Genomic DNA, 56,860 nt, shown 5'->3' with positions numbered 1-56,860 from the left:
ACGCGTCGACAAGCTCGGTGCTCGGCGCCCGCGTTTCGCTGCCGGACGGCCAGACCGCTTTCGCCACCCCGGCGGACGCCGTCTACAGCCCGTACCAGCTCATCGAGGCCGCCGCCGGGGAGGTTCTCCCCGAGGCGCAGGTCGTCGCCACCGAGGAGCACGGCTACCTGCCCGCCGACGGCGAGGTGACCACGATCGTCACCCGCTCCCTCGGCGGCGCCAGCGTCCGCGTCTTCGACGGCGACACGCTCATTGCAGAAGGCTTCGCCTCGGCGCTCGCGGCCCCCGAAGCACCGCAGATCGCAGGGGTTGCTGAGGTGGAGCCCTCGCTTATCGACGACACCGTGGACACCGTCCGCTGGGATCCCGCAACCGAAACCGTGGCCGAGCGCCTGCGCTCAATCGTTTCCGAATCCATGGGCTTCGAGGCGGAAGACCTCCCCGACGAGCTGCCGCTGATCGATCTGGGTCTCGACTCGCTGATGGGCATGCGCATTAAGAACCGCATTGAGAACGACTTCCAGATCCCGCCGCTGCAGGTGCAGACGCTTCGCGACGCCTCCGTCGCCGACGTCATCGCCATCGTCGAGGAAGCCGTCGCCGGCAACACCGACGCCCCGCTTAAGATGGCCGAGAACGCCGAGACCCGCGACCCGGCCGCCGAGGTGACAAGGGCGAAGGGCGTCGGCGTCGCCCCGCGCGACGCCTCGGAGCGCATGGTCTTCGGCGCCTGGGCGAAATACTCCGGCGCAGCGCCGGCTGGTGTGACGAGTGAGCTGCCGGAGGTTTCAGAGGGCGTCGCCAAGCAGATTGCTGAGCACCTGACCAACCGTTCCGGCATCGAGATCACCGCCGACGACGTGCGGGGTGCTGCCACCCTGGAGCCGCTGGCGAACATGGTGCGCGAGGGGCTGGAGACCGAGGTAGAGGGCAACATCCGCGTCTTCCGCGACGGCGCCGACACCCGCGAGCCCGTGTTCGTGTTCCACCCGGCCGGCGGGTCCTCGGCGGTCTACGCGCCGCTGGCCCGGCGCCTGGATGAATCGGTGCCGGTCTACGGCGTGGAGCGCCTCGAGGGCTCGCTTCAGGAGCGCGCGGCGGCGTACGTGAAGGACATCGAGCAGATCGCGGGGGAGCGGCAAGTGATCCTCGCCGGCTGGTCCTTCGGTGGCGCGCTCGCCTACGAGGTGGCCCACCAGCTCGGCAACGACCGGATCAAGTTCATTGCGCTTTTGGACACCACGCAGCCGTCCGAACCTATCCCGAACACCCCGGAGGAAACCCGGGCGCGCTGGGAGCGCTACGCCGCGTTTGCGAAGGACACCTACGGCCTGGACTTCGAGGTCCCCTACGAGCTGCTGGAGAGCGCCGGGGAGGAGGCGCTGATGGACATGCTGCGCGACTTCCTCGCGGAGACCGACGCCTCGGAGCACGGGCTCGCCGCCGGTGTGCTCGAGCACCAGCGCGCATCGTTTGTGGACAACCAGATCCTCAACCGCCTCGACTTCACCCGCTGGGCGGATGTGGACGTGCCGGTGCTGCTCTTCCGCTCCGAGAAGATGCACGACGGCGCGATCACGCTGGAGCCGAACTACGCCCACATCGACGAGGACGGCGGCTGGGCGAAGATCGTGGATGATTTGACCATCGTGCACCTGCCGGGCGACCATCTCGCTGTCGTTGATGAACCGGCGGTGGGCATCGTTGGCAAGCACATGAACGAATGGATGGGCGTGTAAATGACTACCGCTGACAAGCTCGCGGATCTGCGCGAGCGCCTCGAGAAAGCGCAGGACCCGGGTTCCGAGCGTTCGCGCAAGAAGCGCGACGACGCCGGTTTGACCACCCCGCGCCAGCGCATCGCCGCGCTGCTCGACGAGGACTCTTTTGTCGAGATCGGCGCACTCGCCCGCACTCCGGGCGACGAGAACGCGGTGTACTCCGACGGCGTGATCACCGGCTACGGCCGCATCGACGGCCGCCCCGTGGCCATCTACGCCCACGACAAGACCGTCTACGGCGGGTCCGTCGGCGTCACCTTCGGCCGCAAGGTGGTCGAGGTCATGGAGTTCGCCATCAAGATCGGCTGCCCCGTGATCGGTATCCAGGATTCCGGCGGCGCCCGCATCCAGGACGCGGTGACGTCGCTGGCCATGTACTCCGAGATCGCCAGGCGCCAGCTGCCGTTGAGCGGCCGCTGCCCGCAGATCTCCATCATGCTGGGCAAGTCCGCCGGCGGCGCCGTCTACGCCCCGGTGACCACCGACTTCATCGTGGCGGTCGACGGCCAGTCCGAAATGTACGTCACCGGCCCGAACGTTATCCGCGAGGTCACCGGCGAAGACATCACCTCCGCCGAGTTGGGCGGGGCGCGCGTGCAGGAGCAGGCGGGCAACATCTCCGCTGTCGTCGCCAGCGAGGACGAGGCCTTCGACTTCGTGCGCGACCTGCTCGACCACCTGCCTACCTCCACCTTCGACCCGCTGCCCACCGCGTGGGCGCCGGAGGACGACGAGCTCGACGACACCGCGCTCGACACGTTCCTGCCGGACGACACCAACGCCGGCTACGACATGATGGAGCTTTTGGTGCAGCTTGGCGACGACGACGCCCTCGTCGAAATCCAATCCGGATACGCCGAAAACCTCATCTGCGCCTTCGGCCGCATCGACGGCCAACCCGTCGGTTTCGTGGCAAACAACCCCATGTACCTCGCGGGCTGCATCGACGCCGACGCCGCCGACAAAGGCGCGCGCTTCATCCGCACCTGCGACGCGTACAACATCCCGATCGTCTACGTCGTGGACACCCCGGGCTACATGCCAGGTGTGGACCAGGAGCGCCAGGGCCTCATCCACCGCGGCGCGAAGTTCGCCTTCGCCGGCGTGGAGGCGACGGTGCCGAAGGTCGCGCTGATCGTGCGCAAGGCCTACGGCGGCGCCTACGCGGTGATGGGTTCGAAGAACTTGAGCGGCGATTTAAACCTCGCCTGGCCCACCGCGCAGATCGCGGTGATGGGCGCGGCCGCCGCCGCGGTTACCCTCCAGGGCAAGCAGCTCAACGCCATCGAGGACCCTGCCCAGCGCGAGGCGATGAAGAAGATGTTCATGGATTTCTACGACGAGAACATGACCTCGCCGTACGTTGCCGCCGAGCGCGGCTACATCGACTCCATGATTCAGCCCTCCGAGACGCGCCTTGCTTTAAGGCGGGCGCTTCGCCAACTCCGCACCAAGCAAGATTTCGATCTGCCTAAGAAGCACACGATCTCCCCGCTGTAGATTGCGGCTTTTCCAGGCTATTCTTAACTACCGATCCGTCCCCGGCACCTCCGGGGAAGCCAACTCGAAAGGTATCCCATGCTTTCCAGCACTCTCGATCTTCTCGGCGACCTGATCAACGCCATCGTTTGGTTCGCTAACGGCCTCGCTTCCGGCGACCCGCTCTACGCTTGGGGCTCATCCTTCTAAACCTTCCGGGCGACCAAGCGCCAACCGAGCATGAGCAGGGCGCTCATAACGGTAGCGACAATCACGAACGACCAGTGCGGCACCGCCTGGTTGCGGATCCCCCAGATCACCAAGCCCGTGATCACTGTGACGGCCCAGATGGCGCCGCCCTTGTTCTCGCGCACGATCAACCAGCCGAGCGTCGCGCCCAGCGCGAACGGCCACAGGGTAGACAACCACCCGGTGAACGTGAACGGCATGTCGTCGCTGCGGTGCGCCGCCCGCGCCAGCAGCGCGAAGACAGCAAGGGCCACGTAGTCCGCGGCGATCGCCGACGGCTTCGAAATCGTTCGCTTCATGCCACCCACTCTAGGCCCGCCGCCCAATAAATGGTCACCGGCAAAGTGTTGCTTGCAGATGGTCATTAACCGAGTAGCCGAGCCCCGTCTGTTTCGGCCGACGGCGGTTAATGACCTTTTGGTAGTTACCATGTGGCCGGTGTGGTTGGTGGGGCATAATTCCGCCGCGCATAAGTCTGCCGCCCGTGATCTCAGTAAATGGTCACCGGCAGAGTGTTGCTTGCAGAGTGTTGCTTGCAGATGGTCATTAACCGAGTAGCCGGGCCCCGTCTGTTTCGGCCGACGGCGGTTAATGACCTTTTGGTAGTTACCATGTGGCGGGTGTGGTTGGTGGGGCATAATTCCGCCGCGCATAATCGCCGCAGCCCATCCCAACTAGCCCACCAACCCCGCAGCTAGAACACCGAGTCGTTCCACCACCGGCGCTCCGGTGTCCCCGCGCGCGAGCCGTCGCTATCCAGTTTGATGCCCAGCACCTGGTGCAGCTCAACCACGTCGTGCTCGAAGCCCCACTGCGACCCGGCCATGTACATCCCCCACAGCTTGGCGGTGTTCTCACCGGCAAGCGCCACCGCTTCGTCCCAGTTGTCTTTGAGGTTGAGGCACCAGTCGCGAAGCGTGCGCGCGTAGTCGAGGCGGATGTTCTCCTCGTGGAACACCTCGAACCCGTTGTCCTGCATCTTCCTGATAATCGTGCCGGAACCGGTCAGCTCCCCATCGGGGAAGATGTAGCGGTTCATAAACGCGCCTTTGTCTGTCTTGTGGTTGTCCGGGTACGTGATGCAGTGGTTGACCATGACACCGCCCGGGCGCAGCTTGTCCGAGAGGAACTGGAAGTAGCTGGCGTAGTTGTCCACGCCGATGTGCTCGAGCAGACCGATGGAGGAGATGGCATCGAAATCGGTCTCGGAAACGTCGCGGTAGTCCAGGTGGCGTACCTCGGCGAACTCTTCGAGACCTTCTTCCTCGATCTGTTGTTGCGCCCACTCGGCCTGCTCCTTGGACAGGGTGACGCCGAGCGAGTGCACGCCTTGGCGCGCGGCGTAGCGCACCATCGATCCCCAGCCGCAGCCCACGTCGAGGTGCCTGTCGCCGGGCTTTAAGCGCAGTTTCTCAAACACGAGCCGGAACTTGTTCTCTTGCGCCTCGTCGAGGCTCGCGTCCGGGGTGGGGTAGTAGGCGCAGGTGTAGGCCATTGAATCGCCGAGGAACAGCTCGTAGAAGTCGTTGCCCACGTCGTAGTGCGACGAAATGACTTCGGCGTCGCGCTGTTTGGAGTGGATGGACAGGCCTTGGCGCACGCGCCGCTCGAGCCAGCTCGCCTGCTCCGCCTCGGGGATTGGCTGGATCTGGATCGCACCCATCGAGCGCAGGGAGCGCATGATGCGTATCGACGCCCCCGCGTCCGGCCGCTCAAACGAGTCGTAGAGCGTGCGCAGGTTGTCGAAGACGCCGTACGGGTACGCCAGGTGCTCGCCCTCGACCGCAAGACCCCCGGTCACCCACGCGCGGGCAAGCCCCACGTCGCCGGGTGCGGTCACAATGTAGGACAGCCCCTCTGGGCTGGTCACGCGAACGGTGTGCTCCGCGTCCTCGGGCCCGGTTTCCGAGCCGTCGAAGGCGACCCACCTAAACGGGTTGTTGGAGGGAAAGAGTGTGTCGACGATGTCGGCCACCGTCATCGGTTCAAAATCAAGCATTCTCCACCGCCTTTTCGTAGAGGCCCGGGAACCTGCCGTCCGGGTCGTAGGTGCGCTTCATCTGCTCAGGTAGGTCGCCGCCGTACAGCGCGGCGAACTGCTCGCGCGAGTAGAACGCCTCCGAGTACAGGGACTTGTGCCCGCCGAGCTCGGAAACCTTCGCCTCGATGACCTTGTTAAACGCGCCGAGTTCTTGCGCGGGCGAGACGTGGTCGGCGGGTACTCCCGACCAGAATCCCGCGTTGACCCACGTCGTGCCTGGCTTCAAGGGGTAGAGCGGCCACGGCTCGGCCGCGTCGATACCCACCCCGGCCAGCTCCTCGACACCGCTGCGGAGCCGGATGGGGCACAGCCACACCGGCTGAATCGAACTTGCGTCGAAGAACCAGTCGAGGAACTCTGCGAGCCGGTCGTCGGTGACCTCGATGTCTTGGACCACGCGCTCGGTGCGGGCCAGCCCCTTCGGCTTCTTCAAGAAGCGGTACTCCAGGTCGTACTTTTTATCCAGCCCAACCAGCTTCCAGTAGAAGGAGCTGCGGCGCAGCTCGCGCGGCCACAGCTTGCGCGCGGTGGGCTGCTGCGCGCCGAGTGCGCGCGAGCACCAGAACCAGTCGGTGTCCCAGCGCCAGATGTAGTCCCGAATCGTCAGGTAGTCGTGCTTTATCCCGCGCGGGTGCTGGATCGAGCGGTAGTAGATCTGCTGCCGCGTGTAGTCGGACACCCCAGCCACCGATTCAGCGCGAAACGCCAGCGCCAGGTACTGCTCGTCTTTGCCAAACGCCACGCCGTCGAGCCCGTAGATCTCGCGGCCCTCCCACTCGCCGCTGGCGGCAGCGCGGGCCAAGGCTTCCTCGTACTCGCCCAAATCCGAAAACCGCGCGTGGTTGAGCTCGATGAATTCGGGCACGGCCTCCAGCTCGATGGTCAGGCGCACCGCGTAGCCGAGCGAACCGTACGAGTTCGGGAACGCGCGGAAGAGCTCCACGTTCTCGCTGCGCGAGCAGGTGACGATCTCGCCGGTGCCAACCAGCACGTCCATCTCGATAACAGATTCGTGCGGCAGCCCGTTGCGGAACGACGTCGATTCGACCCCCATGCCGCTTACGGCGCCGCCGAGTGTGATCGTCTTCAGCTGCGGCACCACCAGGGGCGCAAGGCCGAAGGGCAACGTCGCGTCGACAAGATCCTCGTAGGTGCACATGCCCTGCACGTCAGCCGTTTTCGCCACCGGATCCACCGCAATCACACCGCCGAGCCCGCTGACGTCCAGCCCCGCGCCGCCGCTTTCGCGCTTGCGGAACAGGTTGGAGGTGTTCTTCTTCAGCCGGACCCTTCCGGTCTCAGGAAAAGAAGCTTTTAGCTTGTCGACGCCCCGCTGATGCCCCTCCCAGCCCACACACGCAATCGGCTCCCAGTCAACGCTGCGTCCAATCATCGGTGGTACGTTCATGCCCCGCAGCGTAGTCCTTTCTCTCAGCATCTGCTTGGCGAATTCCTACTAAATACCCGCGGCCCGCGTACACCGCGGCGTAGATCACCCAGCCGATCGCGCTGACGAACAGGAAGGACACGGCGCGGTACAGGACGGTTGCCGCGGTGGCGCTAGCAAGTGGCATCCCAGACGCGACGAGCATGCCAACTGCTACCGGCTCCACGGTGCCCACCCCACCCGGCGTAATCTGCGCGGCTCCCGCGAGCTTGGTCATGATGTAGGCCAGAAAAATACCGACGGGGTTGTCCGGGGCGGCGCCGGTCGCCGCCCAGACGGCGAAGGTCATGGTCGCGACGTCAAACAGCTGGTTGCACAAACTGAGCACGGCGGCGCCGATAAACGCGGGTCCGGAAATGTGCAGCGCGCCGACCTGGTCGATGACGTCGCCGACGCGGGCGCGCGCACCGGTGGGAAGGAAGCGGAACCACCGTTTGATCGCCTCCGGGTTGCGCGTCGCCCAGAACACCACCCACATCGTGACGGCTCCAGCAACGACGGTGCCGCCGAGCGACCAGATGGACAGCTCCGCGCCCAGCATGACCACTGCGCCAACGCCGATCAGCGCCATCCACACCGTGGACAGCGCGCCGCTGACCACGAAGAACCACCCGCAGAGACCTACTGAGGCACCCCACGAGCGGTGCACGCGGAAGGTCAACCACGCCGACAGGGCGGGCCCACCTGGGACCGTGGTGGACCACGCGTTGGATGCCAAGACGATCGCGTTTGTGTTGGCGGGGTTGGCGATTGTCCGCTCGACGTTGAGGAGGATCTGCATGACGCCGCTCATCGCGACGATGGCAAGCAGCGCGGTCACCACCGAAGCGAGCAGCGGCCCCACCTGCGCGTGCGCGATCTGGGCTCGGGCCTCGGCGAGAAAGGGCAGCTGGTCGCGGAAGACCAGCAGCGCGAGCGCGATGAGGACGACCGGCGCGAGCCAGCGCACCCACGCGCGTCTACCGGTCACGCTGCTCCAGGCGCCTGACCAGATCCTCGAAGGGGACGAGGTTCTTGTCGTCGTCCACGCTCACGCCGCTGCGGTACGGCTGGGTGTCAACCACCACATCGTCGATGGCCACCTCGCCCGCCGGGCGCTCGATTTCGGGAGCTCGCTGCGCACCTTCCAGACCGGCTGCGGCGCGCTTGATAAAGGCCGGTGCCCACCAGTTGTCCTCACGAAGCAGGTGCATCACGGCCGGCACCAACAGCAGGCGGATAACGGTTGCGTCGAGCGCGAGCGAGAAGATCATGCCGTAGGCGATGTACTTCATCATCACGATGTCGCTCATCGCAAAGGCTGCGGCGACGACGATCATGATGGCGGCCGCCGCGGTGATGATGCCGCCGGTGCGGGCGGTGCCGTCCTTAATCGCCCTGTCGGTGCTGGCGCCCTTTTGACGCGCCTCCACCATGCGCGAAACCAGGAACACCTCGTAGTCCGTGGACAGGCCGTAGAGGATGGCGATGATGAGCACCAGCACCGGACTCATCAACGGGCCCGGGGTGAAGTTGAGCAGCCCGGAACCCGCGCCGTGAACGAAGACCAGGGTGAGGAAGCCCAGGGTCGCGCCGATGCCGAGCACGTTCATGATCACCGCCTTGGCCGGCAGGATGATCGAGCCGAACACCAGCGCCATGAGCAGGAACGTGGCGAGCACCATGTAGAGCGCCATCCACGGCAGGCGCTCGAGCAGCGCTTCGATGGATTCGACCTCCATGGCCGGGGTGCCGCCAACGTAGGTGGTCACGCCGTTTGGAGTGTCGAGCGCGCGCAGCTGGTCGACGACCGCTTGGCCGCCGGTTCTGTCCGCAAGCGGCGCGGAGAGCACTGTGACGTCGCCTGCGGTGGGGTGGACGGGCTTGAGCGGGCGGGCGAGCCCTTCAACCTGGTAGGTGTCGTAGACGATCTGACCGATCTGCTCCTCGTTGGCGCCGGTGACCACGAACTTGATCGGGTCGGTGCGAAACGCCGGGAATGTCTCGTTGAAGTCGTCTTGAGCCTGGCGAGTTTCCTGGGTGGGGGGCAGGTAGGTCTCGTTGATGCCGCCGAAGGTGATGCCCGCCATCGGCGCGGTGATCAGAAGCAGCAGGGCGCTGACACCGATGGCGACCTTCTTGGCGTTTTTCATCGCCCAGCTGGGGATGCGGTACCAGATGGTGTCCTCGAGCTCGCGGCCGCGCCGCGAGGTGCGGCGCACCGACCACATGTCGATGCGGTGGCCCAGCATGCCGAACAGCGACGGCAGCACCGTCACCGAGATAACCGCGGCGAGCAGCACTGCGCTTATCGCGCCGTAGGCCACCGACTTCAGGAAGGCCTGGGGGAACATGAGCAGGCCGGAGAGCGCCACGCCCACCATCAACGCGGAGAAGAACACCGTCTTGCCTGCGGTGGCGGTGGTGGCGGCGACCGCCTCCGGCACGTCCGCGCCTCGGTCGAGTTCTTCGCGGAAGCGAGAGACCATGAACAGGCCGTAGTCGATGGCTAGGCCAAGGCCCAGAAGCGTGATGACGGACTGGGAGAAGATGTTGACCTGCTGGTACTGCGCGAGCACGGACAACAGCGACAGCGAGCCCACGATGGAGAGGATGCCGACGATCAGCGGCATCGCGGCGGCGACCACGCCGCCGAAGACGAAGAGCAGGATGACAGCGACGAAGACAAGCCCCAAGCGCTCGGCGCGGGCGATGTCGTTCGCCATGCCGGCGTCCAGCGCGTCGGCGACGGCGGTGGCCCCGGCGATGGAGACGGTGGCGTCGTTCGGCAGCTCAATGGCCTCGAGGGCGGGCTTAATGGCGCGGAAATCCTGCAGCGTCTTCTCGCCGTCGCCGGCCAAGCCGAGGGCGGCGAACGCCTTCGTACCGTCGGCGCTGACCTGCTGGTCGTTGGGGTTGGCGAAGTAGCTGCGCAGGCTCGCCACCTCGCCCGGGTGCTCAGTTTTCAGCGCCCTGATCTGCGCGTCGGCGGCTTCGAAAACGGCCGGGTCGTTCACGCCGCCCGGCGCTTCGACCATGATGATGACGTCGCCGGAGTTATCGCGGCCGAAGGTCTCCTGCTCGATCGCGGCGGCGGTGGTGGAGGCTGCGCGGGGGTCTTCCCAGCCCTCCTGGGAGAGGCGCTCGCCCAGTTTGGATCCGAACAGCACGTGCAGCGCGATGATGACCAGGATGATCAGGATTGGGATGACACGGCGGCGCTCATAAGCAAACTGCCCCCAGCGGTAAAACACGTCTCGTTTCCCTTTCCCTAGTGCGTGTCGCCCAGCAAGGATGCGAGCGGACGGAACGGCTGAAGCCACGCGCCGCCCTCGGGCAGGTGGTCGAGGCTGACGCGCGGCAGCGGCTCGCGGAACACCCCGGGGATGTCCTCGAGGTCCACAAACGTGACCAGCGGGGAGTTCACCGCCCAGGAGGCGTGCTCGTGGAAACCGAGCACCGTCACCGGAATGCCCTGGGCGACCAGCTCCTCGATCGGCTCGAGGAAGTTCTGCCCGTCCGCGGACGCCACGGCGACGCCGCGCAGCACGCCCTCGGCCTGGCGGCGCTCGATGTGGGCGAGCATGTCCTTATCCACATCGGAGTCCTCGTCGGTCTTCGGCTTGGCAAACACCGCGAAACCGACGTTGCGCAGCGCCTCCACCCAGGGCCGCACGGCGTCGGCGGAGGAGGCGGAGACGTTGGTGAATACCGTCGCCTCGGGCTCTATGCGCTCGTGCGTCTCGGCGGAAAGCTCGGTAGCTTGGCCGATCAGCCAGCGGCCGACAGCGTCGAAGCGGGGGCGGTGGTCCTTGCTGGGGCGGCCGCCAAGAATGGCGCCGAGGCCCATGTCCAGGTTCGGCGCGTCCCACACCAAGAGGTAGCTGGCCGGGCCCGGGGCGGCGCCCGGTGTGTACGGGTGGGTCATCTCGTGCAGATCCATTGCGGTTTCTCGCCCCTTACTTCTTTACCCAGAGGTACTCGCGGATGACGTGGTCCTTGTCCAGGCCCTTGCCCTCGAACTTGGTGATGACTTGGCGGTCGGTCAGAAGCGGCGCCTCAGTCCACGGCCACCCCTTGTACTCCAGCGCGGGCTCGACGTTGACCAGCTCGTCGATCCACTCGGCGTAGTCGGCGTGGTCGGTGGCGACGTGGAGCACGCCGCCGGGCTTCAAACGCGTGGCGATGAGGTTCAAGGTGCCGGACTGAATGATGCGGCGCTTGTGGTGGCGGGCCTTCGGCCACGGATCGGGGAAAAAGATGCGCACCCCGTCGAGCGACTCTTCGCCGAACATGCGCGCGAGCACTTCGACGCCGTCGCCGCGGATCATGCGGATGTTGTCGATGTCGCCGCGCACCACCGAGCCCAAAAGCTTGGCCAGGCCGGGTTTGTACAGCTCCACGGCGATGATGTTGGTGTCCTGCTCCAGCGGAGCCATTGCGGCTGTCGATGTGCCGGTGCCGGAGCCGATCTCCAAGATGGTGGGGTGGCCCGAGCGGCCGAACCAGGAGGCGACGTCCACGTGGGCGTCGTTAAGCATCATGCCCAACCGCGGCCAGTGCTTCTCGAACAGCGCCTCCTGGTTGTCCGTCAGCGTGCCGCGGCGGAACGTGACCGAACCCAAGCGCGGGTAATCAAGCCCGGTGTCGAACTCGGTCTGCATCGGGCGGCCGTGGGGGAGCTCGCCGACACCTTCGCGCTCGGCGGCGCCGGTGTTATCAGAAGAATCAGTAGTATGCATCGCATTAATTGTCCACATGACGTGGGATGATGCAACTAACCGCGCCGGGAGAACGCGGGGGTGGAAACCGGGTATGGGCGCCGGGCCGGCCCGTGGGCATTGGGCGGCGCGCTGGCCCCGTGTGGGGGTGGATTTTCCGCTGGGGGCGCGCCGGAGCGTGTTTGCCTAGTCACAGCTGCTCCGAACTCGCTGACGCGGCCACCCCCGTTGCGTACGCTGGAGGACGCGATACGTATCTAATGGCAAGGAGTAACTATGACTACCGCCGTGCAGCGACTGGAAGGTCCGCAGCCCACCGACAACGAAGCGCTGATTACCTGGATCAACGACGCTGTTGAACTCTTTGACCCGGACCGCGTGGTCTTCGCCGACGGTTCCCAGGAGGAGTGGGACCGCTTGGCCGCGGAGCTGGTTGAGAAGGGCACGCTGATCAAGCTCAACGAGGAGAAGCGCCCGAACTCGTTCCTCGCCCGCTCCCACCCGTCTGACGTGGCGCGCGTGGAATCGCGCACGTTCATCTCCACCGTCAAGGAAGCCGACGCCGGCCCGACCAACAACTGGATGCGCCCGGAGGCGCTGAAGACTGAGATGCGCGAGCACTTCGACGGATCCATGCGCGGGCGCACCATGTACGTCGTGCCGTTCTGCATGGGCCCGATCACCGACCCGGACCCGAAGCTGGGCGTGCAGCTGACGGACTCGGCGTACGTGGTGATGTCCATGCGCATCATGACGCGCATGGGTACCGCGGCGCTGGAGAAGATCACGGGCGACAACTTCGTGCCCTGCCTGCACTCCGTGGGCTACCCGCTCGCCGAGGGCCAGGAGGATGTGGCGTGGCCGTGCAACGACACGAAGTACATCTCCCACTTCCCGGAGACCAAGGAGATCTGGTCCTTCGGCTCCGGCTACGGCGGCAACGCCATCTTGGCCAAGAAGTGCTACGCCCTGCGCATCGCCTCGGTGATGGCGAAGGAAGAGGGCTGGATGGCCGAGCACATGCTCATTCTGAAGCTGACCAGCCCGGAAGGCCGCGTTTACCACGTCACGGGCGCGTTCCCGTCAGCTTGCGGCAAGACCAACCTCGCCATGATCACCCCGACACTGGAAGGCTGGACCGCAGAGGTCGTCGGCGACGACATCGCGTGGCTGAAGCTGAAGGAGGACGGCCTCTACGCCGTGAACCCGGAGAATGGCTTCTTCGGCGTGGCGCCTGGCACCAACTACGCGTCCAACCCGATGGCGATGCGCTCCATGGAGCCGGGTAACACGCTGTTCACCAACGTTGCGCTGACTGATGACGGCGACGTGTGGTGGGAGGGCATGGACGGCGACGCTCCTAGCCACCTCATTGACTGGCGCGGCAACGACTGGACGCCGGACGACGAGCGCAAGGCCGCGCACCCGAACTCCCGCTACTGCGTGCCGATTGAGCAGTGCCCGTCGGCGTCTCCGGAGTTCAACAACCCGGAGGGCGTCAAGATCGACGCGATCCTCTTCGGCGGTCGCCGCCCGGACACCGTTCCGCTGGTCACCGAGGCGCACGACTGGAACCACGGCACGCTGATCGGCGCGATGCTCTCGTCCGGCCAGACCGCTGCGTCCGTCGAAGCTACCGTGGGCAGCCTGCGTCACGACCCGATGGCGATGCTGCCGTTCATCGGCTACAACGTGGGCGACTACTTGCAGCACTGGATCGACATGGGCGAGCGCGGCGGCGACCGCATGCCAAAGGTGTTCCTGGTCAACTGGTTCCGCCGCGGCGACGACGGCCGCTTCCTGTGGCCGGGCTTCGGCGACAACTCGCGCGTGCTGAAGTGGATCGTCCAGCGTATTGAGGGCGAAGTCGGCGCCAACGAGACGGTGGTCGGCTCCACCGCGCGTGCTGAGGACCTCGACCTGACCGGCTTGGACATCCCGTTCGAGGACGTGCAGGAGGCGCTCTACGCAGGCCCGGACCTGTGGAAGAACGACGTCGAGGACGCCTACGAGTACTTCGAGGAGCTCGGTTCCCGCGTGCCGAAGGAGCTTTTCGACGAGCTGGAGAAGCTGGGCAACCGCGTGAAGGCCGCGAACAAGGCCACACGCGAGTGGCTGGAGTCGAACGCGGGCAACTAGCCGCGCCAGACCAGCACCAGGTTGGACACCGCGAACTCTCTGACAACCGGCACCCGGGTGAGCCACCAGGCCCACCGCGGGTGGTAGCGGGGAAACGCGGCGTCCGGGTTTAGGGCGAGTCCCTCTTTCGCAGAGACGGCAAAGAGGGACTCGCCCCATTTGTTCTTCGGCTCGCGGCCGTGAACGCGCGCGTACCGCCTGCGGGCGAACGCCCCGCCAACGTAGTGCTGCCACAGGCCCGTCTCGTGCCCGCCGAAAGGGCCGAGCCACACCGTGTAGCTGACCACGGTGATCCCGCCGGGCTTGGTCACCCGCCGCATCTCGCCGACCATCTCCTGCCAGTTGGGGATGTGCTCGGCGACGTTGGAGGAGTACACCACGTCGAAGGCGCCGTTAGCGAAGGGCAGCGCCTTCGCGTCGCCGCGCACCGCGCCGTAGCCGGTGATGCCGGCCGCCGACATCTCGGAGACATCCGGCTCGAGGCCGACGTAGAACGTGTCCGCGAACGCCTCGGCGAAGTACCCGGGCCCACCGCCGACGTCCAGCACCGCCTTGCCAGTTACCGCCTCGCCCGTGAGATCGCGGGCGAGCGCGTCGACCAACGCGTACGTGTCCCGCGCGAGCGCGGTGTAGAAGATGCGCGGCCGGAACTGCTCGTAGCGGAACAGGCGCAGCAGGCGCACTGAGCGCTTCAGCGTGCTCATGCGGCGGGTACGGTACATACCGATGAAGATACTGCTGATGTGCTGGCGCGATTCGACCCACCCGCAGGGCGGCGGCTCGGAGATCTACCTCGAGCGCGTCGGGGAGTATCTCGCATCCCGCGGTCACGAGGTGGTCTACCGGACGGCAAAGCACACCGGCGCGCCGCGACGTTCGACCCGGAACGGCGTGCGCTACGAGCGCGCCGGCGGCAAGTACGGCGTGTACGTGCTCGCGCCGCTATCCATCTGGCGCAACCGCCCCGACGTCGTCGTGGACACCCAAAACGGGATCCCGTTCTTCGCGCGGCTGTTCACCCGCCGGCCGGTTGTGCTGCTCACACACCACTGCCACAAGGAGCAGTGGCCGGTGGCGGGCCCGGTGATCGGCCGGCTCGGTTGGTTCCTTGAATCCCAGGTTGCGCCGCGGGTCTACCGCGGGTCGAGGTATGTGACGGTGTCGGGGGCGTCGAAAAGCGACCTGCTCTCGTTGGGCGTGCGGGAGCCGGTCGACATCGTGGAAAACGGTGTGGACCCCGTGCCGGAGGGGGTGCCGGCGCTGCCGGACGGTCGCCAGACGCGCCTGGTAACGCTGTCGCGGCTGGTGCCGCACAAGCGGATCGAGCTCGCGATCGACGCGGCGGCCGCAATCGACGGCGCGGTGCTGGACGTTGTCGGCTCCGGGTGGTGGGAGGACAACCTGCGCGAATACGCCGCGGCGAAGGGGCTCGGACCCGACAAGGTCGTCTTCCACGGGCATGTGTCGGAGGCGCATAAACACGCGCTACTGAGCCGCGCGGCGGTGCACCTGTTGCCCTCGCGGAAGGAAGGGTGGGGTATTGCGGTGATCGAGGCGGCGCAGCACGGCGTGCCGACGGTCGCGTTTGCCGACGCCGGCGGCGTCACCGAATCCGTCCTCGACGGGGTTACTGGCCGGCTGGTGCGTGAGGGCGAGTCGTTTCCTCAGGTGGTGTCCGAGGTTGCGGGGGAGGACTACGCTGGCGCCGCGCGGGAGTGGGCTAGCCGCTTCTCGTGGGAGGAGACCGGGCGGCGGTTTGAGCGGGTGCTGCAGATGGTCACTGGCAAAGTGTTGCCGGCAGATGGTCATTAACCGAGTAACTGGGTCGAGCCGAAAATCGGCGTCGGCGGTTAATGACCTTTTGGTAGTAACCATTTGCTGGTGAACATGTGGCCGGCGGGCCCGGAGCCGAGCTAGAGCAGCTGCGTGGACCAGTTCGCCTGCTGGATCTTGGTGTCCAGCTCCCGGTAGGCCTTCGCTGCGTCGTCCGCCATCTTGCGCAGCTGCGCTACGTCGACGGTGGGGACGAAGCGCACCTCGGAGCGCGAGTAGCGGTCTTGGCGGGCAGCTGCGGCGTCCGCCACCTGGGAGTAGAGTCGCCGCGCTCGGAGGGTGGCGTCGCGGCGGGCGAGGGCGTCCGTAAGCGTGGCCCCCTCAAACGGCGTCTGCGAGTTGGTGTGGTTGATGCGCCGCACCAGCGTCTCGATCTCGGTGAGAAGGTGCGCGGTTTCGGCGAGCAGCTCGGCCGGGTCCTCGGCCGGGGTGTCGCCCTCTTGGATCAGCGCGCCCTGGGTGAGGCGCTGCGTGAGCGCGCGCAGGCGTTCGTCGGCCTCGGCGCGGCGCGCGAGAGCTTCTGCAAGCAGCATGGTTCTACCTCCAACGTTTATGTCCCCGTACCCAACCCTCGCGGGCAGCCCGAAACCTTCGCCTCGCCCCAACACCGTGGTGGTAAATTGTGCGCGGTGCGGCCTTGGTGAAGGCGGTGCACGTGTGCGTTGTGCAGGCCGCAGTGTGTGCGAACGACGGACTCGAACCGCCTTTAGCCCCGATACGGCCACGGGGCGCCATGCAATTCCGCCCTTTCGAACCCCGGGCGGAGGGGGCTGGTGTTCGCTGACGCGACGTCGGCGGCTTGCCCGCTACCGACAATGTTCGCCCCGACAATAGCAAACAGGCCGGCCCCGGTGAAGGGGTCGGCCTGAAACGTGCTCCGGCTTACGCGGCTGCGACGGCAAGGTCGCCTTCCAGCAGCCGGTTCTTCATCTCGTTTTCAACCAGCACCGGGAGGAAGTCCTCGATCACGGCGTTGGCGCGGTGCGCCTCGACGACAGCGTTGAACGCTGCGTTGATGTCGGCTGCGTTGAAGCGGCCGGCCCAGTCGTTGATCAGGTCCTCGCGGATGTTGTTCAGAGCCTTTTCGCGGATGATGGAGAAGTCGATGTTGTTGATGTCGGTGTAGGTGCGCATTGTCGTTTGTCCTTCCGTAGCGGTGTTCGTGTCGGTGTCAAAGGTTGGGGCCGAAGTTTCAGTTGTTGTCTGCCTTGGTGGCATCGGGGCCTCCTTTCGTAACCTTTAGTTCATCTGGAGTTCACCTTAGGGAGCTGGCGATAATAATGCAAGGGTTCCTATCGTTGGCGGGCGCCATTAATGGGTTACCGCCAACTAATGTTCATAAAACAGCAGGTCAATGGATTATAGTTTGAAAGTGTGACGTCGAGCACATTGCTTGTCGACGCACCCCACCACCGGCACCGCGCACCACACACAAAAGGCCCAAACCCCCAGCCAAGGCCACCCTCTGGCGGGGGCGCCGGTGTCGATGGGCGCGGCGTCGGCAAGCACCAGCCCCACCCCGAGCTCCCGCAACGCACCCAGGTCACCTGCCTCGTACGCGCGCTGCGCCGCCACCCACCGCGGCGAGGGCTCGTCCACCACAACGCCGTCGACCACGAGCGCCCCTTGTTCAACCACGTTCATCGCTTTCGGAGCGGGGGAGACGACCGGGCGGCCGCCGACAACCTCCAGCGTCGCGTGCCCGGGGATGAAGACGTCGCGCCCGCGATGGTCCACCGGCGGCACCGTGACCGCGGTGGGTGACAGCTGGGCGAGCGCAAGCGGCGCGTCGGGGACCTGCAGGATCGCGAGCGCAAGCGCCGCGCCCGCGAGTTTTGCGTTGAGCGCGCCGGCGGCTGCGGTCAGCGCGGGGAGGGTGAGGATGAGGAACTTGTGGGCGTCGCGAAGCAAGCCCCCTCCCGGAACGTGCTCTATGAGCGGCGTCAGAAGTCCCGCCCACGACGCGAGCGGGACGGCGAAACCGAGCGCCGCGGCGGCCAGCCAGCGCCGCGGCACCGCCCGCCACCCGGCCGCCAGCACCGGCAGCAGCACCACGCCGAACACGGCGAACCCGGCATGCCGCGACGCCGGCACCGCCTCCGCGTTCCAGATCCCTCCCAGGCCCATAAGCGCCCCCAGCGTGCCGGCGAAGGTCTCCGCCCGCGGCGCGAACGCCGCCGCCGAGGCGGCGCTACCCGTTGACTCGGCAGCACCCCCCGCAGCGCCAACCGCCCCAGCAACTACCCACGGCGCGCACGTCATCGCGGTGACCAGCGCGCCCCGCTTCCCGCGCGCGAACAGCGCCGCGGCGACCGCGCCGGTGGGGGTGAGCGACGCCAACCAGTGCGAAAGCGTCGCTACCGGAGGCGCAGCCATTGCAACCGCCGGCAGCAGCCACGCCGCGGCCACCACGGACCAGTGCCCCTGCAGCAGCCTTTCGACCACGAACGGGTTCCACAGGATCACGGTCATCGCTGCTGCCTGGCCCAGTCGCGTGCGCCCCAGCCGGTACGCGCTCGTTGCCGCGGCGACGGCGGCGGCCACCATGATGACGCGCAACGCGAGCACCGGGTGCGGCAGAATGCCCAAGAGCGCGTCCTGCGGGACGTTGCGGGCGGGAAGATCCCCGTAGCCCAGCGACGCCCGGGTCAGCGCCATCTGGTCGAACACCACCATGTCGCGCAGCGCGAACGCCTCGCCCGGGACGAAAAATGGCCACGTCACGGCGATAACCAGCGCGGCACCGTACACCACTACTGGGTCAAGCCGAGTCTTTACAATGGCCACATCCGAAACAATAACGTACTGCCCGAGCTCGACGGCCTGCGCGCCGTCGCCGCCTTTGGCATCCTGACCACGCACGTTGCGTTCCAAACCGGCGTCACCTCCGGCTTGGCGGAGCGACTCGACTACTTTGTCGCCGTCTTCTTCGCGCTCTCCGCGTTCCTGCTGGCGCGCGGCGAGTGGCGACGCGGCGGTTACTTCCGCCGCCGCGTCGCCCGCCTCGCCCCGGCGTACCTCACCTGCGTTGTTGTCGTTCTCCTCGCCCTGCCCCCGCTGACTGCGGTGACCCCCGCGCAGGCGCTGGCCAACCTCCTGCTCATCCAAATCTACGTCCCGCACGGGCTTATCGACGGACTCACCCAAATGTGGTCGCTGTGCGTCGAAGTCGCGTTTTACCTGGTTCTTCCGGTCTACATGTCGCTCGGGAAGAAGGGGCGTTGGGGGGCATTGTGCTTATTGACGCCCGCCGCCCTCACCTACCCCCACCTCATCGGTTCCCTCGACGCCGACATCCACGAAGCGGTCAACCTGCAAATCTGGCCCCCGTCCTACATCCCGTGGTTCGCCGTCGGCCTCATCTGCGCCGAACTCGAGCGCGAGGGTGTGAGCTACCGCGGTCCCCGCTGGCCGTTTCCCCTCGCCGCGCTCGCCGTGGCCTGGTTCGCGGGCCAGATCGGTCCCGCCGGCCTCACCCACCCGACGCCCGCCGAGTTCAACGCGCGCGTCATCTTGGGCACCGCCTTCGCTGCGCTGCTGCTGGTCCCGTTCGCGCTTGGACGCGATGCCCGTGGCCCCCGCACCCGCGGCACCGTGTTGTCCTGGCCGCCCGTGGTCGCGCTCGGCCGCTGGTCCTACTCCGTCTTCCTCTGGCACGTCGCAGTCCTTTACTTCGCCTTCCCCGTCCTCGGTGTGCCCCTGTTCAGCGGCCATTTTGTGCCGGTATGGCTGTTCACCGCGGTGGTCAGCACAGCCGTCGCCTACATCTCCTACGAGCTCGTCGAGGTCCCCGCCGCCCGCGTCATCACCCGCCGCTGGGCCGGTGATAGCGGGTAACTCCAGACGGTTTCGGCGTTTGCCCAGGTCGCATCTCGGGCAGCCGCGAGTTACCCGCTATTACCGTTTGCCGGTACCTGCCGGCAGCAGCGCGGCGACGGCGAGGCAACCGGCAAAGGCGAGGAGGTAGCTGTCGCCGGCGTAATTGGCGGCGGGCCACGGGGCGCGGGCCAGCCACAACCCGGCCGCGGTCATCGCGCCGCCGGCAAGCCACGACGCGGGGATGAGCGTGTAGCGGCGCACAGCAAAGGCGATGGCGAGGGCGGGGATGCCGGCGAGCGGGTTCACTGCAACAGCGGCGGCCGCGGCGGCGGGAGAGCCCCGGCTGACCTCAGGCCGGCGCGGTTCGAAGCGGCGCCACGGCACCCACAAGCACGCGGCGGTGGCGAGCAGGGAGAACGCGCCGCCGAAGAAGAGGGCCGCGCGGTAAGCGCGCTCGGCAGTGTGCCACATGTGGAACTCGCCGTGGACGTGGGAGGGGAGGCGGAATGATTGGGCGGCGGCGTCGATAAGCGTGGGCTCCAACTCGGTGGAGCCGACCCGCGCGCGCAAGCCTGGGTTGTAGCCGCGGGTGGTGGTGATGATGCGGTCGGTGCCTGCGGGTGCGACGTGCGAGGGGTCGAAGGGAGCCCATTCGGGCAGGTCAAGCGGGCGGTTGGTGAGCAGGATCGTATCTGCGCGCGTGGTCAGCTCGTGGGTGCCGGCGGGAAGGAACACCGTGCCCTCGCGGGGCTGGCCGTCGATGTCGGCGGGGGCGGACAGTTCCCACTCGGCGTCGGCGGCGGTGGTGAAGCGGCGCGTGATGTGGTCGGTGGCGGGGAAGTGGCGCTGGAAGAAGTAGGCGTCGCCTACGCCGGGGACGTCGACGATGCGGCGGATGCCGGCGTCGATGCCGGTGATGCCGACGCGCTCGGTGAGGCGGACCGTGATTGGCCCTTCCGGCACGGTGACGGTGCGCGGTTCGCCGCCGACGAGCGTGACGGTGCGCGAGGAGCCGCCATCTTCAACAACGACGCGGGTGGTGTCGGTGGCGGTAATCGCGATGGTGCCGGTTGGGGTCTCGGGCGCGAGCGTGATGGACGGCGCGCGGTCGCCCGGTGCGGGCCACCAGGCGGTGTCGTCCAGCCCGTCGAAGGCGGAGGTCAGCGACTTGGCCGGGTCGGGGCCGCCGAAGGCACCTGCGTCGGCGGCCGAGGACGAGGCGGAAGCGCTGCCGCCGGTGACCGCCACGCCGACGCGCGTGCCGGCGGAGGGGTAGTCCGCTTGCCGGTTGGACACCGTGTCGTCCTCCGAAAGGTCCGCGAGCTGGGCGGACTGGCCCCGCAGGGCGCCGTAGTTGCGCTTGCTTAACGACGGCGCGTCTGTCACCACATCCACCCTCTCCCCGGCAGACGCAGACACCAGCTGCGCCGGGAAGTAGCCGAGCTCGCGCCACAGCAGCGGCAGCACCTCCCCGCCGCCGTCGATGAGAAGCGGCGTGTCGGAGGTGACCATCATGTCGCGGGCAGGATCGATGAGAAACACATCCACGTCGCCGAAGCTCTTATCCGGCACGCCCAGCGGGGGCGTGGGCTGCTGGTCGGCGAGGTCGCGGCGTACCACTACCGCGCCCACGCCGATGGAGCGCAGCGCCTCAGCATCCACCACGTCCGTCTGCCCGTCGAGGCCCCGGATGGCCTCCGGCGCAACCAGCGGGACCGCGTCGCGGAACGCGAAGCGGGAAGTGGTTAAGCCCTGGATCGGCTCGTCGCGCGTCCAACCCCACTCCTGGCGAGCGAACTGCACCGGCGGCACGACAAGGGTGCGGGTGCCGGCGGCGTGCCCGTCGAGGTACTCGCCCGCCGCAACCCAGTCGGGCGAGATCTCCTCCCACGTGCCCTGCGGCAGCAGGCGAAGCGACCACGCGGGGGCGGTAGCTAAGGCGCTGACCAGCACCACCCCGACGAGCTGAGGCGAGCACCGCTTGGCTCCAGCGGCGGCCGCGCTGGCCACCACGCCCACCCCCAGGCACATCGGGAGGCGGACGAGTGGGTCGAACTTGTGGAGGTTGCGGAAGGGGGATAAGGGGCCGTCGAAAAGCGGAATGCCCCAGCGCGCCGCACCGAGGAGCGTAAACCCCACCGCGAACATGAGGACGAACTCGCGCGGGGCGCGGGTAAGCCCCGCAAGGCCGAGCGCCGCGACGAGGGCGGTGGCGATGACGAACGCGGGTTCTGCGACGAGCAGGTGGCCGGCGACGCGTTCGGTGTCCACGAACGGCGACCACGACGTGGCACCGCGCAGGATTTCCACCGGGTTGAGCCACGCGGTGGTGACGGTGGCCGACTCGATGAACTCCGTAAATGGCGGAGAGTAGCGGCCGAGAATCACAAGCGGGCCGAGCCACCACGCGGACACGGCGACGCTGCCGGCGAGAAACCTGCCCGCGTCCGCGAAGGCGCGCCGGGCTAGCAGGTAGATGAACGCGGGCAGGCACGCGGCGATGGTGGCGGCGGCGTTGACCGCGCCCATCAACGCCACCGCGATAACCGCGGCCCACGGGTTGGGGCGCTTGCCCACCAGCGGGATAAGCGTCCACGGAACCAGCGCGACTGGCCACGCCTCCGAGGAGATGGCCGTGAGCGTCGTCAAGATGCGGGGGCTGAGCGCGTACAGCACCGCGGCGATGACGGGGCCGGCGGTTCCTCGCACGCCCGCGCGGCGAGCCAGCACCAGCATTCCGGAAAAGGCCAAGCCGAGAAGGAGTGTCCACCAGAGACGCTGGGCGACCCAGTCGGGCAGGCGGAAGGCGTCCGCGAGCAGGAAGAACAGCCCCTGTGGAAAGAGGTAGCCGTAGGCCTGGTTCTGCATCTGGCCGAGTGGGAACTCGTCGGTCCACACGTGCGTGGCGCGCGCGAGAAAGCCCGCGGGGTTGGCCACCAGGTCAAACTTTGTGTCCGCCGCGACCTGGCCGGGCGGCTGCAGAAACGCGGTCAGGGCGAGTGCGAGCCAGCCGATGAGGTGCGCCGCGGCACCTTCCCGCTGACGCACGGGCCCGCTACCCGCGCGAGCCGTACTCCGGCCCGCCGAGCACGGCCTCATCCGCTGGGACCGCGCCACCGGTGGGCACGGTGGATTGCCCGCTGAACGCGCCCACCCCCAGCACGCCGACAATGCCCAGCACCGCACCGACGACGGCGCTCGCCAGCACGGACGACGCTGCGCGCCGCTGCTCTGGCTGGGTTGTCGTTGACATGGGTTGGAGCCTACCAGTGGGCAGGTGCCGGCAGTGCGTAGAGTGTATGGCGTTTCAAAACAGCAATTCGCGAGGAGGACCGGGGTGCGCAACGGGGTGCTGGCTGTGGCGACGGCCGCGTTGCTCATGGCCGGCTGCGCGTCTGGGGAGCCTGACGAGCCTCAAGACCCTCACATGCCCGAGACTGCCGAGACATCAGAAGCGCCGGTGGTGGCCCCTCCCGCCGCACCGGAGCTTGAGTTGCTTGACAGCGCCCCTGTCAGCCCCCACAGCCGCGTCCCGGAAGACTTGCGCGCCAAAGTCGCATCTCTGATGGTTGTCGGCGTGTCCAACTACGACCAGGCGCGGTTTGCCCTCGACCAGGGCGCGGGCGGACTGATCATTCCCAGCTGGGCCGACCCGGCGCTGTTGGTGGAGGAGGGGCGCAACATCAACGCGCTGCGCGCCGAGTACGCCCGGCCGTTCAGCGTCGCCATCGACTTCGAGGGCGGCCGCGTGCAGCGCCACACCCACGTGCTGGGCGATTTCATGCCGCCGCGGATGCTGTCCGCCCACCCCGACGAGGTGATCCAGGGCACCGGCTACGACATCGGCGTCTCCCTTCGACACCATGGCATCAACGTGGACTACGCGCCGCTTCTGGATTTGGACGTGACCGACTTAAACATCGTCGGCGACCGCTCGTTTAACGCCTCGCCCGAGGAGGTTGTGCGCGTGGCGGGCCTGTTCTCCCAGGGGTTGGTGGACGCCGGCGTGACGCCGACCTTCAAGCACTTCCCCGGCCACGGCCGGGCCTCCGGCGACACCCACCACCAGTTGGCGGTGACCCCGCCAGTGGACGAGGTGCGCGGTTTGGACATGGCGCCGTACGGGCCGCTGCTGAACCGCTTCCCAACGGCGAGCGTGATGATGGGCCACATGATCGTGCCGGGTTTGGGAAACGACGGTGTTCCCAGCTCGTTGAACCCGGAGGCGTACCGGGTGCTGCGCGAGGGCGACTACCCCGGCGGCGTACCATACGACGGTGTGGTGGTCACCGACGACCTTTCCGGGATGCGCGGCATTTTGGACTACGCGCCGACGCCCGACGCGGTGAAGTACGCCATCATGGCCGGCGCCGACCAGGCCCTGTGGTCGTCCGGCGCTGACCTGCCGCACATCATCGACCACGTGGTCGCGGCAGTGAACACCGGCGAGATCCCGGTGGAGCGCATTGATGAGGCGGCGCTTCGCACCCAGCAGATGCTGATGAGCGTGGGGCTGTAAACAACCAGTACGCTTAACCGCGTGAGAGGCAAAAAGATCACCCTCGGTGTCCTTTTCGGCATCCTCGCCGTGCTGGTGGCGCTGTACCTGGCCGACCTGGCTATGAACCGCGGCAACGTCCCCCGCGGCACCACGGTCGGCGGGGTGGCCATCGGCGGCATGAGCCCCGAGGACGCGAAGCAAGCGCTGGAGCGCGAGCTGGGCGGGGTGGAGAACAACCCGGTCGAGATCGCGGCGGGTTCCGAGCGAGCCGAGTTCCTCCCAGCGAAAGCCGGCCTCACCGTGGACTGGCAACAGACGGTGGACGCCGCAGGCATCGAGTCGGCGAACCCGGTCAGCCGCCTTCGCGGCATGTTCACCGAGCACGAGGTGCCGGCAGTGACCGCGGTCGACGAGGCGAAGCTGGCACCTGCGTTGCAGAAAGCCTCGGAAGAACTGCACCGCGAGCCTGCCGACGGCGCGATCCACATCAACGGCGGCGCAGCCGAGGTGACGGCGCCGAAGCCGGGGCAGAACGTGACCGCAGACTCGCTGCGCCCCGCGGTGGTGGACAACTGGCTGCGCCCCGGCGGTATCGAGGTTGACCCGGACGTGCTGCAACCCGCGGTGGACGACGCCGCGATCCGCGCCGCCCAAGACGGCCCGGTGCGCGCCGCGCTGCGCGGGCCGCTGACGGTGCACGGCCGCCCGGCCGCGGGCGAGCCCGACGGCGCGCCGGTTGACGCTGTGATCCCGCAGGACCGCCTCGGCGAAGTGGTCCAGTTCCCGGTTCGCGACGGCGCGCTCACCCCCGAGATCAACCACGAAGCGGCGCAGGCGATCCTCGGCGAGCAGCTCGCAGTCACCGAGACCGAGATGCAGAACGCGCGCGTACTCGCCGGCGGCGGCTACACCGACTCTGTCGACGGCTCCCAGGTGGACTGGGCGAAGACGATGGAGAGCTTCGACGACCGCTTGCTGGGCACCACCCCGCGCGAGTGGGACGCGGCGTACGAGGCGGTGCCCGCGGCGTTCACCTCCGAGCAGGCGGCCAACGCCACCTTCAACGAGGTGGTGGGCAGCTTCACCACCAGCGGCTACTCGGCGGCTTCCGGCCAGAACATCGCGCTGGTTGCGCAGACGGTCAACGGCGCGATCGTCAACCCTGGCGAGACGTTCTCGCTCAACGGTTACACCGGTCCCCGCGGCACCGCGCAGGGCTACGTGGAATCCGGCATCATTTTGAACGGTCGCGCGGACACCGCCGTCGGCGGCGGCATCTCCCAGTTCGCGACCACGCTCTACAACGCCGCCTACTTCGCGGGCATGACGGACATCGCGCACACGCCGCACTCGTACTACATCTCCCGCTACCCGGCGGGCCGCGAGGCCACGGTCTTCGAGGGCGCGATCGACCTGCAGTTCAGAAACGACTCGCCGTACCCGGTGAAGATCACCACCTCCGCAGGCGGCGGCCAGCTCACCGTCAGCCTGATGGGGGTCAAGACCACCAACGTTGAATCGATCAACGGCGGGCGGTGGGCCACCACGCAGCCGCAGGAGCAGCGCGTGACCGGTGAGAGCTGTATCCCGTCCGGCGGCGCGCCCGGCTTCACCACCTCGGACACCCGCGTGATCTACGACCTCGCGGGCAACGAGCTCTCCCGCGAAACCCAGACCACGGTCTACACCCCGCAGCCGATTGTGAAGTGCGGCTAACTGCTGGCCAGCGCCTAGTACTCCTCGAGCGGGGCTTGCGCCATGGCGGCCTTGATGTCGTCCATCAGGCGCCAGGCAGCCTGCGCCGCACCCTCGGGAACAAAGGCGGTGTGGTCGCGCTCGACCACGCCGCGGATAACGTTGCCGTAGGGCGATAGCGGGCCGTTGGCCAGCGGCACGCCCTGGATCTCTTTGACGTCCTCGCGGAAACCCTTGCCGGTGCGCAGCGTCACGCGCGTCTCCGGTGCTTCAAGCTCGACTTCGATAAGCGTCTCGGTTTCGCGCGAGGGGTCCACACCTGCTTCCTCCGCGTAGCCGGCGTAGCGGCCGCGCTTGACCGATCCCGGCGCCAGCTCGAAGGAGTCAAGCACCTCGCGCACGCGGGTGGGATTCGGCCCGCCGGCCAAGATGCGCGCCGCGGACTGGATCAGGTGCGACTGCACCATGTCCTCGGCGGCGCCGGTGGAGTCGTAGAACTCGGCGCGTCCCTCCAGGCCGAGCGACTCCTCAAAGACGAGCGACAGCGTCTCCGGCGCGCCCTCGGCGGCGACGCGGGCGGCGGCCGTGTTCACACCCGGCTCGGAGAGGAAGTGGTCGACGCGGTAGATCGCGTCCTCACCAACCAGCGCGTGCAGCGCCCGGTCCAAATCGTCCGCGTCCGCGGCACTCACGCCGTACGGCTTCTCCATGGCGAAGCGGATCGAGGAGGCAGCTCAACGCCGCGCAGCGCCTCGACGGCGCGCATGGTCACGGCTGGCGCGAGGGCGAAGTAGAGGATGGTGTGGTTGCCGTGGGCGCAATTAAGCAACTGCTCCAAATACGCCTGCTCGGTGGCGTCGCCGGGGGTGTAGCGCGCCGGGATGCCGCCGCCAGTGGCCTCGTCAACCATCGCCTGGTAGCTATCCACCTCGTCGCGGCCGGAGCCGATGACCTCGAAGCGGCGGCCGCTTGCGCGCGCGTACTCGCCGAGGCCGGGAAGCAGAAGACGCATCGCCAGGTCGCTCGTGCCGCCGAGCAGGATGAAGCTGATCAGTTCGTCGTTGCGTGCCATGGTGGCAACGCTACGCCAACCAATCAAGCGCCGGCGGGTGCGTTTCGCCGGGGCCGCGCTCCAAACCCCAAGCGGTGAGCTCAGCCATCAACGGGTCGCGCGGCATCATCGGGTGGCGCGGCGCGTAGCCGTCGTACCACTGCGCCACGTCGATGTTCGCTACGTCCGCGCCGTCGACCGCGACCAGTTTTGATGCGGTGTTGGGCGTGACAATGCGGTCTGCCGGCGAGTACAGCGAGGTGTAGACCACGCGCGGATCGGTGTCCGGCACCCCGACGTGCGCCGCGTTCCACTCCGAGCTGACCAACTGCTGCACCCCGCCAGGGGCCACGAACGACGAAAAGCGCGGGTGCTTCGCAATCACCGGCTCAAACCAGCGGGCGCGCCCGGCGAGGTCCGTGCCGTGGAAATTCGCGCCCATCGCCACCACGCGGCGCACGCGCTCGGCGCCGCCGTCGGCGATGTACAGCTTGGCCATCAAACCGCCCTGGGAGTGCGCCACCAAGTCCACCTGCTTCGCACCCGTCGCTTTCAGCACGCGTTCGACGTTCTCCGCGACGTCGTCGACAATCAGGTCGAGGTCGCCCACGCCGCGAAAACCCGGCGCGAACATGTCGCCGTAGTCGTGGCCCCACACCCAGTACCCGCGGCTTTTCAGAAGCTCCGCGTTCTGCCGGAAGCTGCGCACGCGCGCGGTGATGCCGTGCAGGTACACCACCGGCGTCGGGTGCGCGGGCACGAAATCGGGGTCGTTGAACGGAAGCGGGGGGCGGGTCTCAGCCGCCCGCCGCGCACCTTCGGCCCACAGCGCCGCCACAAGAAGTCGCATAGGGAGCATTGTGCTTGACGACGTTGCCCATAGACCAAGCTGTCTAGTATCGTCGGGTAAGCGATCCAGAAGTCCTGACGGTTGAAAGACCCCCGGCTCGTCAACTAGCAACCGCGCCCACCGCGCACGGTGCTCCCGGGGGAAGATCGGCCGGCGTAAGCGACCCGCGCGCCGGAAGTAGCGAGTATTTCTTTGGAGTTTTCCCATGTCCGATTGGACCCCCGCCATGCTGCGCGCCTTAAGCAGCGCCACCATCGTTTTCGTTGCCGGCGACATCCCGGTTCTGCGCACGTTCTCTTCGGCTGCCGGCGCCGTTGGCTTCGTCGCCGAAGCCGGCATGTCGTTTGAGTTTTCCGCCGAGAAGAACGCCGTGCGCAACTCCGCCGGTCAGGTTCTTGATCTGCCTGTTCTGGAGGCCCCGCAGCGGTTCGTCGACCACACCGAATGCACCCTGATTCTCGACGGCCACCGCCCGCATCACATCCCAGCCTTGAAGGCGGCTCACCGTCCCGCCGAGGAGTGGGAACCCGTTGAGTTCCTCAGCGCGGAGGGCCAGAAAGTTTCTCTGGCCACGCCCGCTGGGATCCTCACCGTTTACCACCACGCGCCCGACCGGCTTCGCGACGCCACCGAAGTCCACCAAGAATTCCGCATACTGCGCGGCGCGGGGGAGGAGGATGCGGATGGGCGGCAGCGCCGGGCGTGCTTCATGTATTCGACGGCGCCGATCGGGCCGTGTATCGCGTGAGGGTGGTTTGCGTTTGACGGCCGGTCGGTGCGGTCGGTGCGGTCGGTGCGGTCGGTGCCCCCGCAACGCGCCACGTTCGCTACCAGGGCAATTGCAAATGGTAACCCCTAAATGGTGACCGGCAGATGGTCATTAACCGAGTAGCTGGTCCCCGCCGAGTCGTCGTTTTCTCGGCTAATGACCATCTGCAAGCAACACTTTGCAAGCAACACTTTGCCAATGTCCGGGTGCGGCGATTGTCTCGTGGGTAGGGGTCGCCAAAACAAAAGGACCAGGGTAAAACCCTGGTCAAATTTGAGCCGGCGACGAGAATCGAACTCGCACTCTCAGCTTGGGAAGCTGATGTTCTACCACTAAACTACGCCGGCATCTTGCGGTGAGGGTTACTTTAGCACTGGCACGGGGGAGCCCAAAAAACTTGGGGGTCGGGCCGATACACTTATATGCCGTGCTGCTTTCAGACCATGACATCCGCGACGCCATTGAATCGGGCCGGCTCGGTATCGACCCGTTCGACGCCGACCTGATCCAGCCCAGCTCGATCGACGTGCGCATGGACAACCTGTTCCGCGTCTTCAACAACTCGAAGTACACGCACATCGATCCAAAGCAGGAGCAGCCGGAGCTGACCACGCTTGTTGAGGTGCCCGAAGGTGAGCCTTTTGTGCTGCACCCGGGTGAGTTTGTGTTGGCCGCGACGTTGGAGCAATTCACGCTTCCGGCGGATCTGGCGGGGCGGTTGGAGGGTAAGTCGTCGTTAGGCCGCCTGGGGCTTTTGACGCACTCAACCGCAGGCTTCATCGACCCGGGTTTCACCGGACACATCACCCTGGAGCTATCGAACGTGGCAAATCTGCCGATCACGCTGTGGCCGGGGATGAAGGTTGGCCAGCTCGCACTGTTCGCCATGACCTCGGCGGCTGAGACTCCGTACGGATCTTCTGCGCTGGGGTCGAAGTACCAAGGTCAGCGCGGCCCGACGCCGTCGAAGGCGTACCTAAACTTCCGTTAACGCGCGCCCGCATGTTGGCGAAGCGCGTAACCTTGAGACCATGACTACTCCGAACGAGCACCACTCCTGCGGCTGCGGCAACCACGCCGACAAGCCGGTCAACCCCGATCACGCCCACGTGCGTGAAGAGATCAAGATCGTTCCCGCTGAGGGCTCGGTAGACGCAACTGTCGCGCCGGCCGAGGGTTCTGCTTGCGGCTGCGCTGAGGGCGAGTGCCAATGCGGCAAGGGCCACGGCGCGAACGAGACCCCCAAGTCCAGCTGCTGCGGCGGACACGGTCACGGTCACGGACACGACAACGGCCGCGAGAACACTGCTGACATCGACGGCGAGGTTCGCACGGTCGATGGTGCTGAGACCCACGTTGATGGCACCCGCTGGAACGACGGCAATGTCCCGGCTGCGGGCGGTGACGCTACTGGAAGTGGGCAGGGCAGTGCTGAGAAGGGCAATGTGAACTAGGTAAGGGCGTCGACAAGCAACCTGCCCCTTGCGTACGGGTTGGTAGGCGAGGGGCTGTTGCTCCGCCGTGCCGCTAGGAGAATCAAAATGGCGAAACAACTGTTTTTCCCCACCAACGAGTCGAACAACCAGATCAACAAAGATGAGATTTGGGAGCTTGCGCGCCGTATCGACGTGGACGCAGCGCTCAACTTTTTCTTCACGGCCAGGAAATCCAAAATCCTCCGTTATGCAGCAGAGATCGCGGATATCAACAAGGACTCTTCACTTAAGCCGGAGGAGAAGGCGGAGCAGCTCTCCGATGCGCTGGAGCGCTATGTAGAAGTCTTAAGCCTTGACCCAGATGAAGTAGATGGCGAACTTGCTGATGAGGGCTTGGACCCTGCTCTATCGCTTGCCGCATCAACGCTCTACGCGCTTCTTGCTAATGCATACGTCGAAGAGGCCCTTACGAATGCTCTAGAGCACCCGCAGAAGAGCTTCCCGATGATGATGTACGCAAAGAACCCGGATATCGTCCTCTTCAAAACAAGCAGGAAGCACTTCGAGGTCTTCATTGAATGCGGCACATATACGGTGGAAGCGCGTACAGATGATGCGGCAGTGGAGCAGATAGAAGCGCTTGCAACTGAGGATGTGGTGCAAGAAATGCACATCGTGAGTCTTGAAGATGCTCGTGGCGATGTGCAATTCGGTATGGACTCTTGGGAGGACTACTTTGGCGTTTCTTGGGAAGAAGCGCATCAAGACTTTCAAGCGAAAGAAACTACGTATCTAGATGCCTAGAAACTAGTAAACGAAGCATCCGCCTGCTGAAGTCTCCTCGTTTGTCGGAAATCAGCACTGCGTAGAGCGCTGAAGACCATTAAGATCGTGCAAGATGTGAACGATTGATGAGCAGGACAAACTGGTCGCCCTGTTTGCTCGCAATGTGCCCGCACGAGTCTCTGTAGGGCGTGAAATCTGCGATCAACACGTGCTCTAGGTGCAGGGTAAACGCGCTGCTTCACCATTTTCCTGAGAAGGGGTCTTTCTAATGCGTATGACTGTGATCGGTACTGGCTACCTTGGTGCGACCCACGCGGCGTGTATGGCGGAGCTGGGGCACGAGGTGCTTGGTGTTGATGTTGATGAAAACAAGATCAACCAGCTGAAGGCGTCGAAGGTGCCGTTTTATGAGCCGGGCCTGCCCGAGGTGCTCGAGCGCAACATGGCCGCCGGCCGCCTCGACTTCACCACCGACTACGACGAGGCAGCAGACTTTGCCAACGTTCACTTCATCGGGGTGGGCACCCCGCAGCAGCGCGGCTCGTACGCCGCCGACACCCGCTACGTCGAGGCCGTGATCGCCGACTTGGTGCCGAAGCTTGAGGGCCACCACGTCATCTTCGGCAAGTCGACCGTCCCGGTCGGTACCGCGGCTCAGCTGCAGCAGCAAGCCGACGAGCTGATCGCTAAGCACGGCAACAACGCCACCGTCGAGATCGCGTGGAACCCGGAATTCCTGCGCGAAGGCTACGCGGTGAAAGACACCATCGAACCCGACCGCATCGTCCTCGGCGTGCGGGGCGCGAGCGCCCCGCACGGAGAGAGCCGAGCTGAGGAAATCGCCCGCGAGGTCTACGCCACGCCACTGGCTAACAACACCCCGTTTATCGTCACCGACCTGCAGACCGCGGAGCTGGTGAAAGTCTCTGCAAACGCGTTCTTGGCCACGAAGATCTCCTTCATCAACGCCGTCAGCGAGGTCTGCGAGATCGTCGGCGCGGACGTGACCCAGCTGGCGGACGCGATCGGCTACGACGACCGCATCGGCCGCAAGTTCTTGGGCGCGGGCCTTGGTTTCGGCGGCGGCTGCTTGCCGAAAGACATCCGCGCGTTCATGGCTCGCGCCGGCGAGCTCGGCGCCGACCAGGCGTTGACGTTCCTTCGCGAGGTCGACGCGATCAACATGCGCCGCCGCCAGCGCGTGGTGGATCTCTCCCGCGAGATGCTCGGTTCGCTGATCGGCAAACGCATCACCGTGCTCGGTGCCGCGTTTAAGCCGAACTCGGATGACGTGCGCGATTCGCCGGCGCTTGCCGTCGCCGGCCAGCTTTCCCTCGCCGGCGCCGCGGTGCGCGTGTACGACCCCCAGGGCATGGACAACGCCCGCAAGGTGTTCCCCACCCTCGATTACGCCGCCTCCCTCGAGGACGCCCTGCGCGGCGCGGAGCTGACCATCCTCGCCACCGAGTGGCAGGAGTTCAAGGAGATGGACCCGGTGTGGGCTGCAGGGCTGGTCGAAAAGCAGTTGCTTATCGACGCCCGCAACGTCCTCCCCGTCACCTCCTGGCAACAAGCCGGCTGGGAACTGCGCGCGCTGGGCCGCAGCTTGTAGAACATTACAATCTGTCGAGTCCCAGCGTTCCAATCTGACGAGTCTTCGCCTTACAATCTGACGGGTTGCGCGTATAGTAGCAGCTTATGTACATTCCGCGGATCGCGGATCAACGCTTAGAAAACGCGCTCAGGCGAAAGGGTGGAGTCCTCGTCCGCGGCCCGAAAGGGTGTGGCAAGACCGAGACATCGCTGCAGCAATCAAGCAGCGTGCTCAATGTGGACACGGATCCCCGGGTGCAATTTTTAATGGGAAGTGACCCAGCAAGCCTGCTCGAAGGCGACACCCCGCGGCTGATCGATGAATGGCAGTTCCAACCGCAGCTTTGGGATTTGGCTCGTCACGCGATTGACCGGCGGCAAACGAAAGGGCAGTTCATCTTCACGGGGTCGACGGTTCCGACCGAGGAGCTCACACGCCATTCCGGGGCCGGGCGGTTTGCGCATGTGACCATGTCTACGCTCACCATGTTCGAGACTGGCGAGTCGTCTGGAGAGGTGTCGCTCAGCGCTCTTGCGGAGGCGGAGCGGCCAAGCTACATCGACAGCGCGATGAGCTTGGACGCGCTTGTGGAAAGGATGTGCCGCGGTGGCTGGCCTGATAACGTCGGGCTTTCTACACCGGATGCGCTCCGCTCCAACCGAGAATACGTCGAGCAAGTTGCACACGTAGATATCCGGACTCCGGACGGTGCCCAGCGAAGCCCGGAGAAGGTGGAGCGCCTCCTCGCCTCGATCGCGCGCAACGTGGGCACTGAGGCCGACGTGCAAACCCTTGCCAAGGATGCTGGGGTCGCGCGAGAAACGGTGTCCGATTACCTAGACGCGCTCTCGCGGATCTTCATTTCGGTGGATCAACCCGCCTGGTCTGCCCATCTCCGGTCGAAGGCGACACTCCGCAAATCTCCGAAGCGGCACCTCGTCGACCCAGCGTTGGCTGTCGCTGCGCTGAAGCGGCAGCCGCGCGATATCGCCAACGACTACGAATACGCGGGCCAGCTGTTCGAGTCTTTCGTTGTCCACGAACTCCGCGCCTACAGCGACGAGCAGGTCTACCACGCGCGGTTGAACACAAACCTCGAGGTGGACGCGGTTGTGCCTATCAATGGCCGTCCGATTCTGGTGGAGGTCAAGTTGGGCCACTACCCGCAGGTGATCGATGCGGCGGCGAGTACGCTTCTCCGCTTCGCCGACCAACTGGAAGCGGATCCTATCCTGCTCGTGGTGACCGGGGGCGGTCCCGCGTACACCCGCCCCGACGGAATTGTTGTAGCGCCCGTGTCTTTGTTGGGGCCGTAAGCAGAGCATTTTGCTTATCGACGCCCTCCCCTTCCCACACAGCAACCAACCGGTGCCCCGCACCGTCGAGAGGGATCGAAAGTGCCGGATTCGGGGACGAAGGTCCGAAAGCCAGCGCTAGCCATGTTCATCCTGCAGCAGTGCGCATACAGTCCTCCTCGTACGATGCGTCCCTCGACTGTTGCAAGGTTTACCCATGTACCGCTCAATTTCCTTCCGCAAGGCGGTTGTCGCTCCCGCTTTCACCCTGGCCCTGACCGCTGCAGCCGTGGCACCGGCGATGGTGGCCACCGCTAGTACTGCCGCTTCCACCGTCGAAACCCGGGAGAACGACACCGCTGTATTCTCCACCGCGAATAACGGCCGCGACCTCCTCATTTCCCTCAAACACGGTGCGACTTTCGCCGAACAGGGTAAAGACGTGGTGGTCAAGGACGCAACCGGCAATGTTGTCGAGACCCTGCCCGAGGCCGCGGTGAACAAGGAACGCGACACGATCGGCTTCTACTACACCGTGAAGAACGGCAATCAGCTGCAGGTCACCCAGACTGGCGCTAACGGTGCCGTCACCTACGGGTGGTGGAGCGACTGGGGTAAGTGTGCCGTCGGCACTGGTGGCTCCGCGCTTGTGGCCGGGGCGGTCAGTGGGGGCTGGGGTGCGCTCGGTGGCGGTATGGTCGGCGCCGCCACCTTCTGCTAGGAGGCCACCATGAAACTGCAGAACCCCAAGTTTGCGATCGGCATCACCACCCTCGCGGTGTTCATCTCTGTGGCCTTTATCGTGGCGTTCGGTCGCACCTACGTCATCCTCTTCCTTCTTTCGATGGTGCTTTTGGCCAGCTCAGTGAAGTCGGCTTTGGCGCAGGCCGAGACGCCCTCCCGCCCTAGTCACTAGTAAGCCGACGGCCAGCTGCGGCGGCGAAGTCGTCGAGAAGCGAAAGGACGTCAGGGGAGCGCCAGGCCTGCTGACGCTGCCGCCACGGATGCGGTGGTGCCACGCCATGCCGAGAAAGCCTACCACCAAACTTCTGGGCTAAAGTTTGGCAATTTTCGGAAACCGCGAAACTTAGTGCTGGTGGTAGTCGGCGAGGAAGTTGCCCAACCTATCGATAGCGTTTTCTAGCTGCGACGCCCACGGCAAGAACACGACGCGGAAGTGGTCCGGGGTCGGGTAGTTAAAGCCCGTGCCCTGCACCATGAGGATTTTCTCCGCCTTGAGCAGGTCGAGCATGAACTTCTCGTCGTCGTGGATGTTGTACATCTCGGCGTCGATCTTGGGGAAGCAATACAGCGCGCCCTTCGGCTCAACCACGGAAACACCCGGGATCTCGCGGAGCTTGCGCACCGCGACGTCGCGCTGCTTGTGCAGGCGGCCGCCTTCGGCGGTAAGCTCGTAGATTGACTGGCGGCCGCCGAGCGCGACCTGGATCGCGTGCTGGCCTGGCACGTTCGCGCACAGGCGCGTGCCTGAGAGCAGGTCCAAGCCCTCGATGAAACCGGTAGCGCGGCGGCGCGGGCCGGTGATGATCATCCAGCCGGCGCGGTAGCCGCACACGCGGTATGCCTTGGACAGGCCGTTGAAGGTGACGGTGACTAGGTCGGGGGCGACTTCGGCCATGGAGATGTGCTGCGCGCCGTCGTACAGCACGCGGTCGTAAATCTCGTCTGCGAGCACCATCAGCTCGTGTTCGCGCGCAATGTTCGCAATGCCCTCGAGCACGTCACGGGAGTAGACCGCGCCGGTGGGGTTGTTCGGGTTGATCACCACGATCGCCTTCGTGCGCGGGGTGATCTTCTCCCGGATATCCTCCAGCGACGGGTTCCAGTTGTCCTCCTCGTCGCACAGGTAGTGCACGACCTTGCCGCCGGCCAGCGTCGATGCCGCAGTCCACAGGGGGTAGTCGGGGGCGGGGATGAGGATCTCGTCGCCGTCGTTAAGCAGTGCTTGCGTGACCATGCTGATCAGCTCGCTCACGCCGTTGCCGATGTAGACGTCGTCGACGTCGAAGTGCGGGAATGCGTCGATCATCTCGTAGCGGGTGACAATGGCGCGGCGGGCGGAAATGATGCCCTTGGAGGTGGTGTAGCCCTGCGAGGTGGGCAGGTTCGCGATCATGTCGCGCATGATCACGTCCGGTGCCTCGAACCCGAAGATGGCCGGGTTGCCGGTGTTGAGCTTCAGAATCGTGTGGCCGTCGCGCTCCATCTTCTCGGCGGTCGCGCTCACCGGGCCGCGGATGTCGTAGAAGACGTTTTTCAGCTTGTCGGCTTGGTCGAAGTGCCGGTGATTCATGGCTTCCTCCTGAAGCGGTTCACGGTTTGGTGGGCGACGTCGAGCGCGTCGGTGGTGATCTGGTTGAACTGGTCCTGGCGCTGCGCCCGCACCAGCGCTTGCTGCTGCGCCTTGGCGGCCTCGATCTCCAGCTGGCGGGCCTTCAACTCCTGGCGGCGCTGCATCTCCAGCTGCCGCAGGCTCGGCATGTACCAGGAGTCCGGGCCGACCTTCATCACGTACAGCAGGATGAACAGGGTGGGGATCAGCAGTAGCGACAGGCCCGCCAGGGCGTCCAACCCCGCGGCGCCGGCCACTGCGGTCAGGCCCATAGAGCCGATGGTGCCGAGCCAGAAGACGCCGGCGCGGGTGCGCTTGCCGGCGCGGCGGGCCTGCATGATCTCGGCCTGGGAGTACAGCGTGACATCGTGCGAAGGCTGCGCTTGCGCCGACGGGGGAGGGCCAGTCGGCAGATCCGACAAGATCGGTCCGAGGTCCGCGTGCGTCTGCGCCTTTGCCAGGAACGCGCAGCGCTCGTCGAACTCAGCCATGGTCAGACGGCCTTCGCCGAGCGCGCGGCCAAGGACATCCATGGCCTCCATGCGCTCGGCGTCACCGATTCTGAAGTTGCCGTAAGGGGTACTCACCCTTCACATCGTATATGCGAAGCACCCCCTCGGGGCTTAGTGCCAACGCTCGTCGATACCGGTGACGCGGTCTGCGTACCGGCTTTGCGACGCCCCGTACTCCTCCTCAGGCAACTGGTAGAAGTACACGCGCGGCAGTACCGCCTCCACCTTGTCCAGGTAGGTGGTGACGAAGTTGTCCACGTCCTCGCGCTTGGCGGAGGCCTCGTTGACGTAGATGAACAGCGGGCGGGCCAGCGGGTAGTTGCCGCTCTTCGCCTCCTCGGCAGACGGGGCGACGCCGTCCACCAGCACGTTGTCGATGCGGCTGCGGGTCGGGTCCTCGGTGGCGAGGTAGTTGCCGATGCCCATAAACGACAGCGCGTTCACGTCGTCCGCGACCCAGGAGGAGAGCTCTTGGATGTCGTCGGTGGACTCGTAATCCTCGCGGATGGTGTCGCCGTCGAGCACGAGCGTCTCGAACACCCCCAAGGTGCCGGAGCCGGCGGGGCGGCCGTAGAGCTTGATCTCCTCGTCCGGCCACGACGGGTCAATGTCCGACCACTTGGTCACGGAGGACTCCTTCGACCAGATGTCGTGCAGCTGCTCGATGGAAAGGTCCTTCGCCCAGTCGTTCTTGGTGTTCTTCACAATCGTGATGGCGTCGAGTGCGATGGGCAGCTCGACGTACTCCACGTTGTTGTCGGCGCACTGCTTCTGGTAGTCCACCGGCTCACCTTCGCCCGGGATGGACACGGAGGCGTCGTTGATGTCGGCCTCGCCGGCGCAGAATTTCTCAAAACCGTCGGTGGAGCCAATGCCCTCGATGTTGACGTCAAAGTCGTAGCGGTTGGCCATGTAGCGGGTGATCGGCTCAACCGTGGAGGAGCCGGTGACCTGGATCGCGTCCTCGCCCGGGGTGTTGTCCGACGAGCAGGCGGCGGCCAAAAGGGTGGTGGCGGTCAGCGCCACGGCGGTGGCGCGGCGGGGGAACTTAGCCATGCTGCTTGTGCTCCTTCATTTCGGTGCGGAACTCACGCAGCAGGCGGAAGAGGTTCTTCCAGGAGCCCTGGGAGTTGGTCCAGTACTCCTCGAAGTTCTCGTTCAGCTCGGCTTCCTGCTCCGGGGTCACGTTCGGGTTCTTCTTCACGTGGCGCTCGGCCGTCTTGGGGGCTGCGGCGACCTCGGTGGCGGCGCCGGTGGCGCCCGCCTCGTGAGCTTCAGCTGCCGCCTGCTGGCGATGTCCGTGGCGCGCCTCGAGCTCGGTGCGCAGCTCAGCGGCGGTTTCTTCCAGCTCGTTGAGTAGCGCCACGAGGGCGTTGTCCGGGGCCTCGTTCTGGATCAGGTCATGGGCCATCGGCGTCAGATCGGGGGTCTGGATGTTCTCGTTCTCAGTCATGGGTGCGCTCCTTGTATCGCGTTGTTGTTAGGACACGGCGTTCGAGATGAACACGGCCAAGATCGGGATCAGGAAGAACACGCCACCGATCCAGATGAAGACGTAGACCTTGTTCTTCGTTGCGAGGCCCGCCAGCCAATCGGAGCCGGCCGGAGGCAGCTTGCGCAGGAACGGCACACTCAGGATCAGGATGGCTGCAAACGTGTTGAACAGGGTGTGCACCAACGCACCGGCCATGGCGGCTTCGGCCTCGGCGCCGGAGGCGGAGAAGGCCGCGATCAGGCCGGTGACGGTGGTACCGATGTTGGCGCCGACCACGAACGGGAACAGGTCGCGCACCTTGAACTTGCCGGACGCTGCCAGCGGCACCGTGAGCGAGGTGGTGGTGGAGGAGGACTGCACCAGCGTGGTGATGGCCGCACCCGAGAGGACGCCGAGGAACGCATTCTTGCCCAGGGTGTTGTAGAGGATCTCCTGCGCCTTACCCACCAGCAGCGCGTTCAGGATCTTGCCAATGAACTGGATGGAGAACAGGATCAGCCCGATACCAACCAGCGCGAGGATGATGCCGGCCCACACGTCGCTGAGCGGCTCAACCAGGTTGGAAGCAAGGCCCACCAACGGCTCGGTGAGCATGTCGATGAAGTCGCCGATGGACTCGAAGATGCCAGCGACGACGCCTTCGCCCGTACCGGACAGCGCCGGGGCGATCGCGGTTGCGGTCTTGCCCAGGAAGCCGGTGAGCATCTCCAGCGGGAAGAAGATCAGGATGGCGATCACGTTGAAGAAGTCGTGCACGGTCGCCATGGAGAAACCGGACTGGAACTGCTTCTTGTTACCGGCCAAGCCCAGAGCCACCAGGGTCGAGGTGACCGAGGTACCCATGTTCGCGCCGAAGAGCATCGGGATCGCGATGTTCAGTGGCAGACCACCGGCGATCATGCCCACCACGATCGAGGTGGTGGTGGAGGAGGATTGGATGATGGCGGTGGCCACGATACCGATGGCCAGACCCACGAACGGGTTCTCGGCAAACGAGAAGAGCTCCTCGGCGCGGTCGCCGGCGATGAGCTGGAAGCCGTCGCCAATCATGCCCACACCGTTGAGCAGCAGCCAGATGCCGAGGATGACGGCGATCCAGTTCGCTACCTGCTTCGCGGTGCCCTCGAACGGGAGGAATCCGAGCGGGTCCTTCTTTTCGTCGTCGTCATCGACCTCGTTGTCGGAAAGGTTGCGGTTCTCGTCATCCTTGGCCTCCGCTTCCTCGTTCCAGCGGGCGTTCTGGTCGTACTGGCCGGCCTCATCGAGGACCTGCACACCGGAGCCGTCCTCGGCGGCGTGCTCGGTGCCGTGACCGGCGCCGCGCTGGGGCTCACCGGCATCGCCGGTGTAAAGGCCCTCGTCGTTCTTCCTGCTCATTGCAACCCAATCTCTTATGTTCATTTCGGCAGACTTACTCGCCTGACACTACGGAACCTGGGTGTTTGATCAATGAACGCAAGGTGAACGTTGGAGGAACTTACCCGTCCTTACACGTCCTCGCTGAACTGGGTCTTGCTCATCTCGTAGTACACGCCGCGGGCTGCGATGAGCTCCGCGTGCGCCCCCTGCTCCACAATCTGGCCGTCACGCATCACGATGATCACGTCCGCGTCGCGGATGGTGGAGAGGCGGTGCGCGATGACAAACGAGGTGCGGTTGGCGCGCAGGGCGTTCATCGCCTGCTGCACCAGCACTTCGGTGCGGGTGTCGACAGACGAGGTCGCCTCATCCAGGATCAGCAGCGCCGGCTGCGCTAGAAACGCCCGAGCGATGGTGATCAGCTGACGCTCGCCCTGGGAGATCGAGCCGCCGTCCTGGTCTACCTCGGTGTCGTAGCCGTCGGGCAGCGTGCGAACGAAGCGGTCGACGTAGGTCGCCTTCGCCGCGGCGATGACCTCCTCGTCGGTGGCGTCGAGGCGGCCGTAGCGGATGTTGTCCATGATCGTGCCCTTGAACAGGACCGCGTCCTGGAGCACCATCCCGATCTGGGAGCGAAGCTCGGCGCGGCTAAGGTCGCGGATGTCCACGCCGTCGAGCGTGATCGAGCCGGCGTCCACGTCGTAGAAGCGCATGATCAGGTTCACCAGGGTAGTCTTGCCCGCGCCCGTCGGACCGACGATCGCCGCTGTCTGACCGGGCTCAACCCGCAGGTTCAGGTTTTGGATCAAGGGGTCGTCGGTGTAGGAAAAGGCGACGTCGTCAAGCAGGACAAGCCCCTGCGCCGGAGTGTCGAGGCTGGCTGCGGCCAGGTCCTGCGGTTCCTCCTCGGCGTCGAGGAGTTCGAAGACGCGCTCGGCGGAGGCGACGCCGGATTGAAGCATCTGCATCATGCCGGCGATCTCACCGAGCGGCTGGTTGAACTGGCGGGAGTACTGGATGAACGCGGTGGCGCTACCAAGCGTGAGCTTGCCCGAGGCCACCTTCACCCCGCCGAGCACCGCGATCGCGACGTAGGACAGATACGAGATGAACTGCATGATCGGGTGCATCGAGTTCGAGAGGAACTGCGCCTTCTGCGCGGCACCCGCAAGTTCGTTGTTGCGGCGGTCGAACTCGCGCGCCATCTCGTCTGTGCGTCCGAAGATCACCGCCACGTCGTGGCCGGAGAACGCCTCTTCGACGTGGCCGTTGACCTCGCCGGTGGCCTTCCACTGGGTGACGAACTGTTTCTGGCTCCGTGTGCCCACCAGGCCCATCACCAGACCCGTCAGAGGGATAGCGAGCAGCGCCACCAGGGCCAGCTGCGGGGAGATCGCGAACATCATCACGATGATGCCGACGAGCGTCAAAATCGCGTTGAACAGGCTGGACAGGGACTGCTGCAGAGCCTGCTGAACGTTGTCGACGTCGTTGGTGGTGCGGCTCATCACATCCCCGCGCTCGCGGGCGTCGAAGTACGACAGCGGCAAGCGGTGCAGCTTCGCCTCGACGCGCTCGCGCAGGTCGAGCACCGCGCGCATGGTCAGCCGGTTCAGGATCGCGCCCTGGGCCCACATCAACAGCGAGGCGGCGAGGTACAGCGCGAGCACCACGACGATGAGCTCACCGAGCTGCGTGAAGTCGATGCCCACGCCCGGGTTGAGGTCCATCGCTTCCGCCATGTCGGCGAACCGGTCCTCACCCGCCGCGCGCAAGCCCTCAACCGCCTGCTCCTTCGTCGTGCCGGGCGGCATTTGCTTCGACACCACGCCGGAGAAGATCACGTCCATCGCGCGCCCCATCACGCGCGGCGCGTAGACGCTTAACACCACCGACAGCGCGTTCATGACAAAGACCGCAGTCAGCGCTGCCTTGAACGGCGCCAAAAGCCCGATGAGCCGCTTCGCCGACGGCCAAAAGTGCTTCGCCTTGCGCGGCGCGTTCGCCTCGTGCTCGTTCATCTGCTCGCTCACGCCTCCACCGCCTCTTGACTGCGCGCGATCTCGCGGTACGTCTCGCTTGTCTCCATAAGTTCTTCGTGGGTGCCGCGCGCTACGATCTCGCCGGCCTCCATCACCAGGATCTGGTGGGCATTGCTTATCGACGCCACCCGCTGCGCCACAACCACAACCGTCTTCTCCCTCGTGTACTCCTCCATCGCCTCGCGCAGGTTCTTCTCCGTCAGCGCGTCGAGGGCGGAAAACGAGTCGTCGAACAGGTAGATGTCTGGCTTCGCCACTAGCATCCGCGCGATGCACAGGCGTTGGCGCTGACCGCCGGAAACGTTCGCGCCGCCTTGAGAGATCGGCATCTCTAGGTCCTCGACGAAGCTTGCCTGGGCTACGCGGAGCGCTTCCCAGAGTTCCTCGTCCGTGGCATCGGGGTTGCCCACGCGCAGGTTCGACGCCACCGTGCCGCCGAAGAGCCACGGTTTCTGCGGCACCATGGAAACGGCGTTGACGAGATTTTGGCGGGGGATGGTGGCGGTGTCGGCGCCGTCGATAAGCACTTGCCCCTCGGTGGGGAGGTAGAGGCGCGGAATGAGGCCCAACAAAGTGGACTTGCCGGAACCCGTCGAACCGATGATCGCCGTGGTGGTGCCGGGGTGGGCGGTGAAGGAAGTGTCCTTGAGCACGGGTTCCGACGCGCCCGGGTAAGCGTAGGACACGTCGCGGAACTCGAGCACCCCGCGGCCGGGAAGTTCGCCCCCGTTGGTCGGCTCAGCTTGCCGAGGCTCGTGCGAGAGTACCTCCGCTATGCGACGGCTACACACCACCGCGCGCGGCAACATCATCAACATGAACACGCCCATCATCACGGCCATCAGGATCTGCATCAGGTACTGCATGAACGCGGTGAGTGACCCGACCTCGACCAAGCCCTGATCCACGCGGTGGCCGCCGAACCACAGCACCGCGGCGGTGGCCATGTTCAGGATCAGCATGATGACGGGGAACATGGTGACGAATACCCGGCCGATGTTGAGACTCAGCCGCGTTAGCTGGGAGTTCGCGTCGGTGAAGCGTTCGGCTTCGTGCTCCTCGCGGCCGAACGCTCGCACTACACGGATGCCGGCGATCTGCTCTCTGAGCAGGCCGTTGATGGTGTCCAGCTTGTTCTGCATCTGTTTGAACAGCGGCATGAGGATCGCCGCGATGATGCTCACCACGACGGCAAGTGTCACCACTGCCACGATGACCAGCCACGACATGCCCGCGTCCTGGCGCAGTGCCATGATGATGCCGCCGATGGCCATGATCGGCGCGGTGACCATGAAGTTGAGGAAGAGCAGCAGCGTCATCTGCACCTGCTGCACGTCGTTCGTGCCGCGGGTGATCAGGGTGGGCGTGCCGAAGTGGCTCATGTCCTCGGAGCTGAAGCCTGCGACCTGGTCGTAGACGGCGCGGCGCAGGTCTCGTCCGGTTTGCATCGCCGCCTTGGAGGCGAACCACACCGCCGCGATGGCGGCGATGACCTGGATGAATGCGACGAGAAGCATGGTGCGGCCGACGCTCCAGATGTACGGCACATCCGCTTGCGCGACGCCGTTGTTGATGATGTCCGCGTTCAAGTCCGGCAGATACAGCGTTGCCAGGGTAGTGACCAGCTGTAACGCGATGACGAATGCGAATTGGCCGGCGTAGGGTTTGCCGAAGCGCGCGGTGAGTCGGATGAGATCCACGTATGCCCCTTCTTCTCGTTGCCCGGGCAATCCTATACTTCCGTCGCATCGCGCACGGCTCGAGCGTGGGCACGGTACCGTCCGGGCGCGTCTGCTCTGGGCGCCTAGCCGTGGTAGTGCTCGGGCAGGCCGTTTTTGCCGTACGACAGGCGACGGTGCAGCCATTCGAACGGCCCCGGCTTGCCGGCCCTCTCAAGCGCCCACGCACCAGCTACCGTGGCCAGCCACGTAATCAGCGCCCAGCCGAGTTTGCCGGAGATCGTCGCGTCGCGAGTTACCCACCAGAACGCGGGCTGGGTTGTCAGGGTGAAGAGAATCGTTTGCGCAAGGTAGCCGCTCATGGAACGTTTCCCCAGCGCCACGAGGGGTCGGGCTAGGTGTGGGAGAGTGCCGGAGGCGTTGATACGCGATTGCAACGGCCGGCACGCGAGGGTGATTGCGGCGAGGATACCGGGGCCGGTCAGCATGCCGACAAGCCCGTTGGCGGCAGTGAGCCCTGTAGCCCACCCGGGTCCGAGCGCGCCGATTTCCCCGTAGCCCCACGGGATGCCGATGGCCGCCATGACTATGGCCGCAAGAATTGCCCACCCGCGGAGCATCCGGGAATTGCCGTTTACGTCGCCAAAGACGCCGCGCCGGCCCCAGACAAACCCGACCACGACAAGCGGGAAGAAGGCGAGCATCTCGATTACGCCCATTGCCGGGTACACCCAGAAGTTGGCCAGGCCGACGGCTATGCGCTGGCCGAGGTCAACGATGCGCGCGGGGCTGCCGCCTATCGGTTCCGCTGCCGACGAAAACGCGGCGAATATACCAGGGGCACGAAGTACCGCGTTCAGGGCGAACGCTGCACCTGCGAGCGCGTAGAGTGCTCGGTCGCTCCACCCGATGAACAGGCACAGGATAAGCGCCGCGATGCCGTACGCGGTCATGATGTCGTTGGTGAAAAACAGCGTCTTGTGCACTAGGCCGAACAGGAACAGGAACCCATAGCGGCGCGCGAGAACCATGCGCCGGGCGCGCAGCGGGTAGCCGCGCCGCTCGAGGCTGGCAAAGATCATGCCGACGCCAACACCGAGCAGGGTGGCAAACATGGGCAAACCGCGCACGTGCACGAAGAGCGTCTCGAAGAAGACGAGCAGCTTCTCCAACACGGTGCCGTCGCCGTTGTAGCCGCCGAGGCCCGCCGCGTGGTCGACGCCCTCGGCAGGGTCCCAGTCAGTGACCATGTTGGCCATCGCGATGCCGACGAGAGCGAACCCGCGGGCGAGGTCGGGGGCCACGAACCGCTGGTGGGCCGCGGTGCGCTCACCGGTGTGTGTTGTGGTCTCTGTTGCGGTCACTTCACTGCCCTCCGCTGAACGGCCGCATACGTGGCGGCGGCGAGGGCCACGACCCACACCACGAGGGTAGCTACTCCGGCCGTGCCGTTCCCGGCAGCGCCGCCTGGCAGGAGCTTCTCCAGGACCGCGGCCCACGGCTGGTTGATCGCACTGAGGGCAGTCTCCACGATGAGCAACTCGACGACCCAGACGAAGAAGGACGCGGTGCCCGAGCCGAGCAGCACGGCTGTCAGGGCCGCAAGCAGTGGGTAGGCGATCCACAGCTCGGCCTGGTAGCGCACCGCACCCGCGCTGTCGGCACCGCCCAGCGCGACGCTGTCGACGAACGCGTGCGCGCCGCCGAGCCCGATCGCCGAGGCAGCAAACGCCGTCAGTGTGCAGGCGAGAGCTGCGACGCCAACGCGGCAGGCAAGCTCCCAGCCGCGGTGGTTCGACGCGAGGTAGGCGTAGCCGATCGTGCCGCGCGAGTGTGCGCCGCCGGCGGGGAAGGCGCCTGCGGCGAGCGCCACGGGGAGCATCAAGTTGGCGGGGATGAGCAGCATCGCCGGGTCTGCGACGTTTGTTCCGTTGGGGCCAAGGAGCATCGCTACGGTTATGGGACCGAGAATGAGGGCGACCGCGACGAATGCGAGCAGGATGCGCGTCGCGGGGCGGGAGAAGACCTCCCGCAGGGTTGCTTTCAACGTATGCATGGAAAACCTCCTACGTCTTATTTCGTTGATTCCAGGAACACTTCTTCGAGGCTGCGGCGGGATTCCTGAAGGGAGTAAACCGTCACCCCGGCGCGCTGGGCGGCCTCGCCGACGTCTCGGGCGGTGGCGTCGTCGACGACAACGGAGTCGCCAATGACCTGGCCGCCGACGGCCTCGGCCAGCCGCGCCGGGTCGCTGCAGGTCGCCTCAACCCGGTTGGAGCCCAGGAAGTCCTCGAGCGGGCCCTCGCCGGCGAGGCGGCCGCGGTTGATCACCACAAGGCGGTCCGCAGTGAGCTGCATCTCGCTCATCAGGTGCGAAGAGACGACTACCGCACGGCCCTCGGCGGCCATCTCGCGGATGCGCCCCCGCATCCAGGCCACGCCCTGCGGGTCGAGGCCGTTGACCGGCTCGTCCAGGATGACGTTGGATGGGTCCGCGATCAGCGCGCTGGCCACGCCGAGGCGTTGGCGCATGCCGAGGGAGTAGTTTTTCACTTTCCGTTTTGACGCCTCCGCGAGCCCGAACGCCTCGAGCGCCTCGTCGGCGCGGGATTCAGGAACGCCGGCGTAGTCGGCGACCATCTTCAGGTGGCCGCGCCCAGTCGTGTGCGGGGCGATCCATTCCGGGTTGAGCAGCGCCCCGACGACGCGTGCGGGTTGGTCGAGGGATCGGAAAGTGGAGCCGTCGATAAGCGCCTCGCCCTCGTTTGGGGTTTCTAGCCCGACGATCATGCGCATGGTCGTGGACTTGCCGGAGCCGTTCGGGCCCAAGAAACCGGTGACGGCACCGTCCGGCGCGGTGAACGACAGCGCGTCTACGGCGGTGGAGCTTGAATACCGTTTGGTCAGGTTGTGAACGTCGATCATGGTTCCCACAATCGCGCGTGGTGCGGGAGAAATCGTCCGCCCGCGGGTGTAAATCGGCGCGTACACCCTCGGGTGTACGCGGCTAGTGGCCCAGCAACTCGCTGGTGCCCACCAGGCCCGCGCGGAACGCGAAGAGGACGGCGTGGACGCGGTCGCGGGACTCGGTCTTGAACAGAATGCGGTGCACGTGCGTCTTCACCGTCGCGGGGGAGAGCGTCTCGGCCTCGGCGATCTCCTCGTTTGAGTAGCCGAGCGCCACCAAGCGAAGGACCTCCACCTCGCGCGGGGTGAGGCGCTCGAGCATCGCCTCGTTGCGTGCCGCCTCCCGCTGCTCGGGGGCTTGCGCGGCGCCGATGACGTGGCGCGTCACCTTCGGCGCGAGTACCGCGTCGCCGCCGTGGACAGTGCGCAGCGCGTCGAGCAGCTCGTCAGGGTCGGCGTCTTTGAGCAGGAACCCGGAGGCCCCGGCGTCGAGCGCGCCGAGGACGAGGTCGCGCTCGTCAAAGGTTGTCAGCATGATCACGCGGGTGTCGGGGTGCTCGGCGAGCAACGCGCGGCAGGCCTCGATGCCGTCCGTGCCGGGCATCTGGATGTCCATGAGCACAATGTCCGCCGCCGGCTGCCCGGCCACCCCCGCGCCGTCGCCCGCCTGCCAGACCACGTCCATGTCGTCCTGGGAGGTGACGAGCATGGAGAAGCCGGCGCGCACGAGCGGCTGGTCGTCCACAAGCGCGACGCTGATCATCGCGGCACCTCCGCGGTCAGAACGAACTCGCCGCCGTCGTCGGTCACGTTCACGCGCCCGCCGTGCGCCGCGACGCGCTCGCGGATGCCCACCAGCCCGAAACCGTCGGGGCCGTGCTTGCTTTTCGGCGCAGCGTTGACCGCCTCCACACGCACCGACTTCGCGTCGGCGGAAAAGGTGAGCGCACCTTCCGGTGCGGACGCGTGTCGCAGCATGTTTGTGATGGCCTCCTGACAGACACGGTAGAGGGTGAAAAGCGTGAGTGGCGGCACATCCTCTGGAAGCTCGTCGAAGCCCGCGACGCTTAAGTCGAGGCCACGGGCGCGGGCTTCGTTGAACAGAGCGGTGAAGTCACGTCGGCCCGGGGCAGTGCCGGTGGGTGCTGCGGCGTCGTCGTCGCGTAACACGCTGAGTAGCCCGCGCATCTGCGACAGCGCGGTACGTGATTCGGCGCTGATTGTTTCAAGGGCGTCCCTGGCCACCTCCGGGTTGTGTTTGGATGCGTATCGCGCGCCGTCCGCCAGGGCGGTGATCCCGGCGAGCGTGTGGGCGACGATGTCGTGCATCTCTCGCGCGATCTGAGTGCGCTCGCGGACGTGAGCGAATTCGATCTGCTGCTCCAGCTCGGAGATCTTTTCCCGCCGGTTGCGAAGCTGAGCACCGAGAAGGAAAAAGAAGCCGAGGACGACCCATGACAGCGCCACCGCGCGGGCCGCGACGGCGGCGGCACGACCCGCCGACTGACTGCCCGGCCAGTCCGGCGTGAACATGCTGTGGGTGAAAAGCGCGACGGTGGGTATCGCGAGGAGCCAGACGGTCAGCCAGGTGCGGTCGCGCCGGGGCACCCGGGAGGTGGTGACGACCGCGCCGAAGGCGAGCGCTGGCTCCCAGTAGAGGGGGACGCTCAGCGCGTTGAGAAACAGCGCGAAGCTGGCGCACGCGGCGATCCCGGCGACGGCTGTGACGGGGCGGACGCCGTGCGCCGCGCAGCAGGCGCCGCACACGGCGATGAGCGTGGCGCCGGCTGCGGTGCCGGCCGAACCGTAAGGTGACTGCACCGTGACCCAGTCGAATACGAAAAGCGCCGTCAGGATTGCGATGAGCACGAGCACCGTCGCCCGCCGCCAAGTCGGGTTCAAGAACCGCTGCGTCGTGGCCAGCCATTGCATGCGAACCAGGATAGGTCCTCCCGGGTGGCCCAGCGGCGGTCAGACACCCGCTCCCGCCACGGGGCCTTACTGGCCGGCGCGGGAGTGGGAGAGCATCTCGTTCCACTCAACGATCTTCTTGCGCTCGCGCGGGTTCGTGGGGTCGGCGGCGCCGAGCGCGCGCTCAGCCTCGTCGAGCTTGTACCAGCCTTCCCAGGTGGCGTAGTCCACGCCGCGCTCCCGCAAAAGGTCGAAGATGTCGTCGGCACCCGTGTGGGTCGGCGCGATGAGGCGACCGGCGACAGCGTCGGCGATGAGCATGTCGGTCGTCTCCTTGGCATCGGACTTTGTGTTGCCGATCAGGCCGATTGGACCGCGCTTGATCCAGCCGGTGGTGTAGAGGTCGGGCACGATCTCGGATGAGCCGGCCTCAGCAAGGACGTGGCCGCCGTCATTGGGGATGACGTGGCGGTCGAAGTCGAACGGCACACCCTCGACCGGTTCCGAGCGGTAGCCGACGGCATGGTAGACCTGCTGGACCGGCCAGTCGGTGAACTTGCCGGTACCGGTAATGCCACCCTGGCCGTCGAGCTCCTGACGCTCGGTGCGCAAGCCCACGATCTCGCCGGCGTCGTCAGTGAGCACCTCGACCGGTTCCTCGAAGAAGTGGATGTAGATCTTGTGCGGGCTGTCGTCCGGCTCGCGCATGGCGTACTGCTCGAGCACCTGGCACACGAGGTCCACGGACTTGTCGGCGCGGCGGACTTCCTCCGAAAGCTGGTCGTAGTCGATGTCCTCGGGGTCGACGAGCACCTGGATGGTGTCGGACTCATCGAGCTCGCGCAGCTCCTTCGGCGTGAACTTCGCCTGGGCGGGGCCGCGGCGGCCGAACATGTGGACGGTCTCGGCCTTGTTCTGCTTCAGCGACTCGTAGACGTTGTCCGGGATCTCGGTGACCAAAAGCTCGTCGCCGGTCTTGGCCAGCACGCGGGAGATGTCGAGGGCCACGTTGCCCACGCCGATGACGGCAACTTCTTTCGCGTCGAGCTTCCAGTTGCGCTCGAAGCGCGGGTTGCCGTCGTAGAAGCCGACGAACTCGCCGGCGCCGATGGACTTGTCGCCGCCCGGGACCAGCAGTTCGCGGTCGCGCACTGCGCCGGTGGAGAACACCACTGCGTCGTAGTAGTCCGTCAGTTCCTCGACGGTGACGTCGCGGCCGACTGTGACGTTGGCGATCAGGCGCAGCTTGTCCTTGTCCAGCACGTTGTGGAGGCTCTTGACAATGCCCTTGATGCGCGGGTGGTCGGGCGCAACGCCGTAGCGAATCAGGCCGAAGGGGGCGGGCATCTGCTCGAACAGGTCGACGTGCACGTCGAGCTCCTCGTTGCGGATCAGCAGGTCAGAGGCGTAAATTCCGGCCGGGCCGGCGCCGACAACGGCGACACGCAAGCTCATTGGTTACACGTTCCTTTCGTGTGGGTGCTCTTTTCTCCAAGCCAATATAGTCTATAGACCAAGCTGTCTTCCACCCGCTGCCAAATTAACTTCACCCGTCCCCGACGGCGCATTCTATTCACCTGCTAATACCCAGATCAGCACGCCTTTTCTTGACGCGGCCTTGCGATAGACCGCACGGTACGGCAGGCTACCCGGAGGACGTCGTTAAGTAATGGCGCAAAAGACAGAGCGGTCTAGGTTTAAGGAGTTGCCCGTGAGCGCACCAACGGTGAAGCGGACAAAGAAGCCAGAGGGGCAGTGGCTTGTCGACGGCCCCGCGCCCCTCAACCACGACGAAGAGATCAAGCAGGAATCCGCGATCTGGGACGTCAAGCAGCGGGTGATTGACACCTACTCCAAGCAGGGCTTCGACTCCATCGACCGCGAAGACCTCTACCCGCGGTTCAAGTGGCTCGGCCTGTACACCCAGCGCAAGCAGAACCTGGGCGGTGAGCACACCGGGGCGGACAACAAAGAGCTGGAAGACAAGTACTTCATGATGCGCGTGCGCTTCGATGGCGGCATCTGCTCCACCGCCCAGGCCCGCGCTGTCGGCGAGATCTCGCGCGACTACGCCCGCTCCACCGTGGACCTGACGGACCGCCAGAACATCCAGCTGCACTGGGTGGCGATCGAGGACGTGCCCGCGATCTGGGACAAGCTCGAGGCGCACGGCCTCAACACGTGGGACGCCTGCGGCGATGTGCCGCGCGTGATCCTCGGTTCGCCGGTGGCCGGCATTGCCAAGGACGAAATCATCGACGCCACGCCCGCGATTGAAAAGATCCAGCAGATCGTCACCGACGACGAGTTCCAGAACCTGCCGCGCAAGTTCAAAACCGCGATCTCCGGCAACGCGCGCCAGGACGTGGTGCACGAGATCAACGACCTCGCCTTCATCGGCGTCGAGCACCCGGAGCTGGGACCCGGATTCGAGTGCTACGTCGGCGGGGGCTTATCTACCAACCCGATGCTCGCGCAGTCGCTTGGCGCGTTTGTCACCCTCGAGCAGGTGCCGGACGTGTGGGCGGGCGTGGTGCGCATCTTCCGCGACTACGGCTACCGCCGCCTGCGCAACCGCGCTCGCCTGAAGTTCCTGGTCGCCGAGTGGGGCGTAGAGAAGTTCCGGCAGGTGCTGGAGGAAGACTACCTGGGCTACGCGCTTGCCGACGGCCCGAAGGCCCCCAACAACCTCGTCGACCGGGATCACATCGGCGTTCACGAGCAAAGAGACGGCAACTTCTACATCGGGGTCAAACCTACGCTGGGCCACATGTCCGGCGAGCAGCTCATCGAGGTGGCGGAGTTGGCGGAGCGTTTCGGCGTAACCCAGCTGCGATTCACCCCGTTCAAGGAGTTGCTGTTGCTGGATGTGGAGGAGGCAGACGTGGACAAGCTGAAGCTCGAGCTGGACAAGCTCGGTCTCACCAGCGAGCCGAGCGAGTTCCGGCGTGGCCTGATCTCCTGCACCGGCCTGGAGTACTGCAAGCTGGCCCACGTGACCACGAAGTCGCGCGCGATTGAGCTGGCGGACGAGCTGGAGGAGCGCTTCGGCGACCTGGATTCCCCGATCTCGATTTCGCTGAACGGCTGCCCGAACGCGTGCGCGCGCCACCACGTCTCCGACATCGGGCTGAAGGGCCAGATGGTGGCCGGACCCGACGGGGAGAAGGTCGAAGGCTTCCAGGTGCACCTCGGCGGCACCATCGGCGAGGGCGCGAACTTCGGGCGCAAACTGCGCGGCCACAAGGTGCTTTCCACCGAGCTGACCGACTACGTCAGCCGCGTGGTGGGCAACTACGTGGACCAGCGCGAAGACGGTGAGACGTTCCGCGCGTGGGTGCAGCGCGCCGAGGAGGACGACCTGCGATGAGCTTTCGCCGCGCTCCGAACCCGAACCGCAACCACCCCACGTACTGCCCGTACTGCGGGGGCGAGGACCTGTGGCCGAACGAGGAGACGGATTTCGCCTGGAAGTGCGGCGAGTGCCTGCGCGTGTTCGAGGTGAAGTTCCACGGCCAAGACGATCCGGTGGGCGGCCACGCCAAAGCGCTGTCCACCCCCGAAGCGTTGCAGGAATCGCTGAAGCGCGGCGGCCACACTGCGGTGCTTATGCGCGGCAGGGATACTGGCAAGGATGAGCAAGACTGAAATGACAAACTTTTTGCAAACGTCGGGCGCGGGCTTCCGCGACCCGGAGGTAAGCCCTGACGGACCCAAGACCACACAGCCCCTTGACCCGGAAGTCGCGGCCCGCAACGCCGAGCTGGTGGAGCAGTACGCCGGTGCGCTGTACAACGCCACCGCCGAAGAGATCCTCGCGTGGGCGCACGAGCACGCGCCGGGACCGTTGGTTGTGACGCTGTCGATGGAAAACACCGTGCTCGCGGAGCTCGCCGAGCGCCACTTGCCGGACGCGGATTTCCTGTTCCTCGACACCGAGTACCACTTCCCGGAAACGCTCGAGGTGGCCGACGAGGTGGAGGCCCGCTACCCGGCGCACCGGCTGGTGCGGGCGAAGGCGCAACTGAGCCGGCCGGAGCAGGACAAGACGTACGGTCCGAACCTATACCTGCGCGCGCCGTCCGCGTGCTGCCGGATGCGCAAGGTCGAGCCGCTGGCGGTGCACATGAGCCCGTACGCCGGCTGGATCACGGGGCTGCGCCGCGCCGACGGCCCCACCCGCGCCGAGGCCCCCGCACTGTCGCTGGACGCCACCGGCCGGCTGAAAATTTCCCCGCTGGTGACGTGGTCGCTGGAAGACACCGAGACCTTCGAGCGCGATAACAACCTGATCATCCACCCGCTGACCCGCCAAGGGTACCCGTCGATCGGCTGCGCGACCTGCACCATGCCCGTCGCCGAGGGCGAGGACCCGCGCGCCGGGCGCTGGGCGTTCGCCGCGAAGACCGAGTGCGGCCTGCACGAGTAGAACTGCACGAGTAGTAAAGGAACACCTGTGACACAGACACCAACCGGTGCGCTCTCCCCGCACCTGAAGGACTTGGAAAACGAGTCGATTCACATCCTGCGCGAGGTGGCAGGACAGTTCGACAAGATCGGCCTGTTGTTCTCCGGCGGCAAGGACTCCTGTGTGGTCTTCGAGCTGGCGCGCCGCGCGTTCGCCCCGGCCGCGATGCCGATCGAGCTGCTCCACGTGGACACCGGCCACAACTTCCCGGAGGTCATCGAGTTCCGCGACCGCCTGGTGGCAGAGACCGGCGCGCGCCTGCGCGTCGCCCACGTCCAGGACTGGATCGACCGCGGCGACCTGGTCGAGCGCCCCGACGGCACCCGCAACCCCTTGCAGACCGTCCCGCTGGTGGAGACCATCGCCGAGGCCGGCTACGACGCAGTGCTCGGCGGCGCGCGCCGCGACGAGGAGCGCGCCCGCGCCAAGGAGCGCATCTTCTCGGTGCGCGACTCGTTCGGCGGCTGGGACCCGCGCCGCCAACGCCCGGAGCTGTGGGACCTCTACAACGGCGGCAAGCTGCCGGGCGAGAACATCCGCGTGTTCCCCATCTCCAACTGGACCGAGTCCGACGTGTGGGAGTACATCGGCGCGCGCGGCATCGAGCTGCCCAGCATCTACTTCGCCCACGACCGCGAGGTGTTCAACCGCGGCGGCATGTGGCTCACGGCAGGCGAGTGGGGCGGGCCGCGCGAGGGCGAGGAAATCCAGACGCGCCGGGTTCGCTACCGCACCGTGGGCGACATGTCCTGCACCGGAGCGGTGGACTCGGACGCCTCCACCATCGACGAGGTGCTCGCTGAGATCGCGACGTCGACTTTGACCGAGCGCGGCGCCACCCGCGCGGATGACCGTTTGAGCGAGTCCGCCATGGAGGACCGCAAGAAGGAGGGCTACTTCTGATGACCACGACCACAGACGCTTTGGCAGACCGCGCCACGCTGCGCCTCTGCACCGCCGGCAGCGTCGACGACGGCAAGTCCACCTTCGTCGGCCGCCTGCTGCACGACACGAAGTCGGTGCTCGCGGACCAGCTGGCCTCGGTGGAGCGCACCTCCGCCGACCGCGGGTTCGAGGGGTTGGATTTGAGCTTGCTTGTCGACGGCCTCCGCGCCGAGCGCGAGCAGGGCATCACCATCGACGTGGCCTACCGCTACTTCGCCACCGATAAGCGCACCTTCATCCTCGCGGACACCCCGGGGCATGTGCAGTACACGCGCAACACCGTGACCGGCATGTCCACCTCGCAGGTGGTGGTGTTGCTGGTGGACGCGCGAAACGGCGTCGTCGAGCAGACCGTGCGCCACCTCACCGTCGCCCACCTCTTGGGTGTCAAGACGGTGATCTTGGGCGTGAACAAGATCGACCTGGTGGACTACTCCCAGGAGATCTTCGACGGGATCCGCGACACCTTCGAAAAGAAGGCGCGCGAACTGGGTATCGAAGAGCCGATCGCGGTGCCGATCTCGGCGCTCAAGGGCGACAACGTGGTCGAGCGCGGCACCCACACCGACTGGTACCAGGGCCCGACGGTTCTCGAGGTGCTGGAGACCATCCCGGTGAACTCCGGCCGCGCCCTCGAGCTCGACTTCCGCTTCCCCATCCAGTACGTGCTGCGCGAGCACGCGAGCGACTACCGCGCCTACGCGGGCCGCGTTACTGCCGGCACGATCTCGGTGGGCGACACCGTCACCGCGCCCCACGGCCGCACCACCACAGTCGCGGGCATCGACACCGCCGACGGCGAGGTGGAAAAGGCCCAGGCGGGCGATTCGGTCGCGCTCCGGCTCGCTGACGAAATCGACCTCACCCGCGGCGACCTGCTGGCGGGCACGGACCGCCCGGAGGACGTCCGCGAGTTCGCCACCACCGTGGTGGGCCTGACGGAGACCCAGCTCACCCCGGGCAAGGCCGTGAAGCTGCGCTACGGCACCTCGCTGGTGCGCGCGCGGGTGGCAAGCGTTGACCGCGTCCTCGACATCGATTCGCCGGCGGGCGACGTCACCAACGTCGAGGCGGTCAAGCTCAACGACATCGCGCATGTGACCATCCAAACCGCCGACGAGCTGCCGGTGGAGGAGTACGCGGCGCGCGGTGCGGTTGGCAGCTTCCTGCTCGTCGACCAGGCTTCCGGCAACACGCTTGCCGCCGGATTCGTAGGCAACCGCCTGCGCTAGGTACCCGGAGTTCTCCATGACCGCGCTGATCACGCTCTCCCACGGGTCGCGGCACCCGCGGGCCGTCGACGGCATCAAGGCGCTCACCCGCGCCGCCGCGGCGCTTGCCGAAGCCGAGAGCGCGGACGCGCACTTGGAGTTCAATGAGCCGTCGCTTGAAGGCGCGGCGCAGGCGCTGAACGGGCCTGCCGTCGTGGTGCCGCTGCTGTTCACGGAGGCGTTTCACGCGAAACACGACGTGCCCGCGCACCTGAAAGCCGCGCGCGCACACGCGCCGCTTCGCCTGACCAAGGGGCTGGGGCTCGGCGAGGACGTCGCGGAGGTGCTGTCGGAGCGCTTGCTTGCCGACGCACCGAAGCACGCCCACCCCGTCCTTTACCCGGTCGGCACCTCGGACGAGGTTCAGGCGAGAAGGTACGTGGAGGTTGCGGGCAGCGTCGGCAAGCGAACTGCTTCAACCGTCGACGTGGTTGCCGCGACCCGCGGGGGCGAGGAGCACCTCACCGAGCTGGCGCGAACCCGCGGCGACCTGCACATCCTGCCCCTGTTCGTTACTGATGGGCTCCTGCTCGACAAAGCTCGGGATGCGATCCCGCGCATTGAGGCGGCTACCGGGGCGCGCGTGACGTGCTCCGGGCCGCTGACCACAGACTTGGCCGGCATCGTCGCCGACCGCTACCGAACCACACTGGAGGTGTGACATGCGAAACCTGACGACACTGCTTTTGATCGCAGTAGCCGGCCTGGCGGCCCAGCTTGTGGACGGCGGCCTGGGCATGGGATTCGGCGTCACCTCTACCACCATGCTGATCATGCTGGCCGGGCTCACGCCGGCCACCGCGTCCGCCGTGGTGCACACCGCGGAGCTGGGCACCACGCTGGTCTCCGGCGTGGCGCACACCCGTTTCGGCAACGTGGACTGGCGCACCGTCGCGGCCATCGGCATCCCGGGCGCCGTCGGCGCGTTCCTCGGCGCAACCGTGCTGTCGAAGCTGTCGATGGAGTCGGCGCGGCCGCTGATGTCAGCGATCCTCGCCGTGATCGGTCTGAACCTGATGCTCCGGTTCGCCCGCGGCCTGACCCGCACCAAGCCCGCGCAGCAGGAGCCGCACTCGAAACGCTTCCTCATTCCGCTCGGCGCGTTCGGCGGCTTCATCGACGCCGCGGGCGGAGGCGGTTGGGGGCCTGTAACCACCTCCACCTTGATGGCCGCGGGCCGCAGCGAGCCGCGCCGCATCGTGGGCACCGTGAACACCGCGGAGTTTCTGGTCACCGCGGCAGCTACAGCCGGATTCTTGGTCGGCATGCGTGACCAGCTGCTGCAGAACCTCGCGGCGGTTGTGGCGCTGCTGATCGGCGGCGTAATCGCGGCACCGCTCGCTGCGTGGCTGGTCACCCGCCTCAACCCGATCCTGCTCGGCGGGTTCGTCGGCACCATCATCTTGACGCTGAACCTGCCGGTGGTCCTTGCCGCTCTCGGCCTCGACCAGAAACTCTGGATCGTGCGCGTGCTGCTGCTCGCCATCGGCGCCATCCTGTCCTGGCGCGGCGTGGTGAAGGCGCGGGCGAACTCCAAGAAGGCCTCGGCGGCCGAAGGGATCACGATGATCTCCGAGCTCGAACCGGCGCCGGCGGCGCAGCGGTAGCCATGGTGCAGACCTTCGCAGAAGAAGCGGGCATTAGCCTTGATAGCGCCCCCGCGCCCCTCTTCCAGCTGCTCACCCTGTGCCTGCTGCAGGCGAAGCCAATCCGCGCGGACGTGGCCACCGCCGCCGCCCGCGCGCTCTTCGACGCGGGCCTCACCACCCCGGAGGCGATGCGCGACGCGCCGCGCAGCACGCTGATCAGGATCTTCGGACAAAACGGCTACAAGCGCTACGACGAATCCACCGCCACCCGCCTGCACGCCTTCGCGGCGAAACTGATCGACGAGTACGGCGGAGACCTGCGCGAACTGCGGGACGGCGCGCCGGCGTCGCTCGAGGTCTTCGACGGCGTCGGGCCGGCCTGCGCGACGATGTTCGCCCGCGAGGCCCAGGGCGTGTGGCCGGAGCTTGCACCGGTCTTTGACAAAAAGGCGCTTGCCGGCGCGCAGTCGCTGGGACTTCCCGCGGACCCAGAGGCACTGGCGGCGCGCGCCGAAGAAGAAGGCGTCGACTTGCCGCATTTCGCCGCCAAACTGGTGCGCAAGCAGGTCGGCGGCAGCATCTAACTCGGGCCAACCACGACGAGCTTTGCTAACATGACGCCCGTTATGGCCCCGCCGAGAAGTACATACTTACGCATCTCGGGCAGGGCTTATTTTGCCCGCTAGGAATGGAGAAATGCCCATGTCCACGCCGAACAACGGCTGGCAATCCGGAGGTGGTTGGGGAGCACCCCAGCCGGGTACCGGGCCAGCACAGCAACCGCCAGCAACCGGTGGCGGATGGGGGCCGACCTCCGCGCCGGGCGGCGGGTGGAGCGTTCCTCAACCGGCGGCACCCCAGCCC

The 56,860-nt window shown here is 66.2% G+C and carries 52 protein-coding genes, 1 tRNA gene and 1 riboswitch (1 of these 54 cut by a window edge); of the genes, 23 read left to right on the top strand and 30 right to left on the bottom strand.

Going from position 1 to position 56,860, the window contains the following annotated elements; genetic code table 11:
• Nucleotides 1-1,739, top strand: partial view of a polyketide synthase Pks13 gene (gene pks13 / locus V6D40_RS08805; protein ID WP_334289988.1) — the final stretch only. It extends 2,950 nt beyond the left edge of the window; 1,739 of the gene's 4,689 nt are visible here — the last part of the coding sequence; its start codon lies beyond the left edge, outside the window; its stop codon occupies nt 1,737-1,739.
• Nucleotides 1,740-3,281 carry an acyl-CoA carboxylase subunit beta gene (locus V6D40_RS08800; protein WP_334289987.1) on the top strand — a complete coding sequence of 514 codons (1,542 nt, stop codon included), beginning with the start codon at nt 1,740-1,742 and terminating at the stop codon, nt 3,279-3,281.
• Between the two features lie 185 nt (nt 3,282-3,466).
• Here the strand turns inward: V6D40_RS08800 and V6D40_RS08795 are convergent, their stop codons facing one another.
• The 7 genes from V6D40_RS08795 to trmB form a co-directional block, all read right to left on the bottom strand.
• Nucleotides 3,467-3,808: a DUF3054 domain-containing protein gene (locus V6D40_RS08795; protein WP_334289986.1), complete on the bottom strand. Its 342-nt coding sequence runs from the start codon at nt 3,806-3,808 to the stop codon at nt 3,467-3,469.
• Nucleotides 3,809-4,203: 395 nt separating this feature from the next.
• Nucleotides 4,204-5,508, bottom strand: coding sequence for a class I SAM-dependent methyltransferase (locus V6D40_RS08790; RefSeq protein ID WP_334289985.1), 1,305 nt, complete (start codon nt 5,506-5,508; stop codon nt 4,204-4,206).
• A complete protein-coding gene (locus V6D40_RS08785) occupies nt 5,501-6,958 on the bottom strand; it encodes an FAD-binding oxidoreductase (RefSeq protein ID WP_334289984.1) in 1,458 nt (485 codons plus the stop codon). The genes V6D40_RS08790 and V6D40_RS08785 overlap by 8 nt, the downstream gene beginning before the upstream one ends.
• A complete protein-coding gene (locus tag V6D40_RS08780; protein ID WP_334289983.1) occupies nt 6,924-7,967 on the bottom strand; it encodes a lysylphosphatidylglycerol synthase transmembrane domain-containing protein in 1,044 nt (347 codons plus the stop codon). The genes V6D40_RS08785 and V6D40_RS08780 overlap by 35 nt, the downstream gene beginning before the upstream one ends.
• Nucleotides 7,957-10,230 carry an MMPL family transporter gene (locus V6D40_RS08775; RefSeq protein ID WP_334289982.1) on the bottom strand — a complete coding sequence of 758 codons (2,274 nt, stop codon included), beginning with the start codon at nt 10,228-10,230 and terminating at the stop codon, nt 7,957-7,959. The genes V6D40_RS08780 and V6D40_RS08775 overlap by 11 nt, the downstream gene beginning before the upstream one ends.
• 17 nt (nt 10,231-10,247) lie before the next feature.
• Nucleotides 10,248-10,919, bottom strand: a complete 672-nt coding sequence (locus V6D40_RS08770) for an NYN domain-containing protein (RefSeq protein ID WP_334289981.1) — start codon at nt 10,917-10,919, stop codon at nt 10,248-10,250.
• A gap of 16 nt (nt 10,920-10,935) precedes the next feature.
• The gene (gene trmB / locus V6D40_RS08765) at nt 10,936-11,718 is read right to left on the bottom strand and encodes a tRNA (guanosine(46)-N7)-methyltransferase TrmB (RefSeq protein ID WP_334289980.1); all 783 of its coding nucleotides are present in this window, start codon (nt 11,716-11,718) and stop codon (nt 10,936-10,938) included.
• Nucleotides 11,719-11,973: 255 nt separating this feature from the next.
• Here trmB and V6D40_RS08760 point away from each other — a divergent pair, with 255 nt between their 5' ends.
• Entirely contained in the window at nt 11,974-13,836 is a 1,863-nt protein-coding gene (locus tag V6D40_RS08760; RefSeq protein WP_334289979.1) for a phosphoenolpyruvate carboxykinase (GTP), read from the top strand.
• Here V6D40_RS08760 and V6D40_RS08755 read toward each other — a convergent pair.
• Nucleotides 13,833-14,558, bottom strand: a complete 726-nt coding sequence (locus V6D40_RS08755) for a class I SAM-dependent methyltransferase (RefSeq protein WP_334289978.1) — start codon at nt 14,556-14,558, stop codon at nt 13,833-13,835. The genes V6D40_RS08760 and V6D40_RS08755 overlap by 4 nt on opposite strands.
• A 4-nt stretch (nt 14,559-14,562) precedes the next feature.
• Here V6D40_RS08755 and V6D40_RS08750 point away from each other — a divergent pair, with 4 nt between their 5' ends.
• A complete protein-coding gene (locus V6D40_RS08750; protein WP_334289977.1) occupies nt 14,563-15,648 on the top strand; it encodes a glycosyltransferase family 4 protein in 1,086 nt (361 codons plus the stop codon).
• A 101-nt stretch (nt 15,649-15,749) separates the two neighbouring features.
• Here the strand turns inward: V6D40_RS08750 and V6D40_RS08745 are convergent, their stop codons facing one another.
• From V6D40_RS08745 to V6D40_RS08735, 3 genes are all read right to left on the bottom strand, one after another.
• Nucleotides 15,750-16,202, bottom strand: coding sequence for a DIP1984 family protein (locus tag V6D40_RS08745; protein ID WP_334289976.1), 453 nt, complete (start codon nt 16,200-16,202; stop codon nt 15,750-15,752).
• 349 nt (nt 16,203-16,551) lie between these two features.
• A complete protein-coding gene (locus tag V6D40_RS08740) occupies nt 16,552-16,803 on the bottom strand; it encodes a three-helix bundle dimerization domain-containing protein (RefSeq protein ID WP_334289975.1) in 252 nt (83 codons plus the stop codon).
• Between the two features lie 225 nt (nt 16,804-17,028).
• Nucleotides 17,029-18,543: a hypothetical protein gene (locus V6D40_RS08735; protein WP_334289974.1), complete on the bottom strand. Its 1,515-nt coding sequence runs from the start codon at nt 18,541-18,543 to the stop codon at nt 17,029-17,031.
• On the opposite strand from V6D40_RS08735, the gene V6D40_RS08730 reads away from it, so the two are divergent.
• Nucleotides 18,457-19,506 (top strand): acyltransferase family protein, encoded by a 1,050-nt coding sequence (locus V6D40_RS08730; RefSeq protein WP_334290040.1) that lies wholly within the window; start codon nt 18,457-18,459, stop codon nt 19,504-19,506. The two genes, V6D40_RS08735 and V6D40_RS08730, sit on opposite strands and share 87 nt — an antisense overlap.
• A gap of 60 nt (nt 19,507-19,566) precedes the next feature.
• Here the strand turns inward: V6D40_RS08730 and V6D40_RS08725 are convergent, their stop codons facing one another.
• Together V6D40_RS08725 and V6D40_RS08720 are read right to left on the bottom strand one after the other, a co-directional pair.
• A complete protein-coding gene (locus V6D40_RS08725; RefSeq protein WP_334289973.1) occupies nt 19,567-22,536 on the bottom strand; it encodes an alpha-(1->3)-arabinofuranosyltransferase domain-containing protein in 2,970 nt (989 codons plus the stop codon).
• A gap of 7 nt (nt 22,537-22,543) precedes the next feature.
• Nucleotides 22,544-22,741, bottom strand: a complete 198-nt coding sequence (locus V6D40_RS08720; protein ID WP_334289972.1) for a DUF2613 domain-containing protein — start codon at nt 22,739-22,741, stop codon at nt 22,544-22,546.
• A gap of 126 nt (nt 22,742-22,867) precedes the next feature.
• Between V6D40_RS08720 and V6D40_RS08715 the strand changes: the two genes are divergently transcribed.
• Together V6D40_RS08715 and V6D40_RS08710 are read left to right on the top strand one after the other, a co-directional pair.
• Nucleotides 22,868-24,007 carry a glycoside hydrolase family 3 N-terminal domain-containing protein gene (locus tag V6D40_RS08715; RefSeq protein WP_442891911.1) on the top strand — a complete coding sequence of 380 codons (1,140 nt, stop codon included), beginning with the start codon at nt 22,868-22,870 and terminating at the stop codon, nt 24,005-24,007.
• Nucleotides 24,008-24,109: 102 nt separating this feature from the next.
• Entirely contained in the window at nt 24,110-25,705 is a 1,596-nt protein-coding gene (locus V6D40_RS08710) for a VanW family protein (RefSeq protein ID WP_442891910.1), read from the top strand.
• A 14-nt stretch (nt 25,706-25,719) separates the two neighbouring features.
• Here the strand turns inward: V6D40_RS08710 and V6D40_RS08705 are convergent, their stop codons facing one another.
• Genes V6D40_RS08705 through V6D40_RS08695 form a run of 3 tightly spaced genes read right to left on the bottom strand, consistent with a single transcriptional unit; the run spans nt 25,720 to nt 27,585 of the window.
• A complete protein-coding gene (locus V6D40_RS08705) occupies nt 25,720-26,394 on the bottom strand; it encodes a hypothetical protein (RefSeq protein WP_334289969.1) in 675 nt (224 codons plus the stop codon).
• Nucleotides 26,373-26,756 carry a hypothetical protein gene (locus V6D40_RS08700; RefSeq protein ID WP_334289968.1) on the bottom strand — a complete coding sequence of 128 codons (384 nt, stop codon included), beginning with the start codon at nt 26,754-26,756 and terminating at the stop codon, nt 26,373-26,375. The genes V6D40_RS08705 and V6D40_RS08700 overlap by 22 nt, the downstream gene beginning before the upstream one ends.
• A 10-nt stretch (nt 26,757-26,766) precedes the next feature.
• Nucleotides 26,767-27,585, bottom strand: coding sequence for an esterase/lipase family protein (locus tag V6D40_RS08695; RefSeq protein ID WP_334289967.1), 819 nt, complete (start codon nt 27,583-27,585; stop codon nt 26,767-26,769).
• A 62-nt stretch (nt 27,586-27,647) separates the two neighbouring features.
• Nucleotides 27,648-27,771: riboswitch (SAM riboswitch) on the top strand.
• Nucleotides 27,772-27,790: 19 nt separating this feature from the next.
• Here V6D40_RS08695 and V6D40_RS08690 point away from each other — a divergent pair.
• The gene (locus V6D40_RS08690) at nt 27,791-28,333 is read left to right on the top strand and encodes a hypothetical protein (RefSeq protein WP_334289966.1); all 543 of its coding nucleotides are present in this window, start codon (nt 27,791-27,793) and stop codon (nt 28,331-28,333) included.
• A gap of 297 nt (nt 28,334-28,630) precedes the next feature.
• On the opposite strand, the gene V6D40_RS08685 is transcribed toward V6D40_RS08690, so the two are convergent.
• Nucleotides 28,631-28,701: transfer RNA gene (locus tag V6D40_RS08685), tRNA-Gly, on the bottom strand.
• Nucleotides 28,702-28,781: 80 nt separating this feature from the next.
• Between V6D40_RS08685 and dcd the strand changes: the two genes are divergently transcribed.
• The 7 genes from dcd to V6D40_RS08650 all read left to right on the top strand — a co-directional run bounded on the left by dcd (nt 28,782) and on the right by V6D40_RS08650 (nt 34,381).
• Nucleotides 28,782-29,345 (top strand): dCTP deaminase, encoded by a 564-nt coding sequence (gene dcd, locus V6D40_RS08680; RefSeq protein ID WP_334289965.1) that lies wholly within the window; start codon nt 28,782-28,784, stop codon nt 29,343-29,345.
• Nucleotides 29,346-29,385: 40 nt separating this feature from the next.
• Nucleotides 29,386-29,808, top strand: a complete 423-nt coding sequence (locus tag V6D40_RS08675) for a hypothetical protein (protein ID WP_334289964.1) — start codon at nt 29,386-29,388, stop codon at nt 29,806-29,808.
• Between the two features lie 87 nt (nt 29,809-29,895).
• A complete protein-coding gene (locus tag V6D40_RS08670; RefSeq protein ID WP_334289963.1) occupies nt 29,896-30,594 on the top strand; it encodes a hypothetical protein in 699 nt (232 codons plus the stop codon).
• A 250-nt stretch (nt 30,595-30,844) separates the two neighbouring features.
• Entirely contained in the window at nt 30,845-32,188 is a 1,344-nt protein-coding gene (locus V6D40_RS08665; RefSeq protein ID WP_334289962.1) for a UDP-glucose dehydrogenase family protein, read from the top strand.
• Nucleotides 32,189-32,274: 86 nt separating this feature from the next.
• Complete coding sequence (locus V6D40_RS08660; protein ID WP_334289961.1) at nt 32,275-33,486, top strand: ATP-binding protein; 1,212 nt, start codon at nt 32,275-32,277, stop codon at nt 33,484-33,486.
• A gap of 196 nt (nt 33,487-33,682) precedes the next feature.
• Nucleotides 33,683-34,186, top strand: a complete 504-nt coding sequence (locus V6D40_RS08655) for a hypothetical protein (protein WP_334289960.1) — start codon at nt 33,683-33,685, stop codon at nt 34,184-34,186.
• Nucleotides 34,187-34,195: 9 nt separating this feature from the next.
• Entirely contained in the window at nt 34,196-34,381 is a 186-nt protein-coding gene (locus tag V6D40_RS08650) for a hypothetical protein (RefSeq protein WP_334289959.1), read from the top strand.
• A 171-nt stretch (nt 34,382-34,552) separates the two neighbouring features.
• Here the strand turns inward: V6D40_RS08650 and V6D40_RS08645 are convergent, their stop codons facing one another.
• The 13 genes from V6D40_RS08645 to V6D40_RS08585 all read right to left on the bottom strand — a co-directional run bounded on the left by V6D40_RS08645 (nt 34,553) and on the right by V6D40_RS08585 (nt 49,178).
• Complete coding sequence (locus tag V6D40_RS08645) at nt 34,553-35,779, bottom strand: pyridoxal phosphate-dependent aminotransferase (protein ID WP_334289958.1); 1,227 nt, start codon at nt 35,777-35,779, stop codon at nt 34,553-34,555.
• The gene (locus V6D40_RS08640) at nt 35,776-36,405 is read right to left on the bottom strand and encodes a DUF1707 SHOCT-like domain-containing protein (RefSeq protein WP_334289957.1); all 630 of its coding nucleotides are present in this window, start codon (nt 36,403-36,405) and stop codon (nt 35,776-35,778) included. Before V6D40_RS08640 ends, V6D40_RS08645 begins: the two co-directional genes overlap by 4 nt.
• Before the next feature lie 36 nt (nt 36,406-36,441).
• Complete coding sequence (locus V6D40_RS08635; RefSeq protein ID WP_334289956.1) at nt 36,442-37,386, bottom strand: substrate-binding domain-containing protein; 945 nt, start codon at nt 37,384-37,386, stop codon at nt 36,442-36,444.
• The gene (locus tag V6D40_RS08630) at nt 37,379-37,783 is read right to left on the bottom strand and encodes a hypothetical protein (RefSeq protein WP_334289955.1); all 405 of its coding nucleotides are present in this window, start codon (nt 37,781-37,783) and stop codon (nt 37,379-37,381) included. Before V6D40_RS08630 ends, V6D40_RS08635 begins: the two co-directional genes overlap by 8 nt.
• 27 nt (nt 37,784-37,810) lie before the next feature.
• Nucleotides 37,811-39,202 carry a Na/Pi symporter gene (locus tag V6D40_RS08625; protein ID WP_334289954.1) on the bottom strand — a complete coding sequence of 464 codons (1,392 nt, stop codon included), beginning with the start codon at nt 39,200-39,202 and terminating at the stop codon, nt 37,811-37,813.
• 110 nt (nt 39,203-39,312) lie between these two features.
• A complete protein-coding gene (locus tag V6D40_RS08620; RefSeq protein WP_334290039.1) occupies nt 39,313-41,205 on the bottom strand; it encodes an ABC transporter ATP-binding protein in 1,893 nt (630 codons plus the stop codon).
• Between the two features lie 8 nt (nt 41,206-41,213).
• A complete protein-coding gene (locus V6D40_RS08615) occupies nt 41,214-42,926 on the bottom strand; it encodes an ABC transporter ATP-binding protein (protein ID WP_334289953.1) in 1,713 nt (570 codons plus the stop codon).
• 104 nt (nt 42,927-43,030) lie between these two features.
• Nucleotides 43,031-44,269 carry a DUF418 domain-containing protein gene (locus V6D40_RS08610; protein WP_334289952.1) on the bottom strand — a complete coding sequence of 413 codons (1,239 nt, stop codon included), beginning with the start codon at nt 44,267-44,269 and terminating at the stop codon, nt 43,031-43,033.
• Nucleotides 44,266-44,961, bottom strand: coding sequence for a hypothetical protein (locus tag V6D40_RS08605; RefSeq protein ID WP_334289951.1), 696 nt, complete (start codon nt 44,959-44,961; stop codon nt 44,266-44,268). Before V6D40_RS08605 ends, V6D40_RS08610 begins: the two co-directional genes overlap by 4 nt.
• Before the next feature lie 17 nt (nt 44,962-44,978).
• A complete protein-coding gene (locus V6D40_RS08600) occupies nt 44,979-45,830 on the bottom strand; it encodes an ATP-binding cassette domain-containing protein (protein WP_334289950.1) in 852 nt (283 codons plus the stop codon).
• 82 nt (nt 45,831-45,912) lie between these two features.
• Nucleotides 45,913-46,575: a response regulator transcription factor gene (locus V6D40_RS08595; RefSeq protein WP_334289949.1), complete on the bottom strand. Its 663-nt coding sequence runs from the start codon at nt 46,573-46,575 to the stop codon at nt 45,913-45,915.
• Nucleotides 46,572-47,714 (bottom strand): sensor histidine kinase, encoded by a 1,143-nt coding sequence (locus tag V6D40_RS08590; protein ID WP_334289948.1) that lies wholly within the window; start codon nt 47,712-47,714, stop codon nt 46,572-46,574. The genes V6D40_RS08595 and V6D40_RS08590 overlap by 4 nt, the downstream gene beginning before the upstream one ends.
• A 96-nt stretch (nt 47,715-47,810) precedes the next feature.
• The gene (locus V6D40_RS08585) at nt 47,811-49,178 is read right to left on the bottom strand and encodes an FAD-dependent oxidoreductase (protein WP_334289947.1); all 1,368 of its coding nucleotides are present in this window, start codon (nt 49,176-49,178) and stop codon (nt 47,811-47,813) included.
• 214 nt (nt 49,179-49,392) lie between these two features.
• On the opposite strand from V6D40_RS08585, the gene V6D40_RS08580 reads away from it, so the two are divergent.
• The 8 genes from V6D40_RS08580 to V6D40_RS08545 are packed head-to-tail and all read left to right on the top strand — an operon-like array spanning nt 49,393 to nt 56,580.
• Nucleotides 49,393-51,093, top strand: a complete 1,701-nt coding sequence (locus V6D40_RS08580) for a nitrite/sulfite reductase (protein ID WP_334289946.1) — start codon at nt 49,393-49,395, stop codon at nt 51,091-51,093.
• Nucleotides 51,090-51,371 (top strand): hypothetical protein, encoded by a 282-nt coding sequence (locus V6D40_RS08575; RefSeq protein WP_334289945.1) that lies wholly within the window; start codon nt 51,090-51,092, stop codon nt 51,369-51,371. Before V6D40_RS08580 ends, V6D40_RS08575 begins: the two co-directional genes overlap by 4 nt.
• The gene (locus tag V6D40_RS08570; protein ID WP_334289944.1) at nt 51,358-52,152 is read left to right on the top strand and encodes a phosphoadenylyl-sulfate reductase; all 795 of its coding nucleotides are present in this window, start codon (nt 51,358-51,360) and stop codon (nt 52,150-52,152) included. Before V6D40_RS08575 ends, V6D40_RS08570 begins: the two co-directional genes overlap by 14 nt.
• A gap of 27 nt (nt 52,153-52,179) precedes the next feature.
• Nucleotides 52,180-53,094, top strand: a complete 915-nt coding sequence (gene cysD / locus V6D40_RS08565; RefSeq protein WP_334289943.1) for a sulfate adenylyltransferase subunit CysD — start codon at nt 52,180-52,182, stop codon at nt 53,092-53,094.
• On the top strand, nt 53,094-54,368 hold the full coding sequence (locus tag V6D40_RS08560) for a sulfate adenylyltransferase subunit 1 (protein ID WP_334289942.1): 1,275 nt from the start codon (nt 53,094-53,096) through the stop codon (nt 54,366-54,368). Before cysD ends, V6D40_RS08560 begins: the two co-directional genes overlap by 1 nt.
• 16 nt (nt 54,369-54,384) lie before the next feature.
• Nucleotides 54,385-55,068: a sirohydrochlorin chelatase gene (locus tag V6D40_RS08555; RefSeq protein ID WP_334289941.1), complete on the top strand. Its 684-nt coding sequence runs from the start codon at nt 54,385-54,387 to the stop codon at nt 55,066-55,068.
• A gap of 10 nt (nt 55,069-55,078) precedes the next feature.
• A complete protein-coding gene (locus tag V6D40_RS08550; RefSeq protein WP_334290038.1) occupies nt 55,079-56,014 on the top strand; it encodes a sulfite exporter TauE/SafE family protein in 936 nt (311 codons plus the stop codon).
• A 2-nt stretch (nt 56,015-56,016) separates the two neighbouring features.
• On the top strand, nt 56,017-56,580 hold the full coding sequence (locus V6D40_RS08545) for an endonuclease (RefSeq protein ID WP_334289940.1): 564 nt from the start codon (nt 56,017-56,019) through the stop codon (nt 56,578-56,580).
• Nucleotides 56,581-56,860: the final 280 nt, after the last annotated feature.

Source organism: Corynebacterium sp. Marseille-Q4381, from assembly GCF_036881695.1.
Taxonomy (GTDB): Bacteria; Actinomycetota; Actinomycetes; order Mycobacteriales; family Mycobacteriaceae; genus Corynebacterium.
The sequence above is the reverse complement of the archived record's forward strand: the minus strand, read 5'-3'. Positions and strand labels throughout refer to the sequence as shown.

Excerpts from the sequence above, each read along its gene's own strand:
- V6D40_RS08600 (WP_334289950.1), bottom strand. The coding sequence starts at position 45,830 with ATGATCGACGTTCACAACCTGACCAAACGGTATTCAAGCTCCACCGCC.
- V6D40_RS08620 (WP_334290039.1), bottom strand. The coding sequence starts at position 41,205 with ATGAACGAGCACGAGGCGAACGCGCCGCGCAAGGCGAAGCACTTTTGG.
- V6D40_RS08625 (WP_334289954.1), bottom strand. The coding sequence starts at position 39,202 with ATGAGCAGGAAGAACGACGAGGGCCTTTACACCGGCGATGCCGGTGAG.
- V6D40_RS08770 (WP_334289981.1), bottom strand. The coding sequence starts at position 10,919 with ATGGATCTGCACGAGATGACCCACCCGTACACACCGGGCGCCGCCCCG.
- V6D40_RS08660 (WP_334289961.1), top strand. The coding sequence starts at position 32,275 with ATGTACATTCCGCGGATCGCGGATCAACGCTTAGAAAACGCGCTCAGG.
- V6D40_RS08790 (WP_334289985.1), bottom strand. The coding sequence starts at position 5,508 with ATGCTTGATTTTGAACCGATGACGGTGGCCGACATCGTCGACACACTC.
- V6D40_RS08645 (WP_334289958.1), bottom strand. The coding sequence starts at position 35,779 with ATGAATCACCGGCACTTCGACCAAGCCGACAAGCTGAAAAACGTCTTC.
- trmB (WP_334289980.1), bottom strand. The coding sequence starts at position 11,718 with ATGCATACTACTGATTCTTCTGATAACACCGGCGCCGCCGAGCGCGAA.
- V6D40_RS08555 (WP_334289941.1), top strand. The coding sequence starts at position 54,385 with ATGACCGCGCTGATCACGCTCTCCCACGGGTCGCGGCACCCGCGGGCC.
- V6D40_RS08745 (WP_334289976.1), bottom strand. The coding sequence starts at position 16,202 with ATGCTGCTTGCAGAAGCTCTCGCGCGCCGCGCCGAGGCCGACGAACGC.
- V6D40_RS08760 (WP_334289979.1), top strand. The coding sequence starts at position 11,974 with ATGACTACCGCCGTGCAGCGACTGGAAGGTCCGCAGCCCACCGACAAC.
- V6D40_RS08575 (WP_334289945.1), top strand. The coding sequence starts at position 51,090 with ATGAGCTTTCGCCGCGCTCCGAACCCGAACCGCAACCACCCCACGTAC.
- V6D40_RS08670 (WP_334289963.1), top strand. The coding sequence starts at position 29,896 with ATGGCGAAACAACTGTTTTTCCCCACCAACGAGTCGAACAACCAGATC.
- V6D40_RS08785 (WP_334289984.1), bottom strand. The coding sequence starts at position 6,958 with ATGAACGTACCACCGATGATTGGACGCAGCGTTGACTGGGAGCCGATT.
- V6D40_RS08795 (WP_334289986.1), bottom strand. The coding sequence starts at position 3,808 with ATGAAGCGAACGATTTCGAAGCCGTCGGCGATCGCCGCGGACTACGTG.
- V6D40_RS08605 (WP_334289951.1), bottom strand. The coding sequence starts at position 44,961 with ATGCATACGTTGAAAGCAACCCTGCGGGAGGTCTTCTCCCGCCCCGCG.
- V6D40_RS08675 (WP_334289964.1), top strand. The coding sequence starts at position 29,386 with ATGACTACTCCGAACGAGCACCACTCCTGCGGCTGCGGCAACCACGCC.
- V6D40_RS08710 (WP_442891910.1), top strand. The coding sequence starts at position 24,110 with ATGAACCGCGGCAACGTCCCCCGCGGCACCACGGTCGGCGGGGTGGCC.
- V6D40_RS08595 (WP_334289949.1), bottom strand. The coding sequence starts at position 46,575 with ATGATCAGCGTCGCGCTTGTGGACGACCAGCCGCTCGTGCGCGCCGGC.
- V6D40_RS08585 (WP_334289947.1), bottom strand. The coding sequence starts at position 49,178 with ATGAGCTTGCGTGTCGCCGTTGTCGGCGCCGGCCCGGCCGGAATTTAC.
- V6D40_RS08665 (WP_334289962.1), top strand. The coding sequence starts at position 30,845 with ATGCGTATGACTGTGATCGGTACTGGCTACCTTGGTGCGACCCACGCG.
- V6D40_RS08570 (WP_334289944.1), top strand. The coding sequence starts at position 51,358 with ATGAGCAAGACTGAAATGACAAACTTTTTGCAAACGTCGGGCGCGGGC.
- V6D40_RS08715 (WP_442891911.1), top strand. The coding sequence starts at position 22,868 with ATGGCCGGCTGCGCGTCTGGGGAGCCTGACGAGCCTCAAGACCCTCAC.
- V6D40_RS08695 (WP_334289967.1), bottom strand. The coding sequence starts at position 27,585 with ATGCGACTTCTTGTGGCGGCGCTGTGGGCCGAAGGTGCGCGGCGGGCG.
- V6D40_RS08800 (WP_334289987.1), top strand. The coding sequence starts at position 1,740 with ATGACTACCGCTGACAAGCTCGCGGATCTGCGCGAGCGCCTCGAGAAA.
- V6D40_RS08545 (WP_334289940.1), top strand. The coding sequence starts at position 56,017 with ATGGTGCAGACCTTCGCAGAAGAAGCGGGCATTAGCCTTGATAGCGCC.
- V6D40_RS08755 (WP_334289978.1), bottom strand. The coding sequence starts at position 14,558 with ATGTACCGTACCCGCCGCATGAGCACGCTGAAGCGCTCAGTGCGCCTG.
- V6D40_RS08560 (WP_334289942.1), top strand. The coding sequence starts at position 53,094 with ATGACCACGACCACAGACGCTTTGGCAGACCGCGCCACGCTGCGCCTC.
- V6D40_RS08635 (WP_334289956.1), bottom strand. The coding sequence starts at position 37,386 with ATGGCTAAGTTCCCCCGCCGCGCCACCGCCGTGGCGCTGACCGCCACC.
- V6D40_RS08690 (WP_334289966.1), top strand. The coding sequence starts at position 27,791 with ATGTCCGATTGGACCCCCGCCATGCTGCGCGCCTTAAGCAGCGCCACC.
- V6D40_RS08750 (WP_334289977.1), top strand. The coding sequence starts at position 14,563 with ATGAAGATACTGCTGATGTGCTGGCGCGATTCGACCCACCCGCAGGGC.
- V6D40_RS08700 (WP_334289968.1), bottom strand. The coding sequence starts at position 26,756 with ATGGCACGCAACGACGAACTGATCAGCTTCATCCTGCTCGGCGGCACG.
- V6D40_RS08705 (WP_334289969.1), bottom strand. The coding sequence starts at position 26,394 with ATGGAGAAGCCGTACGGCGTGAGTGCCGCGGACGCGGACGATTTGGAC.
- V6D40_RS08740 (WP_334289975.1), bottom strand. The coding sequence starts at position 16,803 with ATGCGCACCTACACCGACATCAACAACATCGACTTCTCCATCATCCGC.
- V6D40_RS08580 (WP_334289946.1), top strand. The coding sequence starts at position 49,393 with ATGGCGCAAAAGACAGAGCGGTCTAGGTTTAAGGAGTTGCCCGTGAGC.
- V6D40_RS08630 (WP_334289955.1), bottom strand. The coding sequence starts at position 37,783 with ATGACTGAGAACGAGAACATCCAGACCCCCGATCTGACGCCGATGGCC.
- V6D40_RS08650 (WP_334289959.1), top strand. The coding sequence starts at position 34,196 with ATGAAACTGCAGAACCCCAAGTTTGCGATCGGCATCACCACCCTCGCG.
- V6D40_RS08720 (WP_334289972.1), bottom strand. The coding sequence starts at position 22,741 with ATGTCAACGACAACCCAGCCAGAGCAGCGGCGCGCAGCGTCGTCCGTG.
- V6D40_RS08655 (WP_334289960.1), top strand. The coding sequence starts at position 33,683 with ATGTACCGCTCAATTTCCTTCCGCAAGGCGGTTGTCGCTCCCGCTTTC.